This is a genomic window from Ruegeria sp. CDSC025 (assembly GCF_059610805.1).
The window spans coordinates 108608-165659 of the sequence record NZ_JBXWOJ010000005.1; the positions used below are offsets into that span (position 1 = coordinate 108608).

55 protein-coding genes, 1 tRNA gene, 1 other RNA gene and 1 pseudogene (2 of these 58 cut by a window edge) are annotated in these 57052 nt (G+C 57.6%); 23 read left to right on the plus strand and 35 right to left on the minus strand.

Annotated features, from left to right (window positions below):
- The 3 genes in view from bhcC to bhcA are tightly spaced (at most 11 nt apart) and all read right to left on the minus strand, a layout consistent with a single transcriptional unit that may run on beyond the window.
- Positions 1-311, minus strand: the start of a protein-coding gene (gene bhcC / locus AC2FH8_RS09700; protein WP_142636650.1) for a 3-hydroxy-D-aspartate aldolase BhcC. The gene continues 853 nt to the left of window position 1, outside the view; the window shows 311 of its 1164 coding nt (coding positions 1-311); the start codon lies at positions 309-311; its stop codon lies off the left edge, out of view.
- A gap of 11 nt (positions 312-322) precedes the next feature.
- Complete coding sequence (gene bhcB, locus AC2FH8_RS09705) at positions 323-1294, minus strand: beta-hydroxyaspartate dehydratase BhcB (protein ID WP_281972689.1); 972 nt, start codon at positions 1292-1294, stop codon at positions 323-325.
- An 11-nt stretch (positions 1295-1305) separates the two neighbouring features.
- The gene (bhcA, locus tag AC2FH8_RS09710) at positions 1306-2496 is read right to left on the minus strand and encodes an L-aspartate--glyoxylate aminotransferase BhcA (protein WP_281972690.1); all 1191 of its coding nucleotides are present in this window, start codon (positions 2494-2496) and stop codon (positions 1306-1308) included.
- Between the two features lie 189 nt (positions 2497-2685).
- On the opposite strand from bhcA, the gene AC2FH8_RS09715 reads away from it, so the two are divergent.
- Positions 2686-3528, plus strand: a complete 843-nt coding sequence (locus AC2FH8_RS09715) for an IclR family transcriptional regulator (RefSeq protein ID WP_281972691.1) — start codon at positions 2686-2688, stop codon at positions 3526-3528.
- On the opposite strand, the gene AC2FH8_RS09720 is transcribed toward AC2FH8_RS09715, so the two are convergent.
- Positions 3493-4236: a rhomboid family intramembrane serine protease gene (locus AC2FH8_RS09720; RefSeq protein WP_281972692.1), complete on the minus strand. Its 744-nt coding sequence runs from the start codon at positions 4234-4236 to the stop codon at positions 3493-3495. The genes AC2FH8_RS09715 and AC2FH8_RS09720 overlap by 36 nt on opposite strands.
- Before the next feature lie 42 nt (positions 4237-4278).
- A complete protein-coding gene (gene putA, locus AC2FH8_RS09725) occupies positions 4279-7680 on the minus strand; it encodes a bifunctional proline dehydrogenase/L-glutamate gamma-semialdehyde dehydrogenase PutA (RefSeq protein ID WP_496689622.1) in 3402 nt (1133 codons plus the stop codon).
- Between the two features lie 108 nt (positions 7681-7788).
- Between putA and AC2FH8_RS09730 the strand changes: the two genes are divergently transcribed.
- Together AC2FH8_RS09730 and AC2FH8_RS09735 are read left to right on the plus strand one after the other, a co-directional pair.
- Positions 7789-8271 (plus strand): Lrp/AsnC family transcriptional regulator, encoded by a 483-nt coding sequence (locus tag AC2FH8_RS09730; RefSeq protein WP_142636662.1) that lies wholly within the window; start codon positions 7789-7791, stop codon positions 8269-8271.
- 30 nt (positions 8272-8301) lie between these two features.
- On the plus strand, positions 8302-8868 hold the full coding sequence (locus AC2FH8_RS09735) for a tetratricopeptide repeat protein (protein WP_496689625.1): 567 nt from the start codon (positions 8302-8304) through the stop codon (positions 8866-8868).
- A 47-nt stretch (positions 8869-8915) separates the two neighbouring features.
- Here AC2FH8_RS09735 and AC2FH8_RS09740 read toward each other — a convergent pair whose 3' ends face one another.
- The 7 genes from AC2FH8_RS09740 to AC2FH8_RS09770 all read right to left on the minus strand — a co-directional run bounded on the left by AC2FH8_RS09740 (position 8916) and on the right by AC2FH8_RS09770 (position 17027).
- On the minus strand, positions 8916-10805 hold the full coding sequence (locus AC2FH8_RS09740; protein ID WP_496689627.1) for a PhoX family protein: 1890 nt from the start codon (positions 10803-10805) through the stop codon (positions 8916-8918).
- 206 nt (positions 10806-11011) lie between these two features.
- On the minus strand, positions 11012-12007 hold the full coding sequence (locus tag AC2FH8_RS09745; RefSeq protein WP_496689629.1) for an ABC transporter ATP-binding protein: 996 nt from the start codon (positions 12005-12007) through the stop codon (positions 11012-11014).
- Complete coding sequence (locus AC2FH8_RS09750; protein WP_496689631.1) at positions 12004-13038, minus strand: Gfo/Idh/MocA family protein; 1035 nt, start codon at positions 13036-13038, stop codon at positions 12004-12006. The genes AC2FH8_RS09745 and AC2FH8_RS09750 overlap by 4 nt, the downstream gene beginning before the upstream one ends.
- Entirely contained in the window at positions 13035-13874 is an 840-nt protein-coding gene (locus tag AC2FH8_RS09755) for a carbohydrate ABC transporter permease (protein WP_271949335.1), read from the minus strand. The genes AC2FH8_RS09750 and AC2FH8_RS09755 overlap by 4 nt, the downstream gene beginning before the upstream one ends.
- A gap of 10 nt (positions 13875-13884) precedes the next feature.
- Entirely contained in the window at positions 13885-14799 is a 915-nt protein-coding gene (locus AC2FH8_RS09760) for a carbohydrate ABC transporter permease (protein WP_142636674.1), read from the minus strand.
- A gap of 65 nt (positions 14800-14864) precedes the next feature.
- Complete coding sequence (locus AC2FH8_RS09765; RefSeq protein ID WP_496689633.1) at positions 14865-16118, minus strand: ABC transporter substrate-binding protein; 1254 nt, start codon at positions 16116-16118, stop codon at positions 14865-14867.
- A gap of 24 nt (positions 16119-16142) precedes the next feature.
- Complete coding sequence (locus AC2FH8_RS09770) at positions 16143-17027, minus strand: N-acetylmuramic acid 6-phosphate etherase (protein WP_281994952.1); 885 nt, start codon at positions 17025-17027, stop codon at positions 16143-16145.
- 171 nt (positions 17028-17198) lie between these two features.
- Between AC2FH8_RS09770 and AC2FH8_RS09775 the strand changes: the two genes are divergently transcribed.
- The 8 genes from AC2FH8_RS09775 (at position 17199) to AC2FH8_RS09810 (ending at position 26130) form a co-directional block, all read left to right on the plus strand.
- Positions 17199-18074 (plus strand): glucosamine kinase nucleotide-binding domain-containing protein, encoded by an 876-nt coding sequence (locus tag AC2FH8_RS09775; protein ID WP_496689635.1) that lies wholly within the window; start codon positions 17199-17201, stop codon positions 18072-18074.
- A complete protein-coding gene (locus AC2FH8_RS09780; RefSeq protein ID WP_496689637.1) occupies positions 18061-18810 on the plus strand; it encodes a GntR family transcriptional regulator in 750 nt (249 codons plus the stop codon). Before AC2FH8_RS09775 ends, AC2FH8_RS09780 begins: the two co-directional genes overlap by 14 nt.
- A gap of 19 nt (positions 18811-18829) precedes the next feature.
- Positions 18830-19858, plus strand: coding sequence for an SIS domain-containing protein (locus tag AC2FH8_RS09785; protein WP_496689639.1), 1029 nt, complete (start codon positions 18830-18832; stop codon positions 19856-19858).
- Complete coding sequence (nagA, locus tag AC2FH8_RS09790) at positions 19855-20991, plus strand: N-acetylglucosamine-6-phosphate deacetylase (RefSeq protein WP_282027563.1); 1137 nt, start codon at positions 19855-19857, stop codon at positions 20989-20991. Before AC2FH8_RS09785 ends, nagA begins: the two co-directional genes overlap by 4 nt.
- Positions 20992-21129: 138 nt before the next feature.
- Positions 21130-21204, plus strand: a tRNA-Gly gene (locus AC2FH8_RS09795).
- 127 nt (positions 21205-21331) lie between these two features.
- The gene (locus AC2FH8_RS09800) at positions 21332-23152 is read left to right on the plus strand and encodes an ABC transporter transmembrane domain-containing protein (RefSeq protein ID WP_496689641.1); all 1821 of its coding nucleotides are present in this window, start codon (positions 21332-21334) and stop codon (positions 23150-23152) included.
- A 151-nt stretch (positions 23153-23303) separates the two neighbouring features.
- On the plus strand, positions 23304-25193 hold the full coding sequence (locus tag AC2FH8_RS09805) for an acyl-CoA synthetase (RefSeq protein ID WP_496689643.1): 1890 nt from the start codon (positions 23304-23306) through the stop codon (positions 25191-25193).
- A gap of 13 nt (positions 25194-25206) precedes the next feature.
- A complete protein-coding gene (locus AC2FH8_RS09810; RefSeq protein ID WP_496689645.1) occupies positions 25207-26130 on the plus strand; it encodes an alpha/beta hydrolase in 924 nt (307 codons plus the stop codon).
- Positions 26131-26134: 4 nt separating this feature from the next.
- On the opposite strand, the gene AC2FH8_RS09815 is transcribed toward AC2FH8_RS09810, so the two are convergent.
- From AC2FH8_RS09815 to AC2FH8_RS09890, 16 genes and pseudogenes are all read right to left on the minus strand, one after another.
- Positions 26135-26971 carry an alkaline phosphatase family protein gene (locus AC2FH8_RS09815; RefSeq protein ID WP_496689647.1) on the minus strand — a complete coding sequence of 279 codons (837 nt, stop codon included), beginning with the start codon at positions 26969-26971 and terminating at the stop codon, positions 26135-26137.
- A 143-nt stretch (positions 26972-27114) separates the two neighbouring features.
- The gene (locus AC2FH8_RS09820) at positions 27115-28752 is read right to left on the minus strand and encodes an ABC transporter ATP-binding protein (RefSeq protein WP_142636696.1); all 1638 of its coding nucleotides are present in this window, start codon (positions 28750-28752) and stop codon (positions 27115-27117) included.
- Positions 28749-29564, minus strand: coding sequence for an ABC transporter permease (locus AC2FH8_RS09825; protein WP_142636698.1), 816 nt, complete (start codon positions 29562-29564; stop codon positions 28749-28751). Before AC2FH8_RS09825 ends, AC2FH8_RS09820 begins: the two co-directional genes overlap by 4 nt.
- Positions 29564-30520 carry an ABC transporter permease gene (locus tag AC2FH8_RS09830; protein ID WP_142636701.1) on the minus strand — a complete coding sequence of 319 codons (957 nt, stop codon included), beginning with the start codon at positions 30518-30520 and terminating at the stop codon, positions 29564-29566. The genes AC2FH8_RS09825 and AC2FH8_RS09830 overlap by 1 nt, the downstream gene beginning before the upstream one ends.
- Positions 30521-30535: 15 nt before the next feature.
- Complete coding sequence (locus AC2FH8_RS09835; RefSeq protein WP_142636703.1) at positions 30536-32119, minus strand: ABC transporter substrate-binding protein; 1584 nt, start codon at positions 32117-32119, stop codon at positions 30536-30538.
- Between the two features lie 125 nt (positions 32120-32244).
- The gene (locus tag AC2FH8_RS09840; RefSeq protein WP_496689650.1) at positions 32245-34236 is read right to left on the minus strand and encodes a CocE/NonD family hydrolase; all 1992 of its coding nucleotides are present in this window, start codon (positions 34234-34236) and stop codon (positions 32245-32247) included.
- A 51-nt stretch (positions 34237-34287) separates the two neighbouring features.
- Positions 34288-35391, minus strand: coding sequence for a DUF4147 domain-containing protein (locus AC2FH8_RS09845; RefSeq protein WP_496689652.1), 1104 nt, complete (start codon positions 35389-35391; stop codon positions 34288-34290).
- Positions 35391-35828 carry a D-aminoacyl-tRNA deacylase gene (dtd, locus tag AC2FH8_RS09850; RefSeq protein WP_271949362.1) on the minus strand — a complete coding sequence of 146 codons (438 nt, stop codon included), beginning with the start codon at positions 35826-35828 and terminating at the stop codon, positions 35391-35393. Before dtd ends, AC2FH8_RS09845 begins: the two co-directional genes overlap by 1 nt.
- 20 nt (positions 35829-35848) lie before the next feature.
- The gene (locus AC2FH8_RS09855) at positions 35849-36517 is read right to left on the minus strand and encodes a nitroreductase (RefSeq protein ID WP_271949366.1); all 669 of its coding nucleotides are present in this window, start codon (positions 36515-36517) and stop codon (positions 35849-35851) included.
- Positions 36518-36602: 85 nt separating this feature from the next.
- Positions 36603-37712, minus strand: a complete 1110-nt coding sequence (locus AC2FH8_RS09860) for a TFIIB-type zinc finger domain-containing protein (RefSeq protein WP_281972708.1) — start codon at positions 37710-37712, stop codon at positions 36603-36605.
- 18 nt (positions 37713-37730) lie between these two features.
- Complete coding sequence (locus AC2FH8_RS09865; protein WP_281994944.1) at positions 37731-38222, minus strand: cytochrome b; 492 nt, start codon at positions 38220-38222, stop codon at positions 37731-37733.
- A 65-nt stretch (positions 38223-38287) separates the two neighbouring features.
- Positions 38288-39436: an SPFH domain-containing protein gene (locus AC2FH8_RS09870; protein ID WP_281994943.1), complete on the minus strand. Its 1149-nt coding sequence runs from the start codon at positions 39434-39436 to the stop codon at positions 38288-38290.
- A gap of 22 nt (positions 39437-39458) precedes the next feature.
- Positions 39459-40463, minus strand: coding sequence for a DUF2927 domain-containing protein (locus AC2FH8_RS09875; protein WP_246097227.1), 1005 nt, complete (start codon positions 40461-40463; stop codon positions 39459-39461).
- Entirely contained in the window at positions 40432-41622 is a 1191-nt protein-coding gene (locus AC2FH8_RS09880) for a toxic anion resistance protein (protein WP_496689655.1), read from the minus strand. The genes AC2FH8_RS09875 and AC2FH8_RS09880 overlap by 32 nt, the downstream gene beginning before the upstream one ends.
- Before the next feature lie 31 nt (positions 41623-41653).
- Positions 41654-42568 carry a 5-bromo-4-chloroindolyl phosphate hydrolysis family protein gene (locus tag AC2FH8_RS09885; protein ID WP_271949379.1) on the minus strand — a complete coding sequence of 305 codons (915 nt, stop codon included), beginning with the start codon at positions 42566-42568 and terminating at the stop codon, positions 41654-41656.
- Positions 42569-42745: 177 nt separating this feature from the next.
- Positions 42746-43552: pseudogene (locus AC2FH8_RS09890) on the minus strand (pseudouridine synthase); the annotation flags it as partial.
- A gap of 61 nt (positions 43553-43613) precedes the next feature.
- Between AC2FH8_RS09890 and AC2FH8_RS09895 the strand changes: the two are divergent.
- Positions 43614-44069, plus strand: coding sequence for a nucleoside deaminase (locus AC2FH8_RS09895; protein ID WP_496689657.1), 456 nt, complete (start codon positions 43614-43616; stop codon positions 44067-44069).
- A gap of 28 nt (positions 44070-44097) precedes the next feature.
- On the opposite strand, the gene AC2FH8_RS09900 is transcribed toward AC2FH8_RS09895, so the two are convergent.
- Positions 44098-45075, minus strand: coding sequence for a nuclear transport factor 2 family protein (locus AC2FH8_RS09900; protein ID WP_496689659.1), 978 nt, complete (start codon positions 45073-45075; stop codon positions 44098-44100).
- A gap of 7 nt (positions 45076-45082) precedes the next feature.
- The gene (locus tag AC2FH8_RS09905) at positions 45083-45775 is read right to left on the minus strand and encodes a metal-dependent hydrolase (RefSeq protein WP_496689661.1); all 693 of its coding nucleotides are present in this window, start codon (positions 45773-45775) and stop codon (positions 45083-45085) included.
- A 58-nt stretch (positions 45776-45833) separates the two neighbouring features.
- Here AC2FH8_RS09905 and AC2FH8_RS09910 point away from each other — a divergent pair, with 58 nt between their 5' ends.
- Positions 45834-46490, plus strand: coding sequence for a ceramidase domain-containing protein (locus AC2FH8_RS09910; protein WP_271949387.1), 657 nt, complete (start codon positions 45834-45836; stop codon positions 46488-46490).
- On the opposite strand, the gene AC2FH8_RS09915 is transcribed toward AC2FH8_RS09910, so the two are convergent.
- The gene (locus tag AC2FH8_RS09915; RefSeq protein WP_496689663.1) at positions 46481-47044 is read right to left on the minus strand and encodes a DUF4202 domain-containing protein; all 564 of its coding nucleotides are present in this window, start codon (positions 47042-47044) and stop codon (positions 46481-46483) included. The two genes, AC2FH8_RS09910 and AC2FH8_RS09915, sit on opposite strands and share 10 nt — an antisense overlap.
- Before the next feature lie 135 nt (positions 47045-47179).
- Entirely contained in the window at positions 47180-47338 is a 159-nt protein-coding gene (locus AC2FH8_RS09920; protein WP_185956681.1) for a hypothetical protein, read from the minus strand.
- A gap of 227 nt (positions 47339-47565) precedes the next feature.
- Here AC2FH8_RS09920 and gatC point away from each other — a divergent pair, with 227 nt between their 5' ends.
- The 7 genes from gatC (at position 47566) to AC2FH8_RS09955 (ending at position 52370) form a co-directional block, all read left to right on the plus strand.
- Complete coding sequence (gatC, locus tag AC2FH8_RS09925; protein ID WP_142636734.1) at positions 47566-47853, plus strand: Asp-tRNA(Asn)/Glu-tRNA(Gln) amidotransferase subunit GatC; 288 nt, start codon at positions 47566-47568, stop codon at positions 47851-47853.
- A 3-nt stretch (positions 47854-47856) separates the two neighbouring features.
- Positions 47857-49344, plus strand: coding sequence for an Asp-tRNA(Asn)/Glu-tRNA(Gln) amidotransferase subunit GatA (gene gatA, locus AC2FH8_RS09930; RefSeq protein ID WP_496689665.1), 1488 nt, complete (start codon positions 47857-47859; stop codon positions 49342-49344).
- 39 nt (positions 49345-49383) lie between these two features.
- Positions 49384-50076: a hypothetical protein gene (locus AC2FH8_RS09935; protein ID WP_496689666.1), complete on the plus strand. Its 693-nt coding sequence runs from the start codon at positions 49384-49386 to the stop codon at positions 50074-50076.
- A complete protein-coding gene (locus AC2FH8_RS09940) occupies positions 50027-50782 on the plus strand; it encodes an N-acetylmuramoyl-L-alanine amidase (protein WP_496689704.1) in 756 nt (251 codons plus the stop codon). The genes AC2FH8_RS09935 and AC2FH8_RS09940 overlap by 50 nt, the downstream gene beginning before the upstream one ends.
- A 12-nt stretch (positions 50783-50794) precedes the next feature.
- Positions 50795-51186, plus strand: an RNA gene (rnpB, locus tag AC2FH8_RS09945) — RNase P RNA component class A.
- Between the two features lie 281 nt (positions 51187-51467).
- Positions 51468-51635 carry a 50S ribosomal protein L33 gene (rpmG, locus tag AC2FH8_RS09950; protein WP_007799108.1) on the plus strand — a complete coding sequence of 56 codons (168 nt, stop codon included), beginning with the start codon at positions 51468-51470 and terminating at the stop codon, positions 51633-51635.
- Between the two features lie 216 nt (positions 51636-51851).
- A complete protein-coding gene (locus AC2FH8_RS09955; protein ID WP_142636739.1) occupies positions 51852-52370 on the plus strand; it encodes a hypothetical protein in 519 nt (172 codons plus the stop codon).
- Between the two features lie 166 nt (positions 52371-52536).
- On the opposite strand, the gene AC2FH8_RS09960 is transcribed toward AC2FH8_RS09955, so the two are convergent.
- The gene (locus AC2FH8_RS09960) at positions 52537-53316 is read right to left on the minus strand and encodes a Bax inhibitor-1/YccA family protein (protein WP_142636741.1); all 780 of its coding nucleotides are present in this window, start codon (positions 53314-53316) and stop codon (positions 52537-52539) included.
- A 181-nt stretch (positions 53317-53497) separates the two neighbouring features.
- The gene (locus AC2FH8_RS09965) at positions 53498-53707 is read right to left on the minus strand and encodes a DUF1127 domain-containing protein (RefSeq protein ID WP_496689667.1); all 210 of its coding nucleotides are present in this window, start codon (positions 53705-53707) and stop codon (positions 53498-53500) included.
- A 125-nt stretch (positions 53708-53832) separates the two neighbouring features.
- Here AC2FH8_RS09965 and AC2FH8_RS09970 point away from each other — a divergent pair, with 125 nt between their 5' ends.
- Complete coding sequence (locus AC2FH8_RS09970) at positions 53833-54714, plus strand: LysR family transcriptional regulator (RefSeq protein WP_142636745.1); 882 nt, start codon at positions 53833-53835, stop codon at positions 54712-54714.
- A 7-nt stretch (positions 54715-54721) separates the two neighbouring features.
- On the opposite strand, the gene AC2FH8_RS09975 is transcribed toward AC2FH8_RS09970, so the two are convergent.
- Positions 54722-55678: an NADPH:quinone oxidoreductase family protein gene (locus AC2FH8_RS09975; protein WP_496689668.1), complete on the minus strand. Its 957-nt coding sequence runs from the start codon at positions 55676-55678 to the stop codon at positions 54722-54724.
- A 339-nt stretch (positions 55679-56017) separates the two neighbouring features.
- On the opposite strand from AC2FH8_RS09975, the gene AC2FH8_RS09980 reads away from it, so the two are divergent.
- A complete protein-coding gene (locus AC2FH8_RS09980) occupies positions 56018-56389 on the plus strand; it encodes a helix-turn-helix domain-containing protein (protein WP_142636749.1) in 372 nt (123 codons plus the stop codon).
- A 44-nt stretch (positions 56390-56433) separates the two neighbouring features.
- Positions 56434-57052, plus strand: the 5' portion of a protein-coding gene (hisN, locus tag AC2FH8_RS09985) for a histidinol-phosphatase (RefSeq protein ID WP_496689669.1). The gene runs 173 nt beyond the window's last position; only the first 619 of its 792 coding nucleotides appear in the window; it begins with the start codon at positions 56434-56436; its stop codon lies off the right edge, out of view.

The following is a 57052-nucleotide window of genomic DNA, read 5'->3' on the forward strand; positions in this document are numbered from 1 at the left end:
GATACAAGGATGTCTGTAATGCCGCCACGGGCAAATACCTCGGCTTCTGACACTTTCTGACAGCAGACGCCGATCGAACCGCCCAACCGTTCCTGCAGCTTGGCCACATCGACCGATTTGTGCATCTTGCCATGAACACGATGGCGCATCCCATGGGCCTTTGCGAAATCGCCCATCTTTCGGATGTTGCTCTCTAGCGCGTCCAGATCAAGGATCAGGCAAGGCGTCTGTATCTCGCTTTCGTCCATGCCGATCGCGGCGGGGATGTCGAAGCCGACCTCGAGGTCTTCAAAATTTACGGTCTTGTTCATGTTGTTTCTCCTTACCCTTTCAGCCAGGGCAGTTTGTCCAGGTCTACATTGCCACCGGTCACGATGACCCCAATGCGCTTGCCTTGGAAAACCTCTGGGTTCTTCAAAATGGTTGCCAGAGGAACCGCCGAAGACGGCTCCATCACCACGCGCAGGTGCTTCCAGGTCAGTTTCATCGCTTCGATGATTTCCTCTTCCGAGGCGGTAAAAATATCGGTCACGTGGTTGGATACGAAATGCCAGGTGTTTTCTTTCAGGGGCACCAGCAGCCCATCCGCAACTGTCTTGGGTGCGTCGTCTGCGATGATATGACCGGCCTTGAATGACCGGTAAGCGTCATCCGCCTGTTCCGGTTCCGCTGCATAAATTGCGGTCTCGGGCGCAAGGTTCGAAACCGTCAGACAGGTGCCTGAAATCATGCCGCCACCGCCGATGGGCGCGATAACGGCGTCCATACCACCAGTCTGTTCCAGCAGTTCGGCGGAGCAGGTGGCCTGACCGGTAATCACACGCGGGTCGTTATAGGGGTGAACAAATTCGCCACCGGTTCGGGCCTGAACCTCGGCAAATGTTGCTTCGCGCGAGCTTGTCGAAGGGTCACATTCGGTGATTGTACCGCCATATCGGCGAACTGCATCCTTCTTGGCCTGCGGGGCTGTGCGCGGCATGACCACGTTGCACGGAATACCGCGGCGGCCGGCCGCATAAGACAAAGACAAGGCGTGGTTGCCGCTGGAATGCGTGCAGACACCCTTGGGCATCAAATGGTCTGCAAGGCCGAATACAGCGTTGCAGGCCCCACGCACCTTAAAGGCCCCGGCTTCTTGGAAATTTTCGCATTTGAAGAACAGCTGCGCGCCGGTCAGGTCATTCAGGTGGTCCGAAACCATGACCGGAGTTCGGCGGATATGCGGTTTGATCCGATCATGCGCGACACGCATGTCCTCGATCGTCAGATCCGCGGCAGAGGGGTGATCCAACATTGTCATTCTCCTTACGCCGCGGCCTCGGTTCGGTTGCCGGGTGTGGCGCGAAAGTGTTCCTGGGCTGCGGCGACGCCAGAGCCCAACGTGATCGGATAGCTTAGATCGGCCATTGCCATCTCGATCGTACAGAGTCCGGACAGGACCATCGCATCTGTCAGACTGCCCAGATGCCCGATACGGAACGCCCTGCCGTGCAACTGGCCCAGGCCAACACCAAAGGACATCCCGTAGGTGTTAAAGGCATGGTCGGTCAGAATGTTGCTGTCGAACCCTTCGGGCACGTAGATTGCGCTGACCGTGTCCGAGTAAAGGTCTGGCGATTGAGCAACCAGTTCCAGCCCCCAAGTATCGACGGCGCGCCGGACACCCTCGGCAAGCCGATGATGACGGGCGTAAACATTAGGTAAGCCTTCTTCAAACAGCATCTTCAGGCTTTCACGCAGCCCGTAGATCAGTTGCAGAGGTGGTGTATAGGGAAACCCTCCGGTCGCATTGGCCGCCATCATATCCCGGAAATCGAAAAAGGTCCGGTGCAGCTCTGCGGTTTCCATCGCGTCCAGCGCTTTCTGGCTGACGCAAAGGATGGCCATGCCAGTGGCCAACATGAATCCCTTCTGCGATCCCGAAACCGCGATGTCGACGCCCCAGCGGTCGAACTCGAACGGTACAGAGGCCAAAGAGCTGACGCAGTCCACCATCAAAAGCGCCGGGTGATTGGCGGCATCCATCGCCCGCCTTACAGCCCCGATATCCGAAAGCACCCCTGTCGCCGTTTCATTATGAGTGACCAGAACGGCGCGAATTTCATGCGCTTTGTCCCCAGTCAGAACCGTCTGAAATTGGTCGGCGGGGGCGCCGCTGCCCCAAGGGCAGTCGATGACCTGAACGTCAAGCCCGTGACGTGTACACAGATCAATCCAGCGGTGGCTGAAAACGCCATAGCGCGCAATCAGGACCTTATCACCGGGGCTGAGCGTGTTGGTGATTGCAGCCTCCCATCCACCTGTGCCGCTGGCGGGAAAGGTAACGATCTGGGCCGTAGCGGTATCAAAGACCTTCTTTGTGTCTTCCAGTACGGGTGCAAATGTCTGGACAAAGTCCGGCGCGCGATGATCCTGCGTCTGGACCTGCATGGCCAGGCGCAATCTATCAGGTATGTTGGTCGGGCCGGGAATGAAAACCGGGTTTTGGTTCGACATGGCTTGTTCCTCTGCTTTGGAGATAAGTGTCCGGGAAAAAGCTGCATTACGCAATTTTCTTGAAAAATATTTTCATTTATTGAAGGTAAATATTAAGCTACTGATATATTGAACTTTTCCGTTTTTCATTTTTACATACAAGAAATCCGGACGCGAGAAACTTTGGACAGCTGAAAGGAAATGCCTGGGATGGAAACGCAGAAAAGGCCACGCGGCAGACCAAAATCGCTGTTCAAGGAAAGCTCGGCCGGGACCATGCAATCGCTGGATCGGGCGCTTAGCGTTTTGACCACAGTAGCCAGTCTGGAACGCGCAGCACTCAGCGATTTGGCGCGCGAAGTTGATGTGCCCACGGCCACAACACACCGAATTCTGGTGACGCTGCAGAAGCACGGTTTCGTCGCCTTTGATGAAGAGCGTCAAGAATGGATGATCGGGATCGAGACCTATCGCACCGGAGCGTCCTTTCTACGCCGTAATGGTGTTATCGAAATCGGAAGGCCCATTTTACGCCGGCTGATGCAGGATAGCGGCGAAACGGCGAATCTGGCCGTTCCGGACGGGGCCGAAGTGGTGTTTGTGGGGCAGGTCGAAACGGCCAATCCGATCCGGGCTTTTTTTCCACCGGGCGCGCGGACACCGATGTATGCCTCGGGCACCGGTAAGGCGATCTTGGCCGCGTTGAACGAGGCTGCATTGATCAAAGCGCTGGGCACGTTGGACACAAAGGTCTTCACGCCTCAAACACTGGTGCCCGGCGATGCACTGCAAAGCGATCTGGATCAGACCCGGGCCCGCGGGTGGTCGCATGATCGGGAGGAACGATACGAGGGGATGTCATGCATCGGTGCGGCCATCTTCAACGACCGGGGGGAACCCTGTGCGGGCATTTCCGTATCTGGCCCTACCGCCCGGTTCAGCACTGAACGCGCGCCGGAATTAGGCCGATTGGTACAAGCCGCCGCGCAAGAGGTTACCTTGCTCAGCGGTGGGCGCTTACCGGCGCGGGATGCGGGGGATGCGGGATTGTGACAGCTTGTATTCGTGCTCTGGATGGGGCGGATGCCCATGGGTGCGGTTCCAATAGTCACTCGCGCCGCGCCGCAACCAAAGGGGTATGCACAAGAGCAAACCAACAAGGAAGCCCCCGGTATGGGCCCAATAGGCGACGCCGCCCTCGTCGGGGTTGCTGGACAGGCTTCCAATGAACTGCATACCCAGCCACACGCCTAGCATGACAAACGCCGGGATCGAGAAGACACGGAAATAGATCACCAGAACAAGCAGGATGTCCACGCGCGCTTTGGGGAACATCAACAAATAGCCACCCATGACGCCAGCTATTGCGCCAGACGCACCAATCGTAGGGACCAGAGATTGTGGCGCTGTGACGACGTGGATCAGACCGGCCCCGATACCGGCGGCAAGATAGAACAGCAGAAAGGGCAGGTGGCCCATCTCGTCTTCGAGGTTGTCGCCGAAGATCCACAGGAACAGCATGTTTCCTGCCAGATGCATCCAGCCGCCATGCAGGAACATCGAGGTCACGAGGGTCTCAAGCGTATAGCCGTCCGTAATCCGGGCGGGCACCACCGCATAGTCGGTATACAGCTGGGTGATCAGCCGCTGGTTCTCCATGCTTCCCGCATAGCTGAGGAAAATCAGGATATTTGCAGCCATCAACAGATAGATGACATACGGTGTGCGTCCCGAAGGGTTATGGTCACGAATTGGAAACATGGTGCGACGCTGGGCGGTTGGCTGCCCAGCGTCAAGGCCTGTTTAGGCCGCACCCCCCAGCAATGCGACATTCCCACCCGCAGCAGTGGTGTCGACACAGACATGTCGTTCTCCCAGAACGCGGGTGCGATCTGGCTGGCCGGGGATCAGAGGGATGATCGGGCCTGCACGCCGGGACAGATGACGCTCGATTTCCTGACCGGTTGCGTCGTCGCCCCACCACAATACGCCCGAGAAGCCAGTCAGGTTTTCAAGCCGGTGCAGGTCTAACGCGCCGATAGCAGTGATAGCCCGCCCGCCCAGTGCTTTGACCGCGTTGGCCTGCGCTTGTGCGGCTTCAACTCCGGGACCCATACACAATAGCGGTGCGCGTGAGAATTCACTCAGGCGGTTCGATTCACCCGTCGGACCGGGCAGCAACCGCGCCCTGATCTCAGCAGATTTTCCTTCTGGCAATGGTAGATCGGTCATATCGGTGGACCATTGCTCGGGACTGACCTGCCGGTCCGGGGCGCAGAAGCGGGTCAGGTAGTTCGGCCCGCCCGCCTTTGGGCCGGTCCCCGACAGACCCTCGCCGCCAAAGGGTTGCGATCCAACTATGGCGCCGATCTGGTTGCGATTGACGTAGATGTTTCCGGCATGAACAGCTTCGGTGATGTGCTGAACGCGGTCGTCGATCCGTGTGTGCAGGCCAAAGGTCAGCCCATATCCTGTGGCGTTGATATCGGCGATGATCTGATCCAACTCCGAGGAATTGAACCGCACTACATGCAGGACGGGGCCAAACACCTCGCGCTCCAACTCGGCAATGCCGGGGATTTCGATAAGGGTTGGGGCGATGAACGTGCCGTCGCCGGGGACGGACATCTCTTTCAGGACACGCCCTTCGGACCGTGCCAATGCGATGTGATCAGCGATACCAAGGCGTGCATCTTCGTCGATCACGGGACCGCAATCGGTTGAAATCAACCAGGGATCGCCAACCAGCAGCGCGTCCATGGCCCCTGTCAGCATGGTCAGAAGATCATCGGCAATGTCTTCTTGGACATAAAGACAGCGCAACGCCGAGCACCTTTGTCCCGCTGATTGGAATGCGCTTTCGATGATCGACTGAACCGCCTGTTCGGGCAGGGCGGTGCTGTCCACGATCATCGCATTCAGACCACCGGTTTCCGCGATCAGAGGCGTTCCCGGTCGCAAGTTTCCGGCCATGGCTGTACGGATTTTCAGGGCGGTCCCGGTCGAGCCGGTAAAGGCCACTCCCGACACCCTCGGGTCCGAGGTCAGGGCTGCGCCCACCGATGGACCGCCCGGCAGCAACTGTAGCGCGCTGCGTGGCACTCCGGCCTCGTGCAGCAATTCAACGGCGCGATGCGCGATCAATGGTGTCTGCGGTGCGGGCTTTGCCAATACCGCATTCCCAGTGGCCAAAGCGGCGGATATTTGACCGGTGAAAATGGCCAGCGGAAAGTTCCACGGGCTGATACAGGTGAACACACCCGCTGGTTCTGCGTCGGGTATATTCGCCGCATAATAGCGCAGGAAATCTACCGCCTCGCGCAGTTCGGCGACTGCATCGGGCAGGGACTTACCAGCCTCACGGGCCAGCAGGGCGAAAAGTTCACCGAAATGGGTCTCGTAAAGGTCGGCGGCGGCATTCAGAACCTGCGAGCGTTGATCTGCCACTACCTGCCAGGGGGTGGCTGCAGTCAAAGCAAGCTCGACATCTTGTGCGCTGGCCGGGGCAACGGCACCGGGGCGATCCCGCGACTGTGCGGGGTTGACGATGGGCTGATCGTCATCGGGCCGCGCATCGCCGGACAACAACGGGCGCGCATACCAGTGATGCGTCCGAAACGCGTCCCGCGCGGCGTTGACCCGGTCCAAAGTGGGAATGTGCCGCAGGTCAAACCCCTGCGAATTGGGCCGCTCGGGTTGAAACAGCTCGGGTCCGGTTGGAATGGCGCGCGCCGGTTCGAGGAGAGTGAGAAACGGATCGGCCGCAACCTCCTCCGGGGGAACAGTATCATCCACGATTTGGTTCACGAATGAAGAGTTTGCACCATTCTCAAGCAGTCGCCGCACCAGGTAGGCCAGCAAGTCACGATGGGCCCCGACAGGCGCATATATGCGGCAGCGTGTGTTGTTTGCGTTCTTAACCAGATGGTGCAGGGTTTCTCCCATCCCGTGCAGCCGCTGAAATTCGAAAGGCTGATCAGTTGCCATTTGCAGAATTGTACTGACCGTATGGGCGTTATGGGTGGCAAACTGCGGATAGATCCTGTCGGTCATGCCCAGCAATTTTCGCGCATTAGCAATATAGGAGACATCGGTCACGGCCTTGCTGGTAAACACCGGAAAACCCTCTACGCCTTCAACCTGAGCGCGCTTGATTTCGGTATCCCAATAGGCGCCTTTGACCAGCCGCACCATCAGTTTGCGGTCATAGCGCTCGGCCATTCCATAGAGCGCGTCCAGAGCGATTCCAGCACGCGGACCATAGGCCTGAACTACAATTCCGAACCCGTCCCATCCTGCGAGTGCAGGCTCGGCCATCACCGCTTCGATGACCTGCAGGGACAGCGACAGGCGGTCGGCCTCTTCGGCGTCGATGTTCAGGCCCATGCCAGCGGCTTTGGCCAAAAGGCACAGAGCGCGCAGGCGCGGGACAAGCTCGGCCATCACTCGCTGTTCCTGGGCCAACTCATACCGGGGGTGCAGTGCTGACAGCTTTACCGAGATGCCTGGATTGGCGCGAATGTCATCATGGGTGCAGGCCTCTGCAATGGCGGTGATGGCACGGGAATAAGACAAATGATATCGGGCCGCGTCGGCCTCGGTCCGTGCGGCTTCACCCAGCATATCGTAGGAATAGGTATAGCCCTTGGCCTCCATCCCGCTGGCACGTTCCATGGCCGACTGGATGGTCTCGCCCAGCACGAACTGACGACCCATTTCCTTCATTGCGCGCCCGACGGCCGTGCGGATAACCGGTTCACCCAGTCTTTTGATCGCACCTCGCAGGGCACTGACAGGCGAGGGCTTGCCGTCGTCGAGGACTTTACCGGTCAGCATCAGCGCCCAAGTCGAGGCATTCACCAGCGGCGAGGAGGATTGCCCAAGATGCTTGCCCCAGTCGGACGGCGCGATCTTGTCTTCGATGAGAGCATCGATCGTGTCGGCATCCGGCACGCGCAGCAGCGCTTCGGCCAGACACATCAGCGCCACGCCCTCATCGGTAGACAGGCCATATTCGGCCAGAAACACCTCCATCATGCCCGGCGATGTACTGGATCGAATATCACGCACAAGCTGGGCGGCTGCCGCACAGATTTGGGCTCGATCAGTTTCAGACAGCGCGGCATGATCGATAAGATTGTCGAGAACGGCGGTTTGATCAGCGTAGGTTTGGCTGTCGATATGGGTGCTCAGGCTGTGTGACATGAATCCTCCAGGCTTTTGTTGAATATAATGTCGATTTCTCAGGACGATTGCCGTATTTTTTAATTCATCTGGTCGGATGGACTGTATTTAGGGGATAATGCCGTGCAAATGAGCTTTCCGGATTTGGATCGGTTTGATCGAGCGATCTTGGCGATTCTCTCAGAGGATGGGCGCATATCAGTTGCCGACCTAGCGCGGCGGATCGGGCTGTCGAAATCCCCAACCCAGGCGCGTCTAAAGCGACTTGAGGCTAGCGGGGTGATCACCGGGTATCGCGCCTTACTGGACCCGATCCGACTGGGGCTGGACCATGTGGCTTTTGTCGAGGTGCGCCTGACCGACACAAGAGAGAAGGCACTGGCCGAGTTTAACGCCGCAGTCCGCAAGGTGCCCGAAATCGAGCAAGCCCATATGATCGCGTCGAATTTCGACTATCTGCTGAAAATCCGCACTGGTTCAATGTCGGAATACCGCGCCGTTTTGGCTGAGAAGATATCCTCGCTTCCGCATGTGGCGAATACCTCGACCTTTGTGGCGATGGAGGCAGTTAAGGAAACCGTTGTTTCAGGCGCTTTGGACAGGGTGGGTTGACGAATTGCGCAAGCGCGTCACCATACGCGTATGAAGCGTTTTGTGTTCCCTCTGCTAGTGTTGGTGGCCCCTCCTGGTGTCGCCTGGTCTGAAGAATGCCCGTCCTCGCCGGATCATACCGAAAGCATCTCGGCCGTAATCGCGCAAATTCAGGATGTTGGAAACGAGGCCGAAGCCCAGACATTTTCCAATCAATTATGGGAGTTCTGGACCGATGCGCCCGACGCTGTTGCGCAGGCCGTTCTGGACCGGGGCATGACCCGCCGCAGTGGCTGGGACCTTCGGGGCGCCATCGAGGAGTTTGACAAGCTCATCGAATACTGCCCGCACTATGCCGAGGGGTACAATCAGCGCGCCTTTGCATATTATCTTAGCCAGGATTTCGCATCTGCACTGCCGGATCTGGACAAGGCGATCGAGCTGTCTCCGAACCATGTCGCGGCGATCAGCGGGCGCGCCCTGACGCTGCTTGGCTTGCATCGGATTGATGAAGCCCGTGCGGCACTGTCACATGCCTTGGAGCTTAACCCCTGGCTGTCCGAGCGCCACCTGATGGCTCCGGGCGGACCGTTGGAGCCGCCAGGTAAGGATATCTGAGGAATAGATGTCCCCGATCCATAGGACCGGGGACAATCTGGAACAGCTTAACCGACCAGCCCGTTATCGGTGCGCTTGATCGTGATCACCGATGAGCGCGGCGTGCCTCCATCCGGCCATTCGCTGCCGGGATGCTGAATGCCGACAAACATGGTGCGCAGATCGCTGGACCAAGCCAGCCCCGTGACCTCACACCCGTTTGGACCGGTCATGAAGCGGGCGATTTCGCCCGTGACCGGATCACCGACCAGCATCTGGTTGTTGCCGTGGCCTGCAAAGTCTTCTTCGTTGTCGTCATTGCCGTCGGTCTGGATCCAGACCAGACCAGTCGAGTCAATGGTCATTCCGTCGGGTGAGTTGAACAGGTTGCCCTCGTTCACATTGGCCGATCCGGCGCGGGCGTCAGAATGCACTGTCGGATTACCCGCCATGACATAGAGATCCCAAACGAACGCGTCGGCTGCGTGGTCGTCGTTGTCCGGTTTCCAGCGAACGATCTGGCCATATTTATTGGCCTCACGCGGGTTGGGGCCATTGGTCGACGTGTCGTCTCCCCCGGCATTTGGTTTCACGCCGCGGTTCTTGTTGTTGGTTAGGCAGCAATAGGCTTCGACCGCTACCGGGCTGGACGCCACCCATTCAGGGCGATCCATGGTCGTGCCACCCGCCTTGGATGCCGCCAATCGGGTGAAGATCGCAATATCCGCCGCATCCATGCCGGTTGCATCCGGCGTCAGCGGCAGCCAGGTGCCTGTCATGTCGTCATCGAATTTCGCCACATAAAGCGTGCCGTCGTTCAACAGATTCTGGGTTTCGCCGCCGGGCTGATAGGTGCCGTTCGAGACGAATTTGTACAGATACTCGCCCCGCTCATCATCACCCATATAGACAACCACGCGGCCATCAGCGGCCAGAGTCACCTCGGCATTCTCATGCTTGAAACGGCCAAGACCGGTGTGTTTGACCGGGGTGCTGTCCGGTTTGGTCGGGTCGATTTCAACGATCCATCCCACTCGGTGCGGCTCGTTTGGGTTTTTGGAGGTGTCGAACCGCGGATCGAACAGTTCGTAGCCATTCCAGCTTTCGGCTTTGACGCCATAGCGCTTGAAGCCGTCCGCGACCTTTTGATCGTAGCTGGCGTTTTCGTCGCTGGACCCGAAATAGCCGTTAAAGTTCTCTTCGCAGGTCAGATACGTGCCCCAGGGCGTCTTGCCTGCACCACAGTTGTTCATGGTGCCCAGCGAGGTTGTGCCGGTCGGGTCGGCCTCGGTCTTCAGCAGGTCGTGGCCGGCAGCGGGGCCGACGATGTTCATCTCAGTGTTGTGGTGGATGCGCCGGTTGAACGGGCTGTCCTTGACCACGGACCAACCTTCGGGGCCTTCGGTGATTTCCATCACCGTCACACCCTGCAGGTTCTGCAGTTTGCGCACGTCGTCAGCACTGGCCGGAACACCTTCCTGCGCAGCGGGCAGGTTGATTTTACCGTTCGGATATTCGTGATTGATCGCAATCAGCTCATGACCTTGGAAGGTAAAGGTCTCCATGCCGTCGGTATTCTCGCCAAAGATGCGGTCCGAGTTCTCGACCGGGCCGCCCTCGGCGAGGTCATAGCCATCGGCATCCGAAAACAGCGGATCGCCCCAGCGCATCAAGATCTTCCACTCAAACCCTTCAGGCACATGGACGGTGCTATCAGTTTGTGCGGCAATCGGGGTGAAAGCGAACCGGGATGCTGCTTGTGCCTGCGCCGAGGTCGAGCCAAGCAGGCCGGTTCCCAACGCAGCCGCGCCAGAGCCGAAGGCCACGACGCCGGACAGAAATCCACGGCGGGAAATGGCGCTTTCGACGACACGGTCAAAGTCGTTTTCTTCAGGGCGGGGGAAATGCAGCTCGTCCCAGTCGTCGGCGGAAAGTGTGGTAGGGTCAACGTCTTTCATGGATTGCTCCTGGCTGTCGGTGAAAAGTCGATGAAACGCATTTAGGGGGCATTTGTGACAGGGTGATAACAGCACCATTAACGATGGCGCCGGGATACTCAGGAAACAGATTTACTCGGGATGCGTAAGGATACGCCGATGTGATCAGCCCGTCAAAACGGGCTGATCACATCTTGTTTTTATTGGCTTTTTGACAGGAAAAGCGGTCAGGTAAGGCGCTGACCGTCCGCATTGAACCGATAGGCCTTGTCCGGAGAATAGGCGAAACGCAATTCCTGCCCTTCGGATATCGCATGCTGGCCAAACAGCCGGGCGGTTATGGCGTGTTCGTTGATCTGCGCGATGACATTTGTGTCTCCGCCCAGCTTCTCAACATGGCTGACACGCGAGGTGAGTGGTCCGTCATCTGCAACAAACAGGTCCTCGGGCCGGATGCCAATCGTGTTCTGACCGCTTTCGTTCAGCAACCCCTGCGGCAGGAAATTCATTGACGGAGAGCCGAGGAACCCGGCCACGAACTGGTTCGCGGGGTTGTTATACAGCTCCATCGGGCTGCCGATCTGTTCCACCCGGCCGTCGCGCAGGACAACGATCTTGTCGGCGAGCGTCATGGCCTCGGTCTGGTCATGGGTGACATAGATCATCGAGGCGTCCAGTGCGCGATGCAGATTGGCGATCTCGATCCGCGTGTTCATGCGCAGCGCGGCATCCAGATTGGACAGGGGCTCATCAAACAGGAACAGTTTGGGTTCGCGCACGATGGCGCGGCCAATGGCAACCCGCTGACGCTGACCGCCCGACAATTCCGAGGGGAAGCGATCCAGATAGGGCTCGAGGTTCAGCATCCGGCTGGCTTTGGCCACGCGGCCTTCGATTTCCGATTTGGGCTGCTTTTCCTGCTTCAGTGCAAGGGTCATATTGCCCCGAACGCTGAGGTGGGGATAGAGCGCATAGCTTTGGAATACCATCGCAATGCCGCGCTTGGATGGCGGCACCAGATTGACTTGCTGACCGCCAATGTTGATCTCACCGGACGATGCATCCTCGAGCCCCGCAATCACCCGCAACAGGGTGGATTTGCCGCAGCCTGAGGGGCCGACAAAGACGACAAACTCGCCGTCTTCGACCTCAAGCGTGATGTCCTTCAGAACATGCACATTGCCGAAAGATTTATTGATTTTGTTCAGCGTCAGGGCGGTCATGTCGCTTGCTCCTCAAAGGAAACGGGCTGGCCAGTGCGGATGCTTTCATCTGCGGCCAGGCAAATGGCAAGGGATTGGACAGCGTCATTCATATGACGCGTCAGGTCTATGTCTTTGGCGATGGCGCGCAGTATATAGCCCTGTTCGGCATCGCAGAGTTCCTGGTGACCGGGTTCACCGGGCATGTCGATTGTGTGGTCGCCTTGCGGTGTGTGGACTAGCAGACCGCCAACCTTTGTGTGGCCGTCAATATCCGCCGAGGCACCCTTGTTCCCGTCGGTGATCGAGACCGAACCGTTGGGCGACACTATATCTTTCACGAAGAACGCGGTTTCCGACATCATCGGGCCCCAGCCGGCCTCATACCAGCCGACCGAGCCGTCATTGAAAACCACCTGAAACTGCCCGTAATTGTACATGTCGGGCGCGATCTCATCTGACAGGCGCAGACCCATTCCGTGGACACGGACGGGCCGGGCATCGGTGATCTGACACATCACATCGACATAGTGAACGCCGCAATCCACGATGGGCGAGGTGGTCTGCAACAACGCTTTATGCGTCTCCCATTCCGCGCCGCTGGATTGCTGGTTCAGGTTCAGGCGGAATACATAAGGCCCACCCAGGTTGCGGGCCTCGGCAATCAGCCGCACCCACGAGGGGTGGTGGCGCAGGATGTAGCCAACAACCAATTTGCGGTTCAGTCGGGTGGCGGTTTCGACCACGCGCCGCGCATCAGCGACATTGGTGGCCAGCGGTTTCTCTACAAAGACATGCGCCCCGGCTTCCATCGCCGCACAGGCATAATCCGCATGGCTGTCGGAATAGGTGGCGATCACGACCAGATCCGGGTTTGTTTCGGCCAGCGCGGTTTCGAAATCCGAATAGGCAGGATAATCCGCCAGATCGGGGTCATCCACGCGCCCGGATCGGTTCACCAGCCCAGCAATTTGCACGTCCGGGTGATGGTGATGGGCCAGCGCGTGGCTGAACCCCATATTGCCAAGACCTGCGATCAGAACACGTGTCATTTGACAGCCCCTGACGTGATGCCGCGGATCAGCTGGCGTGAGAATATGACATAGAGAACCAGGACCGGCAGGATTGCCATCGACAAGGCTGACAGGACCGCGTTCCAGTCGGTGACAAATTGACCGATAAAGACCTGGCTGCCCAGCGTCAGGGTCTTGGTCTCCTCAGCCGGGGCCAGGATCAGCGGGAACCAAAGGTCGTTCCAGATCGGGATCATGTTGAACACCGCCACCGTCGCCATGGCGGGCCGCACCAGTGGCAGCACCAGGCGGAAGAAGATCGTGTATTCCGACAGCCCGTCGATGCGCCCGGCGTTTTTCAGGTCATCACTGACCTGCCGCATGAATTCAGACAGGATAAACACCGCCAGCGGCAAACCCTGTGCCGTATAGACCAGGATCAGCGCCCAAAGTGAGTTCACCAACCCGGTCGCCACCATCATCTCAAGGATTGCGACGGTGCCGATGCGGATCGGGATCATGATCCCCAGTGCCAGATATAGGCCCATCAGCAGGTTGCCTTTGAACTGGTACTCGGACAGCGCATAAGCCGCCATGGCACCGAACAGCAGGATAAAGAACAGGGACGCCACGGTGACGATCATCGAGTTCTGAAAGTAGAGGAAGAAATCCCCCTGCTTCATCACCGTCTCATAGCCGATCAGCGAAAAACTGTCTGCGTTGGGCAGGGCCAGCGGTTCGCGAAAGATCGATCGGCGGGTTTTGAAGCTGTTGATCAGGATCACAAAGACCGGGAACAGAGCGATCAGTGTATACAGGATCAGCCCAGCGTGCATCGCTACGGTGTTGAGGGGGTTATGGCGTGCTTTGTTCATCACTTGGCCCTCACAGTTGATACCGGCGCATCCGGGTCTGGATGCCGAACAGATAGATACAGACGCCCACCAGGATGATTGCGAACATGGCCCCGGCGATGGCCGATCCCATATGCGGGTCGCCTAGTTGCAACTGGAAGCCGAAGAATGTGCGATACATGAAAGTACCTAGAATATCGGTTGAGAAATCTGGCCCCGCCAGCGCGCCTTGTGAGGCATAGATCAGGTCGAATGCGTTGAAATTGCCCACAAAGGTCAGGATCGAGATGATCCCGATCGACGGCAGGATCAGCGGTAGTTTGATCTTCCAGAAGGCCGAGGCCCCGGTGATGCCGTCGATCTCTCCGGCCTCAAGGATTTCTTCGGGGATGGTCAGCAGGGCGGCATAGATCAGCATCATCGGGATGCCTACGAACTGCCAGACCGAGATCAGCGCCAGCGTGGTCAGTGCGTATTCCTCTTTGCCCAACCACGGTGCAAAGAGGGACTTAAGCCCAACAGCATCCAGCATCGAAGGCGCAATGCCCCAGATCGGCGACAGGATCAGTTTCCAGGCAAAGCCCACGATCACAAAGCTGAGGATCGTAGGAATAAAGATCGCCGAGCGATACAGGGCGGCAAACCGTAGGCGGGGGTGGCTGAGAAGGGCGGCCAGCGCGATGCCGATCGGGTTCTGAACCAACATATGGATCAGGAAGAACCAAAAATTATTACCCAGAGCATTCCAGAATTGATCCGACCAGTTGGGATCGAAAAACAGGGTCCGGAAATTCTGCAATCCGACAAACACGCGAGCCTGATCAACCTCTGTATACAGTGCAAGGCGCAGTGTGTTGAACAGCGGGAAAATCATCACAGCGGTATAGACGAGTACGGCAGGTGCCAGAAATACAACGATATGCCAGCGGATGCGGGGGCGGGTCATGGGATTGCTTTCAAAGGGGTGTCGGAGTTACCCGGGCGGTCGGCACCGCCCGGGTATAGATCAGCTTATTGATGCGGAGCGTACCAGGAGGCCAGGCCTTCCTGCAGTTCGACACCCAGTTCCTCGGGGGATTTTGCACCTTTGATGGCAGCAACAGAAGCGCCCCAGGTATCGTTTTCAAGGTTCGGTGTGCCACGCGACAGGATTTGATAGGTCGAGCGGATGGTCGATTCACACTCTTCGCGCCAGCCTACGATTTCCTTGGCCAGCGGGTCCTGCAGCTCGACCGGAGTGTTCGAGAGCGGGAAGAAGCCAGGCAGGGCGTTGCCGAAGATTTCGGCGAATTCCGGGCTTGCGACCCAGGCCAGGAACGTCTCGGCAGCTTCGGGATTCGCGGTGGCCGCATTCATACCAATGCCAATGTCGGTGTGGTCCGAGATATAGCAGGTATCGCCCGCATTCTGGACTGGCGGCTTAAAGGCGCCCATTTCGAAATCGGCCTGCGCATTGAAGCCCGAAATTTCCCAGGATCCCGCAGGGTAGACGGCTGCGCGACCCAGGGTAAAGATGTTCTGGCTGTCGGGATAAGTCTGCGCCTCATATCCGTCACCCAGATAAACGCCCCAACGGGCCAGGGTGGCATAGGGGGCGGTCCAGGCTTCATCGGTCAGCTTTTGCTCGCCCGCGATCAGCGCCTGGCGGCCCTCTTCGCCTTTCCAATAGTTCGGACCGATGTTGTTATAGCCCATAGTGGCGGCTTCCCACTGGTCGTTGGTGCCCATCGCCATCGGGATATAAGTGCCGTCTTCCTTGATCTTGTCGAGGGCGGCAAAGAACTCGTCCTCGGTTGTGGGAACTTCGATACCCAGTTCGGCAAACGCGTCCTTGTTATAGATGAACCCGTGGATCACCGACGCCATCGGAACGCAGAAACTGGCCGAGCCGTCATCCGTTTGCCAGGCCGACTTGGCGACATCCGAGAAGTTGTTCATCGCTTCGACACCGGACAGGTCGCTCAGATGACCGGCCTCATACAGGGCCAGCGATGCGTCGAACGGTCGACAGGTGATCAGGTCACCCGCCGATCCCGCATCCAGTTTCGAATTCAGTACGGCGTTGTATTCCGCCGGGGCCGAGGGTGTGAATTGCACTTTGATGCCGGGGTGTTTGGCCTCAAACGCAGGGATGATCTGGTCCTGCCATAGGGTCAGGTCGTCATTTCGCCAGCTTTCGATGGTCAGGGTCACATCTTCCGCATAGGCAGCCGACGCCATCAACGTCGTGCCCAGCAGAGCAAGTTTCAAGCTATTCTTAGTCATCCATATTCTCCCGATTGATGGTTATTATTCTATGGCCAGTGCGGCCGTTAGGATTCCGTCTGATGTTCGTAGGCGTTCAGTGGCTTCGGATGCCGAAACACCTTTTGCGGCGACAAGCACGGCGGGCTTCACATCACCGCGTGTTGCTTCCAGTGCGCGCTTTGCTGCGTCTGTGTCCACCTCGGCAATGCGGGTTACGATTCCGGCCGCGCGGGCGCGCAGTTTGTCATTGTCCGCGCGCAGGTTGACCATCATGCCGCCATGTACGTGGCCAAGGTCCAGCGCCATCAGCGACGACAGCATATTCAAAGCGATCTTTTGCGCCGTTCCCGCGCCCATCCGCGTTGATCCCGAAATCAGTTCGGGCGGGGTGGCTAGCAGGATCGGGATGTTGGTCTGTGTCAGCAGGGGACTGTTGGCGTTATTGGCGATGCCGATCAAGGTCGCGCCTTTTGCACGGGCGATGCTTGCGGCTGTCATCGTGTAGGGGGTCGACCCGCTTGCGGATACGGCGATCACCGTGTCCCGGGCTGACAAACTGTTCAGCGCTTCACGCAGGTCACCGTCGGCGTCTTCGGAATCACCCGACATCTCGACACCCGTCGGAAGACCACCAGCCATATGGATTCGCAACTGGTCTGGCGTGATCGAGAATGTTCCGCCCAGCTCTTGCGCGTCAGCCGCCGCCATCAAACCGGACGAGCCTGCCGCAACATAGTGCAACATGCCGCCCGACCGGAGCGTCCTGGCCATCGCAGCGGCGCCCAATGCAATAGCCTGTGTGGCCGAGCGCACCGCCGCTGCCGCAGCGATCTGCCCCTCGGCCAGCAACAGCGCCGACCCTGTCAGGTCTTCGCGGCTCAGGCTGGTGGCGTCGCGGTGCAGTTGTTCGGTTGACGGCAGCGTCAAGAGAATCCCCTCCCAGGTTTCCCGATTACAATACCTATTTAATACCACCTGTCCAACATTTTCTTTTCAGTGAAGGTTTTGTGCTGTTCTTATAGGAAAAACTGCAATATTTGCGAGTAGCGCCAAAATCTAGGCTTTTCTAAATCAAATAGGTATTGTATTGGTATTGTCATGATTGAGTCCCTGCATAATGCTGTATTGGCCGTTGATGGCGGTGGAACGCGCTGTCGTGTGGCCTGTGAGGTTGCTGGAATCGCTCACAGCGTTGAAGTTGGCGCTGCAAACGTCTCGACTGATTTTCAGGCTGGCGTTTCACAGATAAAGCTGGGGTTGGACCAGCTGTCTGGCAAGCTTGGCATCGGGGTTGAGGGCTTGTTGGCAAGTCCTGCCTTTGTTGGTTTAGCTGGGATCACGGATCAGGCGATCTCAACTCGTTTGAGGGATGCGCTTGGTCTAAAGCACGCCCGGATAGAGGATGATCGTCCCGCTGCCTTGCGCGGGGCACTGGGTGCGCAGGACGGGCTGATTGCCCATTGTGGTACAGGCTCATTTCTGGCCAGACAAACTGGTAGAGACATGCGCTTTGCCGGTGGCTGGGGCTCGGTCTTGGGGGATGAAGCCTCGGCCCAGTGGGTTGGAAGGATGGCATTGTCCTTGGCATTGCGTGCGTCTGATGGAACGCAGACCCGTTCGGACCTTTTGACCACTTTGCTGTCCGAACATGACGGACCTGCCGGGATCGTTCGTTTTGCAGGGGCTGCAGACCCTGCGCAGTTTGGAGCGATTGCACCAAAAGTGACCATGGCTGCCCAAGATGACGACGTGGTTGCGCAACAAATCATGCGGGCAGGTGCTGCCTATCTGGCGGATACCGCCACGCATTTGGGGTGGAGCCCGGGAGCCGCGCTGTGTCTGACGGGCGGTATTGGTGGTCAATACGCGTCGTATCTGCCCGAAAACATGCAATCCGACCTGCGCGCGCCGTTAGGAGAACCGCTCGACGGGGCGCTCGCCTTGGCAAAGGAGGTCGAACATGAGCATTGCTGATTTTCTGCGTTCGGATTCCTGGCTGACCGCTGATAATGGGCCGCGATATGTCCAACTACGGCGAAGGCTGCAGGAGGGCATTGATACGGGTGTTCTGCCCCCCAAATCGTCGCTTCCGTCCGAGAGAGAACTTGTCGAGATCACGGACCTTTCGCGCGTCACCGTGAGAAAGGCGATTCAAGAGCTTGTCCAAGAGGGCGTGATCGAACAGCGCCAGGGCTCGGGCTCGTTCATCCGCGAGCGCATCCCACGGGTCGAACAATCGCTGACACATCTGACTTCGTTCACCGAAGACATGTCCAGCCGTGGAATGAAAACCGCGTCGAAATGGCTGGAGCGGGGGGTCTTTGCGCCGACCCAAGAAGAGATTGCCGCCTTGAGCTTGTCCGAGGGTGAGCAAATCTCTCGTATCTACCGATTGCGCGAAGCCGATGGCCGTCCATTGGCGCTGGAAAAAGCGGCGTTACCTTTGGATATCCTGCCGAACCCGATCGAGGTGACCACCTCTCTGTACGAGGTCTTGAATCGGCTGGGCCGCCGTCCTGTTCGGGCGGTTCAGAAGATCTCGGCCCTGAATTTGGCCGCGCGTGAGGCTGAACTTCTTGATGTTCCCGAGGGAGCCGCCGGGCTGAATATTGAACGTGTTTCTTTTCTCAGAAACGGACGCGTCGCCGAACTGACACGCTCGCTTTATCGCGGCGATGCGTATGATTTTGTCGCTGAATTGCGGTTGTAACCTGAAAGGACGGAACTAGATGTCCGTAGAACTCTCGAAGATGCGTCAGGAAATTCTGGAAATTCCTGATGCCGTAGACCGATTGCTAAGCAATGGGGCTGACAATATCCGCCACGCTGCCCAGTTGGCGCGCGACGCAGACCCGCGTTTTCTGGTCTCGGTGGCGCGAGGATCTTCGGATCACGCCTGCACCTATCTGAAATATGCATGCGAACTATTGCTGAACCTTCCTGTTGCCTCGGTCGGGCCCTCGGTCAACTCGATCTATGGTGCCGAGCTTCGGGCGCAGTGTGCGTTGAGCATATCGGTGTCGCAATCTGGTCAAAGCCCGGACATCGTTGGCATGACGCGCGCGCTGAAACGATCTGGTGCCGTGACGGTCGCCATTACGAACAATACGGAATCCCACCTGGCAGATGCCACGGACGCCGTCCTGCCTCTTCATGCGGGACCGGAATTGAGTGTGGCAGCAACCAAGACCTTTGTGACGTCTCTGGTGGCGGGGCTGTGGTTGCTGGCGGAAATCGCGGATGAGGCAGAGCTGAAGCAGGCCATATGGTCACTGCCCGGGTATCTTGGGAAGGCTGCCCAATGCGACTGGACCCCGGCCGCCAATGCGATTTCCGGCCGGTCCCTGTTTACCTTGGGTCGCGGTCCATCGCTGGCGATCTCGAATGAAGCGGCGCTGAAAATCAAAGAGACCTGCCAGATCCACGCCGAGAGCTATTCGACTGCAGAAGTTCTGCACGGGCCGGTCTCAATCGTTGAAGAAGGGTTTCCAACCATTGTGTTCGCTGCCAGTGATGCCGCTGAACAAACAACGGCAGAAGCGGCTGATGCGTTGGCGGCAAAAGGGGCTACCGTTTTTGCCACAACATCGGCGGTGAAACGGGCGCAGCCTCTGCCGGTCGTCAGAACGGACCATTGGCTGACCGATCCCATCAGCGCCATCACATCGTTCTACAGCATGGTTGAATCGGTCGCCTGCAATCGCGGAATTGACCCTGATGCCCCGCGTCACCTTAAGAAAGTTACGGAAACTGTATGACCTCTGAGACGGTTGTATTCAGAAACGGCGCCTATTTCGACGGCACACACCTGCTGGAGGGGCAGGCGGTTGTGTTTCGCCAAGGTAATTTGTCCGAGATCACCCCGGCAGACGGAACCAAAATCGCCGGGCAGCAGGTCGATCTGAACGGTGATATTCTCTGCCCCGGATTTGTGGACCTACAGGTCAATGGCGGCGGAAGTGTCATGTTCAACGATGACCCTTCTGTCGAGACTATCCAGCGCATTTCTCAAGCGCATAGAAAGCTTGGCGTCGCATCCTTTTTGCCCACCCTGATTACCGACACTGCGGCCAAGACCCAGCAGGCAATAGAGGCCGCGATCAAGGCTGTGGATGTCGGTGTTCTCGGTGTCGCTGGACTGCATCTGGAGGGACCGCATCTTTCGTTGGCGCGAAAAGGGGCGCATGACGCCGCGCTGATCCGCCCGATGGATGAAGAGGATCTGACCACCCTGATAGCCGCGGCCAGCCGATTGCCTTGCCTTAAAGTAACCCTGGCGCCAGAAGCTGTGTCTGAGCGACAGGTTACCTCTTTGGCTGAGGCCGGAATTCTGGTGTCTCTGGGTCATAGCGATGCGGATTTTGCGACCTGTCAACGTTATGCTGCGGCGGGCGCCCGCTGTGTCACACATCTGTTCAACGCCATGAGCCAGCTTGGAAACCGCGAGCCTGGTCTTGTGGGGGCGGCGCTGGCTAATGCGGGTTTGTCTGCGGGTCTGATTGCCGACAGTATACACGTACACCCTGAGGTCATGCGGGCGGCATGGGCGGCAAAGACCGGCCCGGCCCGGATATTTCTGGTCAGCGATGCCATGGCTGTTGCCGGAACAGAGGATGCCGAATTCAACCTTGAAGGGCGCCGTATTACCAGAACGGATGGCCGCCTGACGCTTGAAAATGGAACGCTGGCAGGGGCTGACCTGGATCTGACGACGGCTGTTCGCATCCTTGTTAAAAATGCCGGTGTCCCGCTGAAGGATGCGCTGAGCGCCGCAACGACCTATCCTGCGAAGTTGATTGGTTTGGCCGAATCTTCCAGTAAGAATCTGGCATCCATGATCCGTATTTCGGCGGATCTTGAATCTTGCGAATGGGCGAATGCCGCGCGTTGAATAAGCCGCCCGCTGCCGAAACGACCCCGGGATTACCGATGCGCCGGGGTCCGTCCCCGGGTGTCATATGATTTTGAATTTCGCGTGCGAACTGTGCTTGACGACACCTTGGGCATGGCATAAACCAGCCACCGCTGAGCGGGCGTCGTATACTGGCTATTACCTCAGCCTTCCAAGCTGATGAAGCGGGTTCGATTCCCGCCGCCCGCTCCAAATCAGCCCCAAAAATCTGCGTCAAATAGCCTTTCGTTTGGGCCATTCGGCTGCACCGCTTGACCCGGCGGGTTGTAGACGCCAAGAAGCGGGATACCGGAATTCGAACACGAAGTAAGGGCCTGACATGGCAAAACCCGTCTCAGCCAGTCCAGCAGCAAAACCCGCACCCGGTGCGGCTGAGGAACGGGCCAGGTCCAGGAAGATCGGTGTTCTGGCTTCGCTCTGGCCATTCATGAAGCCTTATCGATTGCAAATGATTGGGGCCTCTTTGGCCTTGGTTCTGACCGCCAGCATGACGCTGACATTGCCTTTGGCTGTCCGCCGTGTGGTCGACAACTTTCGGATCGAAGACGGAGAGCTACTGGATTGGTACTTTCTGGCGGCGCTGGGCATCGCCGCGATTCTGGCCGTCGGAACAGGCATCCGCTACGCGCTTGTTACGCGCCTGGGTGAACGCGTTGTCGCCGATATCCGCAAAGCCGTTTTTGATCGCGTCATCGGGATGAGCCCCGAATTCTATGAACGTATCATGACGGGTGAGGTGCTGAGCCGGATCACGACCGACACCACGCTGATTCAATCCGTGCTGGGCTCGTCGGTCTCGATCGCTCTACGCAATATGTTGATGTTTCTGGGCGGGCTTGTGCTGATGCTGCTGACCTCGGCCAAGCTGACCGGGATGGTCTTGCTGCTGATTCCGCTGGTTGTGGTTCCGATACTGGTATTGGGGCGGCGCCTGCGGGTTATTAGCCGGGAAAACCAAGACTGGATCGCAGCCTCATCAGGCAATGCCGGCGAGGCGCTGAGCGCGGTTCAAACCGTTCAGGCCTTTACCCATGAGCAGGCCAGCCGAAATCAATTCGGTGAGATGACCGAAACGTCCTATACTGTCTCGCTGCGCCGAATTCAGACCCGGGCCGTGCTGACCGTCATCGTTATATTCCTGGTGTTTTCCGGAATCGTGGGCGTGTTGTGGATGGGGGCGAATGATGTCCGCAATGGTGTCATGACCGAGGGCGTTCTGATCCAGTTCGTGATCTATTCGATCATCATGGCCGGTTCGGTTGCGGCCCTGTCCGAAATCTGGAGCGAATTGCAGCGTGCGGCCGGTGCGACCGAGCGGTTGGTCGAGCTGTTGAATGCTCAGGACACCGTGAACGATCCCGGCCAGGCGCAAGTTTTCCCCGCGCCCGTGCGCGGCGAGATTCAGTTCGACGATGTGACTTTCCGCTACCCGGCGCGTCCAGATGTCGTGGCGTTGAATGAACTGTCGCTGACAGTCAACCCCGGGGAAACCGTCGCATTTGTCGGCCCCTCGGGGGCCGGAAAAACAACCGTGATCCAGATGATTCAGCGATTCTATGATCCTGACTCGGGACGCGTTTGTTTGGATGGCATTGACCTGCGAGATTTGGATCGTTCCAATTTCCGCCGTCATATGGCACTTGTGCCTCAGGATCCCACGATATTCGCAGCATCGGCGCGCGAAAATATCCGATTTGGGCGGCTCGATGCGACGGATGCCGAGGTTGAAGACGCAGCCCGCGCAGCTGCGGCCCACGAATTCATCTCGACGCTGCCCGAAGGCTATGACAGCTTTGTAGGAGAGCGAGGCGTCATGCTGTCCGGGGGACAAAAACAGCGGATCGCCATCGCCCGCGCCATTTTGCGCGATGCTCCGATCCTGTTGTTGGATGAGGCGACATCGGCATTGGACGCTGAAAGCGAGCGCGCTGTGCAAGGGGCTGTCGACAGGTTGCGTGCAGGGCGGACGACGCTGATTGTTGCGCACAGATTGGCAACCGTGAAAAAAGCCGACCGCATCATCGTCCTGGAGAACGGGCAGATCGTTGCGCAGGGAACGCATGACGATCTGGTATCGCAGGATGGGCTGTACGCGCGTTTGGCACGGTTGCAATTTACCGATGGTGTTGCAGCAGAGTAACCTGATGGCGAGATATTTTGTTTTGCGCCCCAGCGTCATTCTACATTCTGGGTTGTTCTGCCGTTAAGCCCTTACTTGCACATGAGCGGGTTTTACTTTCATCCTAGATGAGAGCCTGCGCGTGACGCAGTAAAAGTACAGGGAGGAACTAATGGCATTCGCGGGATTAGACGATAAGGCAAGAATAGAAAATGAAATGCCGTGGGAGGATCGAGACGTACCGGTAACCTTTCATCAGTTACTTTCTCGAACGGCGGCCAAGTTCCCCGACCACAAGGCCATTAGCTTTCAGCTGTTTTCCGGCCCAACCGATAAGGCCGAGACACTGACGTGGTCTGATCTGCTGGGTAAGGTCAATCAGGCCGCCAATCTTTTCAGATCTCTGGGTATCGGTGAAAACGATGTGGTGGCCTATGTTCTGCCCAACTGCAACGAAACTCTGGTGACCCTTATGGGAGGGGCCGTCGCTGGGATCGTGAACCCGATCAACCCGTTGTTGGAGCCCGAGCAAATCGCAGCAATTTTGCGCGAGACGAAAGCCAAGGTTGTTGTGACGCTAAAATCATTTCCCAAAGCCGATGTTGCACAGAAGGTGGAAGAGGCCGTACGCCACGCGCCCGGTGTGAACACAATTCTGGAAATCGACCTGAATCGCTATCTGACGCCTCCGAAATCGTGGATCGTGCCCCTTGTGCGTCCCAAAATGGGCGACAAGGCTAAATTGGCTCATGCGGACTATTTGAATTTCAGCAAAGAGCTGGCGAAACAGCCCGAGACACTGACATTCGAAGACAGTAAATCAGACCGTGTTGCGTGCTATTTCCATACTGGTGGTACAACCGGCATGCCCAAGGTTGCACAACACAAATATTCCGGCCTGATCTATAATGGCTGGTGTGGTGGCACCTTGTTGTTCGACGAAAACGATGTGGTCATGTGCCCACTGCCCATGTTCCACGTCTTTGCTGTGCATGTGATCGTCATGGCTGCAGTGAGTTCGGGTGCGCATGTGGTCTTCCCGACGCCTCAAGGATATCGCGGGGATGGCGTTTTCGACAATTTCTGGAAACTGATCGAGCGTTGGAAAGTCAGCTTTATCATCACGGTTCCGACAGCGATCTCTGCCAAAATGCAGCGCCCTGTCGACGCTGATATCTCGTCAGTGAAAACGGCCTTCTCAGGCTCGGCTCCTTTGCCGGTTGAACTGTTCCGTCGCTTTGAAGAGGCCACCGGCGTCACTATAGTCGAAGGCTATGGCCTGACCGAAGCCACCTGCCTAGTGTCGTGCAACCCGGTGGATGGCGAAAAGAAGATCGGTTCGATTGGCGTTCCGTTCCCTTATACGGATGTGAAAATCCTGCAGGATGGGCCCGACGGTCCGACCGAATGTGGCACTGATCAGATTGGTGAGATCTGTATCTCGAACCCCGGCGTATTTGCGGGCAACACGTATACAGAGGTCGAAAAGAACGTGGGCCTGTTCCACTATGACAAATATCTGCGCACCGGTGATTTGGGCCGGTTTGACGATGATGGCTATTTGTGGATCACCGGTCGTGCCAAGGATTTGATCATTCGCGGCGGGCACAATATCGACCCGGCCGAGATCGAAGAGGCGCTGTTGGGGCATGAGGCCGTGGCATTTGCCGGTGCGATCGGTCAACCAGACGCCCATGCGGGCGAAGTGCCCTGTGCCTTTGTCGAACTGGTCTCTGGGGCCAGTGTGACAGAGCAGGAGCTGATGGAATACTGCAGAGTTCACGTTCACGAGCGTGCCGCGCAACCTAAGCACATGACAATTCTGGACGAACTGCCCAAGACGGCAGTGGGCAAAGTCTTTAAGCCCGAGCTACGTAAGCAGGCGATCACACGCATCTACAACGGTGCGCTTGAAGACGCAGGCGTTGCTGCGCGTGTGGTTTCGGTTCTGGATGATAAAAAGCGCGGACTTGTCGCGCAGCTTGACGCCAACGGTTCCTCGGACGACGATGTCAGCAAAGTGCTGGGATCGTTCACCCGGCCATGGGAGTGGGCTGCCTGATCGCGGAGGGGCTATGGACTATGAACGTCTGATTGATGAAGAAACCTGGGCGTTCATAAGACGAACGGCTGAAAGCTATCCTGATGACGCGGTCGAATTGTCGATCGAAGATCAGCGCGGCGTCTATGACGTAATGTGCAAGGATTTTCGCCAGCCTCGCCCAATGGGTGTTGAAACAGAAGACAGGCGCGCCGATGGCGTGCCTGTTCGCATTTACACCGCAGGCAATCCAAGCCGGACGGTGATCTATTTCCACGGCGGCGGGTTTGTCGTCGGCGGGCTGGACAGTCACGACGATGTCTGTGCCGAACTTTGTGCACAAACTGGGTATCGGGTGATTGCCGTGGATTACCGCCTGAGCCCCGAACATATTCATCCTGCCCAGTTTCACGATAGCTGGGCGGCAACCAACTGGGCGGTGCAAGAGTTCCAGGACCCTTTCGTTCTGGTGGGCGACAGCGCGGGTGGAAATCTGGCCGCCGCAGTTTCACAGCACGGACGGACGCAGTTCGACAATCTTCTTGGTCAGGTCCTCATCTATCCAGGCTTGGGCGGAGATTCATCCCGTGGTTCCTATAAGGAACATGCCCATGCGCCTTTGCTGGCGCTGGAGGATGTGAGTTTTTACGAGAAGGTGCGCTGTGGCGGAGATGTGCCGGAAAACGACCCGACATTCGCTCCATTGCATGACACGGATTTCTCGGGGCTGCCCCCGACCGTGGTGGTAACTGCAGATTGTGATCCCTTACGTGATGATGGTGCGATCTATTGCGAGCAGATCAGGGCTGCAGGTGGGCAGGCTCATTGCATCAATGAACCCGGCCTTGTGCACGGCTATCTGCGGGCGCGCACCATGGTCAAACGTGCGGCGGACAGCTTCGAGAGGATCTCGGTGGCGATAGAGGCGTTGGGCCAGCAGATCTGGCCCTACGACTGATCCCCTACTTCAAGAAGGGCTGACCCTTCATGGTCTCGGCAATCGGGGCACCCAAACGGTCCAGAATCGTGGGCGCCAGCTGTAGCTGGTCGATCACAGCGTCCGCATCGGGGCCTTCGGCGTCACCGAAGTAATACAGCGCGGTTTCCTGCTGCAATGCGCCACGCCCACCGTGATGGCCACGATCGTCCTGGCCGTGATCTGCGGTGACGATGACGTCGTAACCCAATTGCCGCCAGCGCGGGATAAACGGGGCCAGCATTTCGTCCATCACGAAACAGGCATGGTCCATCTCTTCACATTCATGAAAGAACCTATGACCCATGCTGTCCAAAGTGCTGGTATGCAGCAATCCATAGTCCAAGCCATGGCGTAGGCAGAGATTGGTCAGCGTTGCGAACAGATCGACGTCACAGGGCGTCATCTGGTTGGCTTTGCCATAGCCTGTCATAGTGTGGAACCGTCCATGATTGATCGTTTTGCTGTTGGGCTCGTCATATTCAACATCGCGGACATAGTCGAATGGATGGCGATTAAAGAATTGCGACCAGAAGCTGTGGGCCACAGCCCCAGTCACGCCGCCGGCTTCGCGCACTTGGCTGAAGATGTCCTTCTGACTCAGGCGGAACACGTTGCCATTGCCGGTACAGCCATGCTCCTGCGGTGTTACACCGGTATGGATCGAGGCATAGCAGCTTGCCGAGATTGACGGCAGCACAGCGCGCTTCTTCCAAACGCGCGCCTCGCCGGTGTCGACCCAGCCTTCCAGATTGCCGAACAAGCGACGGAAATTGCGCCATGGAACACCGTCCAGAATGATGAGGAGAAGTTTGCGGTCCATGCTCTGACCCTTTTTCAGATTGCTTCAGCCGACCCTAAAAGATTCGGTGCGGTCTGGCTGCCTGATCCCGCCCCGAACGGCAAAATCCCGACACCTTGATCGAATGGCGCCGGGATTTCATAAACTTACGGGAAGGGCCGGGATCAGTTCCCGGCGCTTTCCATTTTGCGGTGGGCGACGACCTCTTCCAGCCAGCCCAGATGCATTTCGGGGACAGAGCTGAGCAGTAGGTCGGTATAGTCATCAAACGGTGGGCTCAGCACCTGCGATTTGGGGCCGTAGCGGACGACTCGGCCCTGATACATCACCGCAATACTGTCGCTGATCGCGCGCACTGTTGCCAGATCGTGGGTGATGAACAGATAGGCCACATCCTCGATCTTCTGCAGGTCCAGCAGCAGTTTGAGGATACCATCCGCCACCAGCGGATCCAGCGCCGAGGTGACCTCATCACAGATGATCATCTTGGGCTTGGCCGCCAATGAACGCGCAATGCAAACACGCTGTTTCTGGCCGCCAGACAGTTCCGCCGGATAGCGATCCATGTACTTCTCGCCCAGCTCGATCTCATCCAGCAGTTCCACGATCCGCTTGCGCTTTTCGGCGCCGCGCATGTTGAAGTAGAACTCCAGCGGGCGCCCGATGATCGTTCCAACGGTTTGACGCGGGTTCATTGCCACGTCTGCCATCTGATAGATCATCTGCAATTCGCGCAGGTCTTCACGGCTGCGGCCCTTCAGGTCGCCACTGAGCTTGCGTCCGGCGAAATTGATCTCGCCATCGCGCGGCGGAAGCAGACCGGTGATCACCCGTGCCAGCGTGGACTTGCCAGAACCGGATTCGCCCACAACCGCTAATGTTTGGCCTGGATGGAGCTCGACATTGACGTTGTGCAGGACGTCGAAATTTAGCCCCTTATAGCGCGCAGTGATCCCGTCAACTGTCAGCACTGGTTCGGATGTTGGCTTCTTTTCTTCATGTTCGATGGAGCGGACCGAGACCAGCGCCTTGGTATACTCTTCCTGCGGGTTGTTGATGATCTGATCGGTGTTGCCGTACTCAACCGTGTTACCCATGCGCAGAACCATGATGTCGTCGCTGACTTGTGCAACGACGGCCAGATCGTGGGTGATATAGAGCGCGGCAACGCCGGTATCACGAATGGCTTCCTTAATGGCCATCAGAACATCGATCTGGGTGGTTACATCCAGCGCAGTTGTCGGTTCGTCGAACACCACCAGATCAGGCTCAGGACAAAGCGCCAGTGCTGTCATACACCGCTGTAGCTGACCGCCCGAAACTTGGTGCGGATAGCGATCACCAATATTGTCCGGATCGGGAAGCCCCAGTTTGGCGAACAGTTCCCGCGCGCGGGCTTCGGCCTCTTTACGCGAGAACTTCTTGTGCTCCACCGCGGCTTCGATCACCTGATCCATGATCTTCTTGGCTGGGTTGAACGATGCTGCAGCGGATTGCGAAACATATGCTACTTCGCCTCCGCGCAGATTACGGATATCGCTATGCGGGGTTTTCAGGATATCGCGCCCGTTAACCCAAACCTCTCCGCCGGTGAGTTCAACACCACCACGGCCATAGGCCATTGAGGCCAGACCAATGGTGGATTTACCGGCCCCGGATTCACCGATCAGCCCCAACACCTTGCCGCGTTCAAGGTCAAAGCTGACCCCGTGCACGATTTCGATATCATGGGGTTTTTCACCCGGTGGATAGACGGTCGCGCCGATTTTGAGGTCGCGGACCTTGAGAAGGGTATCACTCATCCCCGGCCTCCTTTCAGCGATGTGGTACGGTTCAGGACCCAGTCAGCAACAAGGTTGACCGAGATGGCGAGGGTCGCGATGGCAACAGCCGGATATAGCGCCGCGCCGATGCCATAGACGATACCGTCTTTGTTTTCCTTCACGATTCCACCCCAATCCGCCAGCGGCGGTTGGACGCCCAGACCCAGGAACGAGAGGGTCGAGATAAACAGAACCATAAAGATGAACCGCAATCCGAACTCGGCCACCAGAGGCGACAGAGCATTGGGCAGGATTTCCCGGAAGATGATCCAGATACGACCCTCACCGCGCAGCTTGGCAGCCTCAACATAGTCCATCACATTGATATCCACAGCGACAGATCGCGACAGGCGATAGGGGCGTGTGGCATCCAGCAGGCCCATCACCAGGATCAGGATCGGGACAGTCACCGGGACAATCGCCAGAATGACCAGCGCCAGGATCAGTGTCGGGATCGACATGACCAGGTCAACCGCTCGGCTGAGGACCTGATCGGCCCAGCCACCAAGAACAGCGGCCAGCAAGCCCAGCGTGGTGCCGGTGGCAAAGCTGAGGATTGTGGCAGCAGCAGCGATAAAGATGGTCGTGCGCCCGCCATAGATCATGCGAGTTAGCAGATCGCGCCCGATATTGTCCGTACCCAACAGGTGTTTGGCACTGGACGGTTCCCAGACATCACCGACCACCTCAGCCATGCCGTAAGGAGCGATCAGGGGTGCCGCGAGCGCCACGAAAAAGTACAGCCCGGTGAAAAACAGACCGATCATGGCCGAAATAGGAAGATTCTTCATCATTTCGGGTGCCTCAGTCTTGGATTGGCAAGGATGGACACGATATCGGCAACCATGTTTAGCCCGATATAGACCGCAGCGAAGACAACGCCGCAGGCCAGAACCACAGGCACGTCACGCTTGGTCACCGAGTCCACAAGATATTGCCCCATGCCAGGGTAAACGAACACCACTTCGACCACGACGACGCCCACGACCAGATAGGCCAGGTTCAGCATAACAACGTTGACAATGGGCGAAATCGCGTTGGGGAAGGCATGTCGCGCGATGACCTGAAAACTGGACAAACCTTTCAGCTCAGCCGTTTCGATATAGGCCGACTGCATCAGGTTTAGGATTGCGGCGCGGGTCATCCGCATCATCTGTGCCAATACCACCAGCGTCAGCACAAAGGCCGGCAAGGCGATTGCATAGAGCTTTTCGCCGAAGGACATCGAATCGTTGATCATCGCAAGCGAGGAAAACCAGCCCAGTTTTACGGAAACGAAATAGATAATCACGTAGCCGATCAGGAATTCGGGGATCGAAACCGTGGTCAAGGTCACAGCCGAGATCAATTTGTCCGGCATACGGTTGCGATAGCGGACGGCCAACAAGCCAAGGAAGATAGCGAGTGGTACGGAGACGACGGCGGCGGCACAAGCCAGGAACAGCGTGTTGCCCAGGCGCTTGCCGATGCTTTCAGCGATATCCAGTTTGTTGGTCATCGATTGGCCCAGATCGCCTTGAACGATCCCGCCCAGCCATTCGGCGTATCGGGTCAGGGCAGGGCGGTTCAGCCCCATTTCCTCACGTAAGTTAGCAAGAGCCTCAGGAGTTGCGGACTGTCCCAGGACGGCTTGCGCGGCGTCTCCGGGCAGGGCTTCGGTCAGGCCAAAAATCAGGGCCGAAGCGCCAAACAGCAATAGGAGTCCCAGCGCAAGGCGCTGGGAAACCAATTTGATGATAGGATGCATGATCCGTGGTCCTTATCAGGAGAACCACATCTTGCGGGACATGTTGCCGTTCATCATCTCTTGGGTCGGGTCGCTTTCCCAACCTTCCAGCTGATTGCTGACACCTTCGACGAAATCATTGAACATCGGGCAGATTACGCCGCCTTCGTCGCGGACCATCATGCCCATCTGTTTGTAGATGTCCTTGCGCTTGTCATTGTCCAGCTCGGCGCGGGCTGCAAACAGCATCTCGTCAAAGGCCGGAACCTTGAACCGCGTGTCGTTCCAGTCTGCGGTCGACAGATACGCGGTCGAATACATCTGGTCCTGCACCGGACGGCCACCCCAGTACGAGGCGCAGAACGGCTGTACGTTCCAAACCTCGGACCAGTAACCATCGTTGGGTTCACGCTTGATTTCCAGCGGGATACCAGCCTGAGCCGCGGTCTGCTGGAACAGGGCGGCCGCGTCCACTGCACCAGGGAAGGCGCCATCAGCGACCTGCAGAATGATTGGCGAGCCGTCATGACCCGACTTCTTGTAATGCTCAGCTGCTTTTTCGATGCTGAATTCACGCTGCGGGATCGAACCGTCAAACAGCGGGTAGGCCGCGTTGATCGGCATGTCATTCCCAATCGAGCCATAGCCACGCAGAACCTTGTCGACCAGATCCTGACGGTTAATCGCGTGTTTCAGGGCCAAACGCAGTTCATTGTTATCAAACGGTGCCGTGTCGCAATGCATGATAAACACATAGTGGCCACGGCCTGCGGTTGAATGCACAGTCAGGTTCGGTGCGCGACCCAGCAGATCAGCAATCTTGGGCTCAACCCGGTTGATCGCGTGGACCTGACCGGATTGCAGCGCGGCGGTCCGGGCGGTTGCGTCATTGATAACAACCACTTCGACGCTGTCGAAATTGCCGTAATCGCTCCAGTGGTTGGCGAATTTCTTGAACACGTGGCGCACGCCGGGTTCGTTGACTTCCACTTGGTAAGGGCCGGTGCCAACCCCTGCGCCCGGATCTTCCATGCCGCCATCCGGCTGGATGATCAGATGATAGTCCGCCATCAGATAGGGCAGGTCGGCATTTGGTTCATTCAGCGTAACCTGGAAATTGTCGCCATCAGCCTTCATCGATTCGATGCCGCGCATGATGCCCAGAGCACCGGACTGGGAATCCTCGTTCGAGTGACGCTCCATGGTTTTCAGCACGTCTTCGCTGGTCATGGTCTTGCCGTTGTGGAATTCCACGCCCTGACGCAGTTTGAAGGTCCAGACCCTGGCATCCGCGCTGCCTTCGACGCTTTCTGCAAGGCGCGGTTCGATCGATCCATCGGGCGCAACCTCGACCAGTTGGTCGCCGAACTGCTTGCCGTTCTGGAACGGAACCGAGCTGGCATAGGTGGCCGGGTCAAGCGAGTTGGTGGATTCCCCGCCCTGCAGGCCAAATTTCAGATCACCGCCCTTTTTCGGGCCAGCCGCGCGTGCAGCATCGGCAAACATTGTGCTGGCCATCGCAGCAGACACACCAAGTGCTGCAGCTTTCCCCATAAATTCGCGGCGGGTCAGCTTGCCAGCTGTAACCTGCTTGGCCATGTGAGTGATTTGTTCGTTCATTCAGATATCTCCCAGTGATTTATCTCGTCAGCCCCTGACGGGTTTTTTTATTGACGCGCCAGTCAAGTTAGGCGCAATTCGGTTGGTCGAGCAAGAAAAAAGTCCGGCTCAGACCTGCTTGAATTTCACATATGATTACGCGGTACGGTATCCTCCTTAGTCTTTGAAAATACCAAACTGCCGTTTTCAAATGCCTTGAGTTCAGCACAGAGGTAGAAGTTTCCGGCGTCTGACCACATTTCGCAAGATGTTTCTGTACGCAGCTCTGTGCCGTCACGGATTATCTCTTGTGTCCAATGGCAATATCCGCGCGCAGATAAGGGGTCATCAGGGCGAATCGACCAACGTTCAAAGGCTGTTCCGCCATGTGTCAGGCCGTGGTGGTTGTCCGTAACAAGGCCAAAGTCATCTTCGATAATCAGATGAGTTTCCCCCGAGTTCATGTCAGTTTCGACCTGTCGAGAGTTCCGGCTGTCTCGGACAGTCGTGATGTCGTGTGCGGCCTCGGCATCCGGGGGGGGGAATACATATGCCTCGCTAGCCGCGTGACGGATGGGCAGCTTGATTTGGCCCTCGGTCAGATGCAGTTCTGCAGACTCGGGCGAAGGCCAGATCAGCGGCCAATAGGCGCTGGATACCGCAATCCGCAAGCGGTGTCCCCTTGGCACCCGATAAGCGATATGGTCCAGATCCAGCGTGACCTCGTATACCTTGCCTAGGACCAATTCGGTCGGTTGCGAATGGGTATCGCGATGGCACAGGTTAAGGACACCGTATGTTATGCGTGTTGTTGCCCCATCGGGATGGACGTGATTCAAGCGCACTGCCATCTGGGCATGGGGACGGTCGGCACTGATGTGCAGGCATATTTGCGGCGCGCCCACGATGTTCAGATCATTGGCCAGTGGGGCGCTGTCGAAACAGGCCGAAAATGCATCATCCACACGCTGATCGCCCGGCATATCCGGCCCCAACCAGATGGCGCAGTATTCTCCGCCTTCCATCCCGCAGGTCTGGGGGGATCGGATGCACGTGTCCAGCGGTCCGGGTTGGTCCAGCCCAACATTAGAAATATTCAGAGTTTGAATAGGAAGATGCGAGGTCGCGCCTTTATCCTCGGTTATCCAGCAACCGGGCCGTTCCTTGTACCAGCGCTGGGGGCGTACCCCATCCATAAGATAGGCGCGATAGTCGGGTTCCTGGTCGACGCCAGTATCCTGGCCTTTCAACCAATGGTCCCACCAACGCAGGGCCTCTTGCAGAAATCCGATTCGGGGCTCGGGAACAGCAAAATGCGGATACTTGTGAACCCATGGTCCGACGATCCCCTTGACCGGAGAATCAAGCTGTTCAACCAATAAAGGCACCGTATTCTTATAGGCATCGCCCCAGCCGCCAACAGCCAAAGTCGCCGCCCGGATAGCGCTGAAATCCTCGCAGACTGACCCGTGACGCCAATAGGCATCCCGAGTCTGATGGCGCAACCAGACAGAGGGCAGAAAGGGCTCGTTCTCAAGGCGGTCCAGCCACAGCTCGCGCCAGTTCGGACGCAGGGCCGGATCGGGAGCGCGCGATGAATAAGACCACATGGTCGCGCCCCAGCCGAGATTTTCGTTCAGCAGGCAGCCACCCTTGTAGTGGATGTCGTCCGCATACCGGTCGGCGGTCGAGCATAGCGTGATAATCGCCTTCAGCGCCTCTGGCTGTAGTGCCGCCACCTGCAAAGCATTGAAACCGCCCCAACTGATCCCCATCATTCCTACAGAACCAGAGCACCACGGTTGCTGCGCCAGCCACTCGATAGTTGCTACTGCATCGTCCAGTTCCTGCTGGGTATACTCATCCTCCATCAGCCCTTCGCTGTCACCATTGCCGCGCATGTCCACGCGGATGCAGGCGTAGCCGCGCTTGGCAAACCATGGATGGGTCAGGGCGTCTCGTGTCGCAGTGCCGTCGCGTTTGCGATAGGGCAGGAACTCTAGAATGGCAGGTACAGGGTGGCTTTCTGCATGCGACGGCTTCCATATCCGGGCTGAAAGCCGGCACCCATCCGGCATGTGAATGCCGACATCTGGCAGGTCTTCGATGTCGAGTAGCGAATTGTCGGCTGGATTCATTCAGTCAGTCTCGGGGCCAAAAGGGTTTTGGTGCAGGTGAAAATCGTCAAATCAGCTTCGGATTGCGACAATAAGGTCCATTACGTTGGTTCCGGTCGGCCCGGTGACGAAAAGAGCATTTGCGCGTTCCAGATAGCTGCCGCTGTCAGCATCCCGCAGCGCCTTTTCCGCACCATCGCCCCAAATGGTCCCGTCAACAATCGCCCCCGCGGCCTGGGTCGGCCCGTCGGTGCCGTCGGTGCCCCCGACAAGCAGCGTCAGCCCAGCAATACCCGCGATTTCTCTGGCCAACGCTAAAGCGAGGGCCTGATTGCGCCCACCCTTGCCTGGATTTCTGGGCAGCACGACAGTTGGCTCTCCACCGAAAACCATGACGCCTTCGGGCATATTGCGCAGCCGTGGCCCCAAACGGGCTGCTATGCTTTTCAGGTCATCGTGCAGGCATTCCTCATTCGCTAAAACGGGTGCGCCCTCGGCCATGGCCAGTCGGGCGGCGGCAGCACGGGCATGCTTGTTCGATGCAACGATGCGCGCAACTCCCTGAAAATCGCGCGGCTCAGGAAGTGCGCCAATGCCCGATCCGATAACGTTCAGGTCATCGCCGGGCACATCGGAAATCGCCAGAACAGTCGCCTTCGCTCCTTTGAACTGGGCCAACAGGCCAGACCCTTTGATTTGGGACAGTTTGCGCCGTTCGGCGTTCATTTCAGAGATATTCAACCCTTCCGACAGCAGTTTTCGGTTCAACTGCTCCAGATTCGCCAGCGTATTGCCGGGTACAAGGTCCTCAGCCAAAGACGAGGCCCCGCCCGAAGCCAGCAGCAGCAAATGCGAAGATGATCCCATCGACTGGACCATCTCACGCAGTGCGCGGCCCGCTTGCAGACTGCGGATATCAGGAACGGGATGAGAGGCCTCGATCACCCTGACATGGTCAGGCAGGGCGTCCCCGTGGCCATCCTTGGTGACAACTAGCGCGGGGAGGGGGCCGAAATGGTCCAGCGCTGCGCGGGTCATCGCCGCCGCAGCTTTGCCGACAGCCAGAATTTGGTTGGGTTGCTCTACATCGTTCAAGGCGGATAACGTCGCCGCATATCCACCAACCGCGTCAACCCCGGCCTGCCATATTCGGGTTGCCTTTTGCCTTTGCTCCATCAGCTTTCGACCCAGATCGTGACCGGGCCGTCATTGACCAGTTCGACGGCCATATCCGCCCCGAATTGACCGGTTTCGACAGGGACGCCAAGACCACTTAGCCGATGCGCGAAAACCTCATACAAGCGTTTTCCAACCTCTGGCGGTGCCGCTTCAGAAAACCCCGGGCGGTTCCCGCGCGAGGTATCAGCGGCAAGTGTGAACTGGCTGATTACTAGGGCCGAGCCGCCCGTATCCAGAACCGACCTGTTCATCTTGCCGGCCTCATCCTTGAATATCCGCAGCTTTGAGACCTTGGCAGCAAGCTGTTCGGCCTTTTGGTCGTCATCCCCCTGCATCGCGCAAACCAGTATCAGCAGGCCCGGACCGGTTTGTCCGATCACCGTACCCTCGACCGAGACTTTTGCCAGCGAGACCCTCTGCAACAGCGCACGCATTTGGTTCCTCCATTTGATGGTCAGTCGACCCACTCGACAAACGCGTCGGGCGCGGCGCGACTGGTTCTAAACCTGTTGGCCGGGTGGTCTTTGTCTGCATAGCCGAAAGAGATCGCACATAGGATCAGACGGTCATCCGGGATGTTGAAATATCGGTGCAGAAAAGGGCCATAGCTGGCCACTGCGGCCTGCGGAATTGTCGCTATGCCCAGAGCCTGCGCCGCTAGGGTGAAGGCCGTAACAAAGCCACCACAATCCATCGCGCCATAAGCGCCGAGTTCCGTTGGGCTGGATATGATTGCACAATGGGGCGCTCCGAAAAGGGCGAAATTCTCCATCATCTGCCGGGTGGACCCGGCGCGATCTCCGCGTTCAACGCCAACGGCTTCGTAAAGGGCCCAGCCGCATTCACGGCGGCGTTCCTGGTAGATGCCCGAATAGGAGGCAGGAAAGGGCAGGTCCGGGGATGGCGTGTCCGCGGTTACCTCATCCTGCAGAGCCTTCCGAAACTTATCGGTCTCTGGCCCGCTGGTGATGGTCACGTTCCAGGGCTGCGCATTGCACCAGCTTGGAACGCGGGCTGCGCTGGTCAGGATCTGATTAATCTGATCCTTTGGCACCGGGTCAGACAGGAAGGCGCGGCAGGAATGCCGTTGATCCAGTAGACTGTTCAGAGCGGATAGTGTCACACAGGCCTCCCCATCGGCGTTGACAGGGCGCAGGATGAGGTCAGACTGGCGGATGTTCAAGTGCTGATGCGGTTAGCCGGTCACGTCATTGCTGACCGGTTGCCACCATGTAACCAACACCGGCAGCTACCAAAAGGCCAAGGCACACGGCGACAGAGATCTTGAGCGCTGACCAGGGACGTTCCCCCTGAACGCGCCCGGTGCGGCCGTTTACTACAAACCTGTACGTCTGCCCCCGATATTTGTAGGCGGCCATCCAGATCGGCAGGAGGACATGCTTGAAGGTCACATCCCGCACATCGGTCTCAACCGCATGAACGCGCTGCCGATCGCCACCAATATCAAAGCGTACATCCCGTTCTATCACGCGGGACATATGTGTGCGGGCTTCGGTGTAGCCGTCATTCAATTCGACTGTATAGGCCTCGGCCCGAAAACCGGCGAGGTACTCAGGCTGATACGGTTCCAACGCGGGTAAATCCCAGGGTTCCAGCGCGTCGGTGTACTTCTTGGGCAAAGACTGGGATGCCAAAACCAGAACGTCATCAAAGAACCGTGCGACCCGGCCCGATTTCGGGGACCATCTCACCTTGGCGACCCTTTGCTGTACACGCTTGCCATCGCGCATGACGCTGCGTGTTTCATAGTAAACTATGCCGCGCTCGCCCCGATATGTGGATTTCGTATCCGCATCGAAGGTCCAGTATGGAACATAGATACCCTGCATCTTGCGCCCTTTGCGGGCATAATCCTTCAACCCGTTTGGGGCGAACCATAACCGTCCCAGCCAGTCTCCCATCGCCTTATGCGCAGTGCGTTCATCCAGCGCAAAGGGCAGCACGCCGCGGGGTTTGATGTGACGGCTGATGCCGGTATCCGTCACTACTGGGGTTGCGCAAAAGGGGCATTCGGCTGCGTGCGTGGCCGGGTCAAATTCAACTTGAGCCGCACAGTTGGGGCAGGTCAGAACACGCGTTTCCTCGATCTCATCGTCAGGCAGCTGATCCGAAAGCGCACTGTTGAAATCCAGCTCTTTCAGGCTGGAACCGCCCCACGGTCCGGCGCCAATTGCCTCTGAGTGACCGCAATGGTCACAGGTGAGCGTACCATCACCGGGATTGAACCGATAATCCGCCCCGCATTGATCGCAGGGAAAGCGGTGTTCGTCTACAATGTTAGGGTCGGTAGGGGCCATTGAAGTCTCGAATTTGCGTTATCGGCCAGAGGACAGGCGCATCCGGTTCAGCACCCCGTCCCGTTTGATGAAATGATGCCAGATGGCAAAGGCAGCGTGACCTAATGCGACGAACAACAGGGCATTGCCCACGGTTTCGTGGACCTCACCAGCAACATGGATACCCCCGAACCAGGCCAACATGCCGAAGATTGGCACCGCGACCATCAGCGCATAAAGCAAGAGATGTCCCAACTTTGCTGCGGTCGCCATCAGGGCCGAGCTCTCCTCAACCGGGGCAGGCGCGCCCTGTCGCCACCGTAGAAGGATGCGGACCAGGATCAGCGCAAAGACGATGCAGCCAAGCCAGACATGAGGGGTGGCCCCTTCTGTCCAGACCGTGTTGCCCTCGAGCCGGGCGTGCAGGGCCCGTCCCATGCCATCGCTGCTGATCCATTCGCCGATGATGATCACAGCGATCAGCCAGTGCAATACGATTTGGGGCTTTGAGTAGCGGTCCAAAGTAGACATTCGTTTGCTCTTTCAGAGAGGTTGCGGATACGCGTTAAACGTTGCTGCCTAAGCTTTCCGTCACTTCAGGCTCCGGGCGGGGGTGGCGGCAGGATCGTGAACAACTGCGCCAGTTCCTGTACCTCACCCGCCTTTTTCCAGCCGTCCTGACCGGCGGTCCAGACATGGGTGTCTCGTGTGATCTCTCCGTCTGTCGCCATGCGGCCCATCTTGGCCTTGGAAAATGGCCCGCTGGTTTGCCCGTCAACGGCGATATGCCAGACATGTTCCACTGGCGGTGGCGGCGGAGGCGCCGTATGCGCCGCAGGTTGCTGGGCAGCGGGGGCGGAACCGCCCCACGGACCGCTCGGCTGACCCGCTGCCATGTTCGACATCTGCTGTGCCATGGCCATGCCCATTCCCATGCCAAGGCCAGCGCCCATGCCACCGCCCTGACCGGGATTGTTGGCCGCGGCTGTCATCGCCTCAGCGGCTGAATACTGGGTGAATTTACCCAGATCACCAGCCAGCCCCATCGATGTCCGCTTGTCCAGCGCCGCTTCAACTGCGGGTGGCAGTGAGATGTTCTCGATATAAAATTCAGGCATCTCCAGCCCGTACCCGTCCAAGACCGGGGTCACTTCTGCCGCGATCAACTTGCCCAGATCGGCGGTATTGGCGGCCATGTCCAGAACCGGAATGCCTGATCCTGCGATGACCCGGCTGAATTCCTGAACGATGATATTGCGCACCTGAAAGCTGATCTCGTCCATCGTGAACTCACCATCGGTGCCGACGATTTCGATCATGAATTTTGCTGGGTCTTTGACCCGGGTTGTATAAGTACCGAAAGCGCGAATGCGGGTCGGTCCGAATTCCGGATCGCGCAGCATGATCGGATTCTTGGTGCCCCATTTCAGGTCATTGAAGCGAGTCGTGTTGACGAAATAAATCTCGGATTTGAACGGAGACTGAAAGCCATGGTCCCAATGCTGCAGTGTCGTCAGGATCGGCATATTGTTGGTCTCGAGCATATAGAGACCGGGAGTGAAGACATCCGCCAGCTGCCCCTCATGCACGAAAACGGCCGCCTGGCCTTCGCGCACGGTCAGTTTGGCGCCGTATTTGATCGCATGGCCCTCGCGTTCGAACCGCCAGACCATCGTATCGCGGGTGTCGTCGACCCAGTGGATGACGTCGATGAACTCGCCGGTCAGAAAATCGAAAATACCCATTTGGGGTCTCCTTATCTTGGGCTCACAGCTGCTGGCCCATCAGTTCGCGCGCAATGATCCGCACCACGGGACGCGCGTCTTCGACAGCCACGCCAGGCTCAAGACGCGGGTCATAGAGCATTGTCAGTAATTTCTCGTCATGGCTGGTCAGCAGCGCAAATTCATCGTCATCATTAAAGATGGATGGTCGCGCAGCGTTGCTGTCATTGGAGAGTCCCAGCCCCTGCGCCATTTCTTCGTGGATGCAACTGCGCCGCAGCATATCAGGCAATTCAGCACGGATCAGCACCACCGCCCGAACAAACCGGTGCAGGGACCGGTTGGTCGGAGACGCGATGACAAAACAGTCAATATTTGAACGCGGGTTTGCAACCAGGTCAAGCAATGGCTGATCGATGCCAGGTACAAGCTGTTTCAGGCGGGAGACCACGTATGCACCGTCATCCTTTCCCGCGAAAAAGACATGGAAATTTGCCTTGCGGGTAACGACAGACATCGGATGACCGGTCACTTTGGACAGCCGCGCGGTAAAGGTCTCGACCTGTTCGGCATCCTTTGCCCGCATTTCGGGGGACACAGACGGGGCGAATTCTGTCTGAACACGGATGGGGGCGGACCATCGGCTAAGCTGGCCCTCGGTCGAGTATGTGGTCGCGGTGACGGCGTGATCTGGATACTCGTTGAAAAAGGCAATCGTCTCGAAATTGCGCTCCAGATCGCTGGCATCATAAGGAGTGTCCGGCCCGCCGCCATCGCTGCGCAGCATACCACGCGTCAGCAGGTCACGTTCTACCCGCTGATAGAACCGCGCCAGATCCTGACTGGCCGCAGATGGAGGTACATAGGCATTGAGGGCAGGCGCTGGGGGGGCTACGGGGCGCGGTTGAGGGGCAACCGAAGACGTCAGGGCCTCGTCGCAGTTGGCCAGCGCCAGCAATGCGACCAGACCCAATACGGGCTTCAGATATCCCTGTGACCGCACCTTCAATCCACCATCAGCCCGGAACAGCTGTTCCGGCGTTGTCACCGATACCGTCCTTGCGCGCTTTGGCTGCGGCCAAAGTGTCGCGCAGTTCGGTTTCCATCTTCTGCAGCTCTTGCTCGGCAGCGGCGCGTTTGGCCTTGCCTTCATCCGCAATCTCCAGGCTTTCATTGATGGTTCCGATCAGATCGGCATTGGCCTGTTTTACGGCCTCGATATCAAAGACACCGCGCTCCATTTCCTGACGGATCACCTTGTTCGACTCGCGCAGGTTGGCGGCATTCGCGGTCAGAAGGTCGTTGGTTAGGTCATTCGCATCGCGCACGGCGGCGGCGGCCTCGGCGCTGCGCTGAATGGTGACGGCTTGTGCCAGCTGGGTTTCCCAGAGAGGCACGGTGTTCACCAGGGTCGAGTTGATCTTGGTCACCAGAGATTTGTCATTTTCCTGAACCAGACGGATCGAGGGCAGCGACTGCATGGTGACCTGTCGCGTCAGCTTCAGATCATGCACCCGGCGTTCCAGATCATCGCGCGCAGCACGCAAATCGCGCAGCTCCTGCGCTTTCATCACCTGATCCTCTTCGGGCGCGGCCTGAACCTCGGCCTCTTTCTGAGGAATGTCCTGACTGTCCAGTTCGTTCAGCTTCTCTTCGCCGGCCGCGATGTAAAGCGCCAGCTCATCATAAAAGCCCAGCGTCTTTTCATACAGGATGTCCAGGGACTTGATGTCCTTCAACAGCGTATGTTCATGCGAAAGCAAGTCATCCGTGATCCGGTCGATCTGGCCTTGAACCTGTTCGTATTGGGCGGTGAACTTGGCGAACGGGGCGGCCTTGCCCAACAGTTTTTCCCACCAGCTACGCTCGCGCCGCACGTCGAGTTCGCTGACCGAGAATCCACGGATCGTAGTCACGATATTACGCAGGCTGTCACCTGCCGGACCGACATCCTTGTTGCGGACATCCGCCAGCATCGCCTGGCTGATTTCCTGCAACTCGGCCTGCGCACCCGAGCCGAAGGACACGATGGAATTCGTGTTCCCCATGTCGATCTCGCCCATGCGTTTACGAATTTCAGCACCTACAGGCTCGTCGGCCTCTTTCAGAAGGACAACTTCCGCCGTGGGGTCGGGCAGGGCGACGGCGGTCACTTCCTGTAGCAGCGTTTCGGCTTCGACTGCCTTGTTCTTTACTTCTTCGGACATGGGGTAATCCTCTCTGTATACTTCGGGCCGGTCAGTCCAACCGAACGCCTTCGCGCTGCAACCGTTCGCGCAGCACGTCAATTTCAACCGTCAGATCGCTGCGGTCATCCAATAGCATCTTACGGGTCCTGGCAGAGAAATTCTGTTCCAGGTCATCCAGTAGAGACGAGTAATTCTGCAGCGACTGTGCATCACGTGTTCTCGCATAAACATCCGAGAACTTGACCGTCGCGTCACGGGCACCCTGCAGATAGACGGTCAGGTATTTTCTTGCTCCGGCCAGATCGCGCGGATCTTCTTCGACGGTGCGAAACAAATCGCGGGCAGTTTCCTGAAATCGCTCGACCCGCGCTTCGATCCGGCGGTCCCCAGCACGTTTGATGGCGTCGGTCATTTCGGTCAGATGCGCCTCAGCGTCTTCGACTACCCGTGCGACACGGTCCTGCTGAAAGGTATCGATGCCTTCCATGCCTTTGTCTGACATAGGGTCCAGGCCGAAGGAAACGGAATGCAACACAGCAGCGGCGGTGCCGAATAAAACTGGGGCGATGAGGCTGGCGTCAGACACGGTTGCCGCATCGAGAAACTCGGATCGGTATGAGGCCAATCCAGCCCCAAGGCCGGTCAGAACGCTGGAAAATATCTTGCGGGGAATTGCCGGGCGCCGGGCTGTGCGCCGCGCGTTATAGGCCGCTTCGGCCCGCAACCCTTCGCGCAGCAGAAAGGCCGCCCCGGTCAGCAAACCAGCGGCAATCAGGCCAATGGTCATCCCGATTGCACCGTCGTTCAGCGACAGAAACACCAATGGAACAGCCGGGATAAACAGGATATTAGCCCGTGCTCCAGCTGGTTCTACGCGCGCGCCATCAAACTGACCGCGCGCCGGTTGATCTGTCGACGAATCTGAGTCGTTTGGGCTGTATTTGCCGCCAAAGCGTTTGGCCATGTGCTTACAGCCCTCCCAGTAACCCGGTGCAGACGCCGAACAACAGAACCAATAAGGCCACGTAAGCCAGTTTTTGTACTCCGGACCCGGACATGATGCTCCCTGAGTTTCTCTTTGCGGAAAACTTAGGGGATGCGCGGCCCCGGCGCTAGGGGGAAGGTTACCTAACCCTTATCATTTGCGAGATTTCTTGCCGATCGGAGGCCGTTTGCGCTGTGGCCGTGCAGGGCGTTTGGCCGGAGCCTCGGGCTCAGCCTCAAGACCAAGCTGATCACGCATGACCCGGCGGCGAATTTCCTCGACCTCTCCGGGTTTCAGTTTGCCCAACTGAAACGGGCCGTACGAGACGCGCAACAACCGGTTCACGGCAAAGCCGATATCCTCGATCGCGCGGCGGATTTCGCGGTTTTTACCTTCGCGCAGGCCAATGGTCAGCCAGGCGTTTGCACCCTGTTGCCGATCGAGTGTTACTTCCATCGGTTGGAACCGTTCACCCTCGATCACCAGCCCCTTTCGGAGCGGCGCGAAATCCTCGTCTTTTGGACGCCCGTTTACACGGACGCGGTATCTGCGCAGCCATCCGGTGGCAGGCAGTTCCAGCTTGCGCTTGATGCCGCCATCATTTGTCAGCAACAGCAACCCTTCCGAGTTCAGGTCAAGCCGCCCGACGCTCATGACGCGGGGCATGTCCTCGGGCAACTTGTCGAAGATCGTCGCGCGGCCTTTTTCGTCCTTCGTCGTCGTAACCAGACCGGGTGGCTTGTGGTACAGCCAAAGACGTGACGGTTCCGGCTCGGACACCGGCTTGCCGTCGACGGTGATCTTGTCTTTGGCGGTAACGTTCAGCGCGGGGCTGTCGATGGTCTTGCCGTTCACAACCACACGACCTGCTTCGATCATGCGTTCCGCTTCCCGGCGCGAGGCGACGCCAGCGCGGGCAAGGACTTTGGCGATCCGGTCGCCTGGAGGAGGGGTATTAGTCATTTGCAGCCCATAGCGCATCCCGCCGCCTTGCGAAAGGCAGGTTTCTGATGCAGTCAGAGGCATGGAGTTCAGATCGTACATGGATATCGCGCTTGAGCAGGCGCGCGAAGCCGGTGAACGCGGCGAAGTTCCGGTAGGGGCTGCTATCGTGCTGGGCGACCGGGTTGTCGCCGTGGCAGGCAATCAGACACGCGAGTTGAACGACCCAACCGCACATGCCGAGATTCTGGCCCTGCGCGTCGCCTGTGCTGCGACCGGATCGGAACGCCTGATTGACCACGACATCTTTGTCACACTGGAACCCTGCGCGATGTGCGCCGCGGCTTTGGCCGCCGCTCGTGTTCGGCGGATCTATTACGGGGCCTCTGATCCCAAATCGGGTGGGGTAGCTCACGGGGCGCGTGTGTTTTCCCATCCACAGTCGCACCATAAACCCGAAGTGTTTGACGGTATTGCCGCCAAGGATTGCGAAGCCCTGCTGCGCGAATTCTTCACCAAAAAGAGGGCCAGTAAATAATCTGGGTTGGGACCACCGGCCTGCGGTGCTAGGGTTTGGCCCAGTCCACGCGATAGACCGTCTGTGGACCACCGAACCCCTTTAGTTGAGCCGAAATCGGAGCGCTGAACTGCAGCCCGGCGGTCGCGCCCAGCAGCAATCGGGTAACGTCGGTGACAAGAATTTCATTTGCGCCACAAAGGCCAGTCACCCGTGCGGCCTTATTGACCACTGATCCAAAGAAATCCTCGTCCCGCTGAATGACATCGCCGGTATGAATGCCAACCCGAAGACCCAAGGGTATATCCGACTGTAGGGCCGCATTTTCCCTCTGGAATTCGGTCGCCGCTTGGATCGCGTCGTGGACAGAGGAGAAGATCGACATCGTGCCATCCCCAAGTGATTTGACCAGTCGGCCGCCATGGGTGTGAATCAGATTTTCAGCCAGATCGAAATGGCTGGATATGAGCGCGGTCCATTTGTGATCTCCGACCTTACGCGTAATTTCAGAAGAACCCGCGATATCAGTAAACATGACCGATGCCGCGCCCTCTTGTTGATCCTGAGTGAATTCCTGCCGAGCTGCCGCGATCAATGCGTTCAGCGCTTCATGCTCGATCCCGATTTTCTCCATGTTCGAAGTCGGGTTGGAGACATGCATCTGGATCATCTTCCAGACACCGTTTTCCAGATGCAATACAAAGGTGAACCTATGGAGTGTGGCTTTGCCGTTTGATGTGAATGCAAGTGTTGCTTCGCAATGGGCCCATCCTATGTCACCGCATTCAAACGCCTCGAGCGAATGTTCGTCCCAGCTGAAATCCGGAATTTCGCGGGTGTGGTCGGCAAAGCCCTGGCGGAACACCTGTCCGGACCAGCTTTCGCCATCTGCCGACCCCTGATACCGCAGATGTTCAGATGACGAGAGCAGGTTCATCAGCGCGGCGCGATCCTTGAGGCGAACCGCATCATTCCAGCGCCGTATGACAGCGACCAGTTCTGGAGAGGGTGTTACCGCGTTACTCATCAAGCGGCTACAGCTTGATGGCTTGCATCAGCTGCGGTTCGATCACCTCGACACCCGGCAAACCGTCCGCCAGCACCTGCGCGGATTGTTCCAGAATCGGGAAGGTCTTGTAATGGCAGGGAATCACGGTTTTGAAATTGAAATAGCGCTTTGCAGCATAGGCGGCGCCTCTCATGTCCATGGTAAAGTGGCCCCCTGCGGACAGGATACCAATATCGGGATTATAGTAATCCCCCATCCAGTCCATATCGGCCATGATATCGGTGTCGCCCGAAACATAGAGCATGTGCCCCTCGGATGAGATCATGAAACCGACCTCGCTGCCGCCGGTTCGCAGCCCGTCTGGGGTCGAAAATGTCGAGCTGTGCGAGGCGGGTACCATCGAGACCATAACACCGTTCAGGTTGACCGTGCCGCCTTTGTTGAAGCCGACTGTTTCCAGACCCTCGGCTTCGCTCCAGTACCCCATTAGGTCATACTGACCGACCACGGGGACGTTCAGATGTTTGGCCAATGAGACAACGTCAACAACATGATCGAAATGCGTGTGTGTCAGCAGGATATGTGTCGCGTCTTCCAAAGCAGCGTCATGCTGATCTTCAGGCAAAACGGGGTTGCCGGTCAGCCAAGGGTCGATCAGAAGAACCTGTCCTGCTGTTTCAATGCGAAAGCTGCCATGCCCAAGCCAGATGATATTCATGAAAAGCACTCCCAAATGAACTGTTGGCTGCAGACTAGCATCGGGTATGTAAAATTTCATGGATTGGTTTCGGGAAATTGACAGTTATTGCGAGCGTTTATCGCCTGCCTATTGGGCAGAGCCGATAAATGCGGTTACGAATGCCGCCTTTTTGATTGCGGCTTTCATTATGTGGCGGCGGGTGCGCGGGCCGGGGATGCCATTGGCAAAAATGCTTGTGGTTATCCTGGTCGGCATCGGAATTGGCAGTTATTTGTTTCACACCCATGCACAGGTCTGGTCCGCGTTGGCGGATACAGCACCCATCCTGCTTTTTATCCTGACCTATATTTTTGCAATGAATCGCGACGTCTGGCAGTTGCGGCCGCTTTACGCGGGGATCGGCGCGGCCCTGTTTGTGCCATATGCCGCTTTGACGATTCCGGTGTTCCAACTGATTCCGGGTCTGGGCGGATCGGCCGCCTATGCTCCGGTGCCGCTATTGATCCTGATTTACGCCGTCCTGTTGTCGAAATGCCTGCCTGATACCGCCCGCGGGCTGGCGACCGGCGCAGTGATCCTGATCGTGTCAATTACCTTTCGCGCTTTGGACGCACCGATTTGCACGCAGTTCCCGACTGGCACGCATTTTCTGTGGCACATCCTGAACGCCACGATGTTGGGCTGGATGATCGAGGTCTACCGCAGGCACCTAAGCCGTGCGTCTCAGGCCTGAAACGCAGCAGCCAGTTCTGTCGGCAGGTCAAATTCGGCCAGAACCCTGGTGCGTGCATCGGATGACATCTTACGCGCGGTTTTCTCGACAATGCTGAGGATTTTTTCCTGCGAGTGCTTTGCGGCGAAGGGAGCGAAATACCATTTGAGGAACACAAAACAGGCCACATCTTCCAGCGCCTGTACCTCGTTGTCACGTTTGATACCCTGCTTGCGCACCATGCGTCCGGCGTCTTGGATTTCGTTTTCTTCAAATCCGCACTGCTTCATCAAGGTCATGACGGTTTGCGCATGGTGTTCGCCCTGCGCCTTGCGCCAAGCCAGATACCCGGCGCGCCCTTCGGGATATTCACTTCGGGCCAGCTTCCAGCGTTCAACATGTTGCCCGCGTGCGGCGATCTCAAGCGAGTTCGATGCATCGGGAAAAAGCCTGGCCAGTTCAGCGCTCATGCGTTGTCCGTAAAGCAACGCTGCGGGTTGGCCGTTCTCCAAGGTTGGATCTTGGGTGTTGGCTGCGTCGATTGCGTCCAGGACTGCCTGTTTTCGCGCGCTCATTCTATGCTCCGTGGGCTTGCCGGAAATCCGGCGGTGTGTTCGGACGCATCGTAGCGAGTCGGCAAATCAAACGCAGCAGTCAAATGCGAAATTCCGGGTCGGAGAGGGGGATCCGACCCGGACGAAGTTGTGGCGTCAGTTACCCAGCTTCGTTTTGTCCTGTGTAACTGGTTCGGAAACCTGATCGGGGAAAGACAGGTCGCGGGTTAGCGAACCCATGGTGGGTCCGAATGCCTGAGCTTGCGTAGCAAGAACAGTAGTGGCCAACACAAATGCGGTCATGAGCGTTTTCATCATCTTACTCCAGTTAGTGGCTGTGCCATGCTGTAAGAAGTGAACGGCGCAGTTCACTTTTTCAAGGCGGATTCTGAACTAATTGGTTTACTTTTGTGCATAGGCGCTATGCATTTTTGTATGGCTAAGCCGCCTCCTTGCATAGAAGGGGCAGAACAACCGCCTGCTACCCTTGCGACCGAGGCATCAGACAGGTAAATGCCCCCTGACGCATATGAGGTTTTCCGATGTCGATTGACCAAAGCACCGCCGCAAAGGTGGCCAAACTGGCCCGGATCAAGGTCGAGGATGACGCGCTGCCTGCGCTGGCATCCGAGTTCAACACCATTCTTGGGTTCATCGAACAGTTGAATGAAGTGGATGTCGACGGTGTCGAGCCGATGGTTTCGGTCGAACCGATGCGCCTGAAGCGCCGCCAGGATGTGGTCACCGACGGCAACCAGCAGGACAAGGTTCTGGCCAATGCCCCCGACGCACGCGAAGGTTTTTTCGCAGTCCCCAAAGTGGTGGAGTAAGACATGAGCGATCTGAACAAACTGGGCCTGGCCGAAGCCCGCGACGCGCTGCGTGCCGGTGATGTCACCTCGGTCGAGCTGACCGAAGCCTGCTTGACCGCCATTGATGCAGCAGATGCGCTGAACGCTTTTGTTCATAAAACCCCCGAGATCGCGATAGAACGTGCCAAGGCAGCGGATGCGCGCATCAAAGCGGGTGATGCGCCGTCGATGTGTGGTCTGCCGATCGGCATCAAGGACCTATTCTGCACCAAGGGTGTGCCCTCGCAGGCAGCCTCAAAGATTCTTGAAGGCTTCAAACCTGAATACGAATCTACCGTTTCGCAGCAACTGGCCGATGCGGGTGCCGTGATGCTGGGCAAGCTGAACATGGACGAGTTTGCCATGGGCAGCAGCAACGAAACTTCGGTCTATGGCAATGCGGTCAGCCCGTGGCGCCGTGGCAATGACGACGCACAGCTGACACCGGGCGGGTCCTCCGGCGGATCGGCTTCGGCGGTGTCGGCTGATCTGTGTCTGGCCGCCACCGGCACCGATACTGGCGGCTCGATCCGCCAACCAGCGGCTTTTGTCGGGATTACTGGCATCAAGCCGACCTATGGCCGGTGTTCGCGCTGGGGCATCGTGGCCTTTGCATCCTCACTGGATCAGGCCGGGCCGATGACCAAGAGTGTCCGCGACGCGGCGATCATGCTGGAAACCATGTGCGGTCATGACCCCAAGGATTCCACCAGCGCCGAGTTGGCCGTCCCGAATTTCGAGGCCATGCTGACCGGCGACATCAAGGGCAAGAAGATCGGTATCCCCAAGGAATACCGGATGGACGGCATGCCCGCCGAGATCGAAAAACTCTGGGCAGATGGCGCGGCGATGCTGAAGGACGCAGGGGCCGAGATCGTCGACATCTCGCTGCCGCATACCAAGTACGCGCTGCCCGCCTATTACGTGATTGCGCCTGCCGAGGCGTCCTCGAACCTGGCGCGCTATGATGGTGTCCGCTATGGCCGCCGCGCGCAGTTGGGGCAGGGCGACGGCATCACAGAGATGTACGAAAAGACCCGAGCCGAAGGCTTCGGGCACGAGGTGCAGCGCCGGGTGATGGTCGGGACATATGTTCTGTCGGCGGGTTTCTATGACGCCTATTACAACCGCGCCCGCAAGGTCCGCACGTTGATCAAGAAAGATTTCGAGGACGTCTTCGCCGCCGGTGTCGACGCCATCCTGACCCCGGCCACGCCGTCGGCGTCGTTCGGTCTGGGTGAAATGACCGAGGCGGATCCGGTTCAGATGTATCTGAACGACGTCTTTACCGTGACGGTCAACCTTGCTGGTTTGCCGGGTATTTCGGTTCCTGCGGGTCTTGATTCTCAGGGTTTGCCGCTTGGTCTGCAGCTGATTGGCCGTCCATGGGACGAAGGCGATTTGCTGAACACAGCCTATGCGCTGGAAAGCGCTGCGGGCTTTGTGGCCAAGCCGGGGAAATGGTGGTAATCCTCTGATCAACAAGACAACGTAGAACGGAGCAGCTGGATGCGCTTTTCGATTCTGATCCCCGCAATCGGGTTGATGGCCGCCTGTAACACGGTGGCCCCGGTTCAGGGTACAGGGTTCAACACCCCGTCTTATCAGGCTCAAAGAGAAGCTGAGCTGGCAGGGCAGGGCGGCACTGGAAGCCCTCTACCGGAACCCTATGAGGTCTCGCAGCAACCCTTAGGCTCGTCCACATCGGGCGCGGATGGCGCTGACCTGGCCACGGCCACTGCTGCAGCGCTTGCAAGCACCTCGACGCAGGCGACCGCCACTTCAGCATCGGTGCCGACTGCCAGTAACAGCGGCATCTCTGACGAACAGGATTTTGCTGCGGTTTCTGAACGTCGCAGTATCGAAACCGATGCTGCTCGAATCGAACAGAACAGCCAAACCTATGAGGTTGTCGCCCCAACCGCGGTTCCGCAACGCGGAGCGGATGGTCAGCCAAACATCGTCCAATTCGCGCTGAGCACATCCAATCCGGTCGGTGCCCAGCTCTACAGCCGTGCGGGGTTCAACCTGCAGGCCAAGGCACAGCGGAATTGCGCGAAATTCCCATCGGCGGACCAGGCGCAGATCGAGTTCCTGTCAAATGGCGGTCCCCAGAAGGACCGCAAGGGGCTTGACCCTGATGGCGACGGATATGCTTGCGGCTGGGATCCCAGCCCGTTCCGCAGTGCCGTCAACAACTGATCCTCAGCCCATCTGGCACCCATCCCCCAATTTCGGAGATCGCCGGGATGGGCTGACGCCGTCTTTGGTGGTTCTCCACTACACCGCAATGGACAGTGCACAGGCTGCGCTGGATCGCTTGTGTGACCCGGCTTTCGAAGTCTCTGCGCATTACCTGATCGGTTCCGATGGCACGCTTTGGAAAATGGTGCGCGAAGAGGACCGGGCCTGGCACGCCGGAGCAGGGGAGTGGCGCGGGCGAACCGATATCAATTCGCGTTCGATTGGGATAGAACTGGATAACACTGGGCTGGTTCCGTTTTCGGAGCCGCAAATGGCTGCTTTGGAGAACTTGTTATCGGATATTCAAGACCGTCTGGGAATCCAACCATGGAATGTTATCGGCCATTCGGATTTGGCCCCCCAGCGAAAACTTGATCCTGGTTCCAAGTTCGATTGGGATCGCCTTGCGCATCTTGGGTTGGCCGTAGGGCCTACTGTCCTCAAGGGTATTTGCCTGGATCAAATGCCTCCAGATGAGAAACACTTCGCATTTATTGCGATGAGAGTAGGCTATCCAGAGGCCAGCACCGAGGATTTACTGAAAGCGTTCAGAAGCCGGTTTTCTCCGGTGCGGCGCGGCCCGCTTTCCAAGGAGGATATGGGTGATATCGAAAGATTGGCAGGGTTCATGGAACATCTTGACGGTATCCGAGCGGAAGTTTAGTCGGGTCTTTGCGCGGAGGGCCGGATGGCCGCTGGGGCGTAAGCCCGAGAGGAAAGTCCGGACTCCACAAGACAACGGTGCCGGGTAACACCCGGGCGGGGAGACCCGACGGAAAGCGCCACAGAAATCAGACCGCCATGCGTGCATGGTAAGGGTGAAACGGTGGGGTAAGAGCCCACCGCGCCCCTGGCAACAGGGGTGGCACGGCAAGCCCCACCGGGAGCAATGCCAAATAGGGTCCCCACGCGGGCAGGTCGGCGTCCGCCGACACCGCCGCTAAGTGCGTCTTGGCCGAGAGGGACCGGGTTGGCAGCTTGAGCCGTGCAGCAATGCACGGCCTAGAGGAATGGTCATCGAAGGGGGCAACCCTGGAACAAGATCCGGCTTACAGGCCCTCCGCGCGTTAATATTGCTAAGACGAATCGCGTTGTTCCACAGGTGGGTCACGGCTGGAGTCATCCTTTGATACAGGTCTTGCTGTGGCTGCTGAGCTGGCATCCCTTGTGGCCGAAATGGCCGCGTTAAGGTCTGCGATAAGCTGGGTGCAGGGACGATCTTGTGTTTTGATGAAATCTGCGCCGATCTACCCGAATTCAGGTTGACTCGGCTGCATGACCGGGTAAAAGCGCACGCTCATAGGAATTCAACCGAAAGGCCCCTGCCTTTTCGGACGCAGGAGATAACCATGGCGAAGCCGACGACAATCAAGATCCGTCTGAACTCGACCGCGGGCACGGGCCACTTCTATGTGACCAAAAAGAACGCGCGCACCATGACCGAGAAAATGACCGTTCGTAAATACGACCCGGTCGTTCGGAAGCATGTCGAGTACAAGGAAGGCAAGATCAAGTAATCTGCCGTCCTGCTTGGACAGAATGACAAGGGTCCTGTTTCGACAGGGCCTTTTTCGTTTGCGCGACGATGTTTCATACCTGAATCTATCGGCTCAAGGCAGCCGGAGCGCGCTTGGAGGCCGTTGCAGCGAAGCATCAGCAGCCGAGGCATTCGTTTGCCCGCTGGGTTGCTTTTTGGAATGTATTGCAACTACGCTTGAGCTAACCGTTCCAAAATGTTGGCCGTCATGAAAAAAATCTTGTTATCCACAGCAACTATTCTGGCTCTCGCAGCCTGTGAAGACCCCTATAACCGCGAGGGTGTTGGCTTTACGGGCATTGATGGTGAGCCGCGGAGCATCAGCGAAGTGCCGGGTGCGGCGGCGTTTGTTCCAGAGTCCACCAATGTTCCCGCAGAGTTGGCAGAGCTGCCCCCGGTCAGAGTTTCAACGGACGAGACCGATCCGGGTAAAATTGCACGTGTTGCAATAGAAAATGGCGCGCGCAGCGATACCAGCGCAGTAGTCGTTTCTGGCTCAGATACAAACCTGTTCCTGAGCACTGTTGAAGTGAACGGAACGCTTTTCGGCGTCGTGCGTACCGAAAATAGCCGCACCAGGGTTCCGAATACGATTGGTGCAAACTTTGGTACTGGCGCCGAACAATTCACTGGCTGCTTGCCTGTCGGCGACGTTTATCGCAAAGGTTCAGAAAAGCGCAGTTCCGGATTTGCTGTTCAGTTGAACTGCAGCTAAAGTTCCGTTCGCTTTCAATTCCAAGGCCTCGTCATCAGGACGGGGCCTTTCTTTTTGGGAGCACGTGGCGAGGAGCTGACCGCAGGGCGACCTGCTGCAGGCCGCAAAAGAAAAGGGCGGGTCGTTTCGGACCCGCCCTGTTTATTTGCTGCTGTAATGCGGTGTGCTACTCTTGTTGCCCCATGAACATCAGCAAGAACTGGAACATGTTCAGGAACGAGATATAGAGGCTCAGCGCGCCGTCTATAGCCGCTTTGTTCAGCCATTCCTGGTCACCATGTGTTGCATGCGCAACGTAGGTGTTTTTGATGTCCTGTGTGTAGAACGCCGTCAGGCCAGCAAAGATAATCACTCCGATTGCCGAGATCGCGAACATCATCGCAGGCGATTGCAGGAACATATTTATGACCATCGCCACCAGCAGGCCGATCACACCCATAATCAGGAATGTGCCCATGCCGCTTAGATTGCGCTTGGTGGTGTAGCCAAACAGGCTCAGACCAGCAAAGGCAATCGAGGTCACAATGAACGTCTGCGCGATCGAGTAAGGAGTGTAGATCATGAACACCGAGCTCATCGAAACGCCCATAACGGCCGCGAATACGAAGAAACCCAGTTGCACCGCCGCAGCCGACCCGCGCCGCATCAGCGCGCCCCAGCCAAAGATCAGGAATGCCAGCGGTGAGAACATCACTATCCATTTCAGCGGCGACAGGAACAGGGTGCCGCCCAGGCTGGTCAGATAACGATCAGCGCCGATCTGAGCAACTGCGTTGCTTGGATCTGAGGTCACGGCAAGACCAGCAATAGCCCAGGCCGCGAGTGCCGTAATCAGCATGCCCACGGACATTGTGCCGTAGACTTTGTTCATATGGGCGCGCAGGCCCTCGTCAATCTGGGCAGCGCGCGTACCGGTCGCCGTCCGGATCGTGTCAAATTGTGCCATTAAAAGGTCTCCCTCCACATATTCTTTTTGCGTCCCGATGTCAGGCCGCGCTCCTCGCAAATATCGTCAAGTGCGGGCTGTGTTTCAAGGGTTTAACGTGGGAAACAGGCTAAAACACGCAACAAAAATGGCGGCTTCGAGGTGTCAGCCGCCATTCAGTGGTAAAAGTAGTGGATTAGGTTCATCTTTGCCAGAATTCCGGAGCATCCCATATGCGGCGTTTTGCTTCGGCTTCGGCCTCTTCACGGGTAATGCCGATATCGAGAAGGGCGCGGTCGTCCAATCTGGCGAGCTGACAGCGTTGGCGCCGTAGCGATAGCGCATCCAGAACAGAAGTGAGCTTAAAGCGCTGCCGTGGCTTGCAATATGTTGAAGCTGTGATTTGCGTCATAGCCTTGTCCTTTCGGTTTTGCTGATGTGTTGTGCCTATTGCATCAACTTCCTTGATTTATATGGAGGGCTGTGACACATTTTGAAAATGAATATTATTGAACACATCCATAAGGAATCGTGAAGATGCGAAATCTGGACATCACCACTCTCCGCTCCTTTGTGGCAGTTGCCGATCAGGGTGGCGTGACGCGGGCAGCCGGTTTCCTGCACCTGACACAATCTGCCGTATCGATGCAGCTAAAGCGGTTGGAGGAGCTTTTAGGTCTGGAGCTGCTGGACCGAAGTGGCAGAACCATCGCGCTGACAGCGTCGGGAGAACAGCTTTTGGCCTATGCCAGACGCATGATCTCGTTGAATGACGAGGTGATGTCCAAGCTGACGGATCAGGCCTATGAGGGCGAGGTCGTTCTTGGTGTGCCGCATGATATCGTCTATCCGGCGATTCCCCGGGTGCTGCAGCGATTCAACGCGGATTTCCCACGCGTCCGTGTGCAGCTTATCTCCTCCTATTCGCTGCAACTGAAGGATATGTTTAAGCGCGGAGACTGCGATTTGATCCTAACGACCGAGGCGACAGTGGGGCAGGGGGCCGAGACGATTGCCGAGCTTCCTTTGCGCTGGATTGGTGCGCCGGGCGGGTCTGCCTGGCGAAAACGCCCCATTCCGCTAGCGCTTGGGCGTCGGTGTCTGTTCAGGCCGCAGGTCATTGCTGCGCTGGATGCGGCTGGAATTCCCTGGGAGCTTTCGGTGGAAACCGAAAACGACCGTACTATCGAGGCAACGGTCAGCGCCGATTTGGCGGTTCATGCCATGCTCGAAGGGACAGAGGCCGCACATCTTGCCCAGATCGATTCGGGTGGCGTCCTGCCCGAGCTTCCTGCGCATATGATAAATCTGTATGGCGGCGAAACTGGCCGCGGGGCCGTGGTTGAGGCGTTGGCGACGCTGGTGCGCCAGAACTTTCGTTTGCTTGGGGGGGTGCCGCTCAAAGCCGTTGTCGGTTGATCATCCCTTAAGGGGTTATGACAACTTTCCCGGTGGCCGTCCTGTCGCGCAGCATGGCCAGTCCGCGTTCGGCTTCGGACAGGGGCAGGACATGGCTGATATGCGGTTTGATGCGGCCCTCGCTATGCCAGCGAAACAGCGTTTCAAAGCTGTCCGTCACAATCTGAGGTCGAAACTTCAAGTAGCCGCCGATGTAGAGCCCGATGACTGTCAGGTTCTTGACCAGTAGGTGGTTGGCCGGAATTTGCGGCACCTCACCGCCCGCAAAGCCAATGGGCAGGATGCGACCTTCGGGGTTGGTCGCGCGAAAGGCGGCTTTAAACACATCGCCGCCGATCGCGTCATATACGACATCCGCGCCTCCTAATGCCTGGACACGGGCGCGCAGATCTTCGGATGCGTCGATCAGATGATCGGCCCCGGCCCTCTGTGCCACCTTGAGTTTCTCACTGCCGCGCGCCTGCGCAATAACCGTGGCACCCATAAGCTTGCCGATCTCTACCGCCGTCAGGCCGACGCCACCTGCCGCACCGGTCACCAAAAGGGTTTCGCCGGGCCTGAGCCGCGCACGGTGATCCAAGGCAATATGACTGGTGCCATATGTGATCTGAATTGCGGCGGCGTCTTCAAAGCTCATAGAGTCAGGGATTGCGATTGCACGATCGGCGTCGAACACTCCGAATTCAGCGAGGCCACCCTGGCCGGAATAGACAGCGACACGGTCACCCGCGTTCAGGTGGCGTACATTGTTTCCAATTTCGCGAACAATCCCTGCGACTTCCATGCCCAAGGAAAAGGGCGCCACCGGGGTGTCCTGATACGTCCCCTTCTGCATAAGGAGATCCGCAAAATTCAAACCGCAGGCTTTGATTTGAATGCAGACCTGGCTGTCGCCGGGTTCTGGCAGGTCAATATTGCAAAGCTGGGCCTTGGCCCCGTTGGTCTGGATATGAAACGCCAGCATGATTTGGCTCCGTCTTTTCGGGCATAGGTCAGTGCTGTCGTGGTCTTGTCAATCTGTTACCCTGCTGAAGACCCCGTTAATCCGGTGTTGATCAGGTGATTGTTTTCAGATCGGAATCAACGTGTGCGCGGTATTCACAACACAACTATAAACCATTGTTTGTGGAATCAGATTCAACCTTCTTGAAAAAAGCGCCAAAAAACGTAATAGTGCGCTATGGTGCTGATTTGGGGGGCATGTTCCAAATTAGGGAGTGGTTAAGTCGGGCTCGCTAATGTTGCGGTAACAAAGCATGTTGCGCACCCGTTTCAGTTGTGTGTGTAAGGGAGGATAGTACCAATGACCCATCACGTCGATGTCCATGTGGGCAAACGCGTCAGGCATCGCCGCTGGCTGATTGGCATGACCCAACAGCAGTTGGCACAGCAAGTTGGTATCAAGTTTCAGCAAATCCAGAAATATGAAACCGGTGCCAATCGAATCAGCGCGTCTCGTCTTTGGGACATTGCCGAGGCATTGGATGTTCCGGTCAGTTTCTTCTTTGAAGGCCTGGAAGAGGTCGAGAAAGGAAGCTCGGATAAGAAATCGGTTCCTGCAGACCTTATGGGCGACAAAGAAGCCCTGGATCTCGTCCGCTCTTACTATGCCATACCGGAAAACCAGCGTCGCCGCCTGTTCGAGCTTGCGCGCGTTCTGAGTGATGTTGCCTGATTTCACGGGTTGACTCTGATCCTGACGAAACGCACGGGTAGCGTATGGATAAGATGTCGCTGAGTGATCTTGAAGTAGCTGAAGAAATGGCCGACGCGGCGCGTGCGGCCATTCTTCCTTTTTTCAGGCAGTCTAATCTTGAGACTTCGAATAAGCTGGATCAGGGATTTGATCCGGTCACTGTCGCCGACCGCGCAGCCGAAAAAGCCATGCGCGCGGTTTTAGCCCGACATCGGCCCCAAGATGGAATATTTGGCGAGGAATATGGGCAGCACGAGGGGCAAAGTGGCCGCACCTGGGTTCTGGATCCGATCGACGGCACCCGAGGGTTTATCAGCGGGACACCGACATGGGGGGTTCTGATTGCGCTTAGCACGCAGGACGGGCCAACCATGGGGATCATCGACCAGCCGTATATCGGGGAACGCTTCATCGGCTCGGCGGATATCGCGCGAAGCCATGGTCCTACGGGTGATATGTCCCTGAAGACCCGTTCAACACCTTCTCTGGACCAGGCGATTCTGTTCACGACCTTCCCCGAGGTCGGCGCGTCGGAAGATCGTGCCGGGTTTGAGGCTGTGTCACAGCACGTACGCCTGACCCGCTATGGAATGGATTGCTATGCTTATGCTCTGCTTGCAGCGGGTCAGGTGGATTTGGTGA

Coding starts and splice junctions, on each gene's coding strand:
- bhcB (WP_281972689.1), bottom strand. CDS start 1,294: ATGTTGGATCACCCCTCTGCCGCGGATCTGACGATCGAGGACATGCGT.
- bhcA (WP_281972690.1), bottom strand. CDS start 2,496: ATGTCGAACCAAAACCCGGTTTTCATTCCCGGCCCGACCAACATACCT.
- AC2FH8_RS09715 (WP_281972691.1), top strand. CDS start 2,686: ATGGAAACGCAGAAAAGGCCACGCGGCAGACCAAAATCGCTGTTCAAG.
- AC2FH8_RS09720 (WP_281972692.1), bottom strand. CDS start 4,236: ATGTTTCCAATTCGTGACCATAACCCTTCGGGACGCACACCGTATGTC.
- putA (WP_496689622.1), bottom strand. CDS start 7,680: ATGTCACACAGCCTGAGCACCCATATCGACAGCCAAACCTACGCTGAT.
- AC2FH8_RS09730 (WP_142636662.1), top strand. CDS start 7,789: ATGAGCTTTCCGGATTTGGATCGGTTTGATCGAGCGATCTTGGCGATT.
- AC2FH8_RS09735 (WP_496689625.1), top strand. CDS start 8,302: ATGAAGCGTTTTGTGTTCCCTCTGCTAGTGTTGGTGGCCCCTCCTGGT.
- AC2FH8_RS09740 (WP_496689627.1), bottom strand. CDS start 10,805: ATGAAAGACGTTGACCCTACCACACTTTCCGCCGACGACTGGGACGAG.
- AC2FH8_RS09745 (WP_496689629.1), bottom strand. CDS start 12,007: ATGACCGCCCTGACGCTGAACAAAATCAATAAATCTTTCGGCAATGTG.
- AC2FH8_RS09750 (WP_496689631.1), bottom strand. CDS start 13,038: ATGACACGTGTTCTGATCGCAGGTCTTGGCAATATGGGGTTCAGCCAC.
- AC2FH8_RS09755 (WP_271949335.1), bottom strand. CDS start 13,874: ATGAACAAAGCACGCCATAACCCCCTCAACACCGTAGCGATGCACGCT.
- AC2FH8_RS09760 (WP_142636674.1), bottom strand. CDS start 14,799: ATGACCCGCCCCCGCATCCGCTGGCATATCGTTGTATTTCTGGCACCT.
- AC2FH8_RS09765 (WP_496689633.1), bottom strand. CDS start 16,118: ATGACTAAGAATAGCTTGAAACTTGCTCTGCTGGGCACGACGTTGATG.
- AC2FH8_RS09775 (WP_496689635.1), top strand. CDS start 17,199: ATGATTGAGTCCCTGCATAATGCTGTATTGGCCGTTGATGGCGGTGGA.
- AC2FH8_RS09780 (WP_496689637.1), top strand. CDS start 18,061: ATGAGCATTGCTGATTTTCTGCGTTCGGATTCCTGGCTGACCGCTGAT.
- AC2FH8_RS09785 (WP_496689639.1), top strand. CDS start 18,830: ATGTCCGTAGAACTCTCGAAGATGCGTCAGGAAATTCTGGAAATTCCT.
- nagA (WP_282027563.1), top strand. CDS start 19,855: ATGACCTCTGAGACGGTTGTATTCAGAAACGGCGCCTATTTCGACGGC.
- AC2FH8_RS09800 (WP_496689641.1), top strand. CDS start 21,332: ATGGCAAAACCCGTCTCAGCCAGTCCAGCAGCAAAACCCGCACCCGGT.
- AC2FH8_RS09805 (WP_496689643.1), top strand. CDS start 23,304: ATGGCATTCGCGGGATTAGACGATAAGGCAAGAATAGAAAATGAAATG.
- AC2FH8_RS09810 (WP_496689645.1), top strand. CDS start 25,207: ATGGACTATGAACGTCTGATTGATGAAGAAACCTGGGCGTTCATAAGA.
- AC2FH8_RS09815 (WP_496689647.1), bottom strand. CDS start 26,971: ATGGACCGCAAACTTCTCCTCATCATTCTGGACGGTGTTCCATGGCGC.
- AC2FH8_RS09820 (WP_142636696.1), bottom strand. CDS start 28,752: ATGAGTGATACCCTTCTCAAGGTCCGCGACCTCAAAATCGGCGCGACC.
- AC2FH8_RS09825 (WP_142636698.1), bottom strand. CDS start 29,564: ATGAAGAATCTTCCTATTTCGGCCATGATCGGTCTGTTTTTCACCGGG.
- AC2FH8_RS09830 (WP_142636701.1), bottom strand. CDS start 30,520: ATGCATCCTATCATCAAATTGGTTTCCCAGCGCCTTGCGCTGGGACTC.
- AC2FH8_RS09835 (WP_142636703.1), bottom strand. CDS start 32,119: ATGAACGAACAAATCACTCACATGGCCAAGCAGGTTACAGCTGGCAAG.
- AC2FH8_RS09840 (WP_496689650.1), bottom strand. CDS start 34,236: ATGAATCCAGCCGACAATTCGCTACTCGACATCGAAGACCTGCCAGAT.
- AC2FH8_RS09845 (WP_496689652.1), bottom strand. CDS start 35,391: ATGGAGCAAAGGCAAAAGGCAACCCGAATATGGCAGGCCGGGGTTGAC.
- dtd (WP_271949362.1), bottom strand. CDS start 35,828: ATGCGTGCGCTGTTGCAGAGGGTCTCGCTGGCAAAAGTCTCGGTCGAG.
- AC2FH8_RS09860 (WP_281972708.1), bottom strand. CDS start 37,712: ATGGCCCCTACCGACCCTAACATTGTAGACGAACACCGCTTTCCCTGC.
- AC2FH8_RS09865 (WP_281994944.1), bottom strand. CDS start 38,222: ATGTCTACTTTGGACCGCTACTCAAAGCCCCAAATCGTATTGCACTGG.
- AC2FH8_RS09870 (WP_281994943.1), bottom strand. CDS start 39,436: ATGGGTATTTTCGATTTTCTGACCGGCGAGTTCATCGACGTCATCCAC.
- AC2FH8_RS09880 (WP_496689655.1), bottom strand. CDS start 41,622: ATGTCCGAAGAAGTAAAGAACAAGGCAGTCGAAGCCGAAACGCTGCTA.
- AC2FH8_RS09885 (WP_271949379.1), bottom strand. CDS start 42,568: ATGGCCAAACGCTTTGGCGGCAAATACAGCCCAAACGACTCAGATTCG.
- AC2FH8_RS09895 (WP_496689657.1), top strand. CDS start 43,614: ATGGAGTTCAGATCGTACATGGATATCGCGCTTGAGCAGGCGCGCGAA.
- AC2FH8_RS09900 (WP_496689659.1), bottom strand. CDS start 45,075: ATGAGTAACGCGGTAACACCCTCTCCAGAACTGGTCGCTGTCATACGG.
- AC2FH8_RS09905 (WP_496689661.1), bottom strand. CDS start 45,775: ATGAATATCATCTGGCTTGGGCATGGCAGCTTTCGCATTGAAACAGCA.
- AC2FH8_RS09910 (WP_271949387.1), top strand. CDS start 45,834: ATGGATTGGTTTCGGGAAATTGACAGTTATTGCGAGCGTTTATCGCCT.
- AC2FH8_RS09915 (WP_496689663.1), bottom strand. CDS start 47,044: ATGAGCGCGCGAAAACAGGCAGTCCTGGACGCAATCGACGCAGCCAAC.
- AC2FH8_RS09920 (WP_185956681.1), bottom strand. CDS start 47,338: ATGAAAACGCTCATGACCGCATTTGTGTTGGCCACTACTGTTCTTGCT.
- gatC (WP_142636734.1), top strand. CDS start 47,566: ATGTCGATTGACCAAAGCACCGCCGCAAAGGTGGCCAAACTGGCCCGG.
- gatA (WP_496689665.1), top strand. CDS start 47,857: ATGAGCGATCTGAACAAACTGGGCCTGGCCGAAGCCCGCGACGCGCTG.
- AC2FH8_RS09935 (WP_496689666.1), top strand. CDS start 49,384: ATGCGCTTTTCGATTCTGATCCCCGCAATCGGGTTGATGGCCGCCTGT.
- AC2FH8_RS09940 (WP_496689704.1), top strand. CDS start 50,027: ATGCTTGCGGCTGGGATCCCAGCCCGTTCCGCAGTGCCGTCAACAACT.
- rpmG (WP_007799108.1), top strand. CDS start 51,468: ATGGCGAAGCCGACGACAATCAAGATCCGTCTGAACTCGACCGCGGGC.
- AC2FH8_RS09955 (WP_142636739.1), top strand. CDS start 51,852: ATGTTGGCCGTCATGAAAAAAATCTTGTTATCCACAGCAACTATTCTG.
- AC2FH8_RS09960 (WP_142636741.1), bottom strand. CDS start 53,316: ATGGCACAATTTGACACGATCCGGACGGCGACCGGTACGCGCGCTGCC.
- AC2FH8_RS09965 (WP_496689667.1), bottom strand. CDS start 53,707: ATGACGCAAATCACAGCTTCAACATATTGCAAGCCACGGCAGCGCTTT.
- AC2FH8_RS09970 (WP_142636745.1), top strand. CDS start 53,833: ATGCGAAATCTGGACATCACCACTCTCCGCTCCTTTGTGGCAGTTGCC.
- AC2FH8_RS09975 (WP_496689668.1), bottom strand. CDS start 55,678: ATGCTGGCGTTTCATATCCAGACCAACGGGGCCAAGGCCCAGCTTTGC.
- AC2FH8_RS09980 (WP_142636749.1), top strand. CDS start 56,018: ATGACCCATCACGTCGATGTCCATGTGGGCAAACGCGTCAGGCATCGC.